The organism is Brevibacterium luteolum (assembly GCF_025147615.1).
Taxonomy (GTDB): Bacteria; Actinomycetota; Actinomycetes; order Actinomycetales; family Brevibacteriaceae; genus Brevibacterium; species Brevibacterium luteolum.
In genome coordinates, this window is sequence record NZ_JALXPM010000002.1 from 1 (window position 1) to 57,671 (window position 57,671).

Here is a 57,671-nt window from a genome sequence, read left to right on the forward strand (position 1 = left end):
TGCGAGGACGTAGCCCATGGCTCAGCTGCGCTTCGGGAAGGCCGGGGTGTCGATGCCGGCCATGTCGGCGATGCAGCGGACCACCTGGCAGGAGTAGCCGAATTCGTTGTCGTACCAGACGTAGACGACAGTGCGATCACCGTCGACGATGGTCGCCAGGCCGTCGACGATGCCGGCGCGCTTGGAGCCGACGAAGTCAGTCGAGACGACCTCTGGGGAGGCGATGTAGTCGATCTGGTTGCGCAGCTCGGAGTTCAGCGAGGTCTCCCGCAGGAACGTGTTGAGCTCATCGACGGTCGTCTCGCGCCCGAGGTTGAGGTTGAGGATCGCCATCGACACGTTCGGGGTGGGAACGCGGATTGCGTTGCCCGACAGCTTGCCCTTGAGCTCCGGCAGCGCCTTGGCCACGGCCTTAGCAGCACCGGTCTCGGTGAGCACCATGTTGAGCCCGGCAGCACGGCCGCGGCGCGAGCCCTTGTGGAAGTTGTCGATGAGGTTCTGGTCGTTGGTGAAGGAGTGGACGGTCTCGACGTGGCCGTTGCGCACACCGAATTCGTCGTTGAGGACCTTGAGCACCGGGGTGATCGCGTTCGTCGTGCACGAGGCAGCCGAGAGGATCGTGTCCTCGGCGGTGATGTCGTGGGAATTGACGCCGTAGACGACGTTCTTGATCTCGCCCTTGCCCGGTGCGGTCAGCAGCACCTTCGCCACACCCGGGCACTTGAGGTGCTTGCCCAGGCCCTCCTCATCGCGCCAGCGGCCGGTGTTGTCGACGACGATGGCGTTGTCGATGCCGTACTTCGTGTAGTCGACCGAGGACGGGTCATCGGAGTAGATGACCTGGATGAGCACGCCGTTGGCACAGATCGTGCTGTTCTCCTCATCGACGACGATGTTGCCGTCGAACTTGCCGTGCACCGAGTCGCGGCGCAGCAGGGAGGCGCGCTTGACGATGTCGTTGTCACCGCCGCGGCGCACGACGATCGCGCGCAGGCGCATGTTCGTGCCGCCGGCGCGGTCGACGAGGATGCGGGCGAGCAGCCGGCCGATGCGGCCGAAGCCGTAGAGGACGACGTCCTGCGGCTTGCTCTGCTCGCGGTCTACAGCGTCGACGACCTCGGAGAGCTGCTCGCGCAGGTAGGCCTCGACGTCGTCTCCGCCGGAGTTGCGGAAACCGGCGGCCATGCGGCCGAGATCGATGCGGCACGGGCCCAGGTTGAGACCGTCGAGCGCGGTGACCAGACGCAGCGTCTCATCCATGTCGAGCTCGGTGCCGTCGAAGTGACGGGCGTAGCGGTGGGCCTTGATGATGCCGTTGACGGACTTGTTCAGCAGGCTGCGGCCGTAGACGGTCAGCAGCACCTCGTTGTTGCGGTAGAGGCGGCCCACCAGAGGGATCATGTCCTCAGCGGCGCTCTGCTTCGAGGCCCACTCTGCCATTTTCGCGATCGTTGGATCAGTCACCAGAAATTCCCTTTCGAATCCTGTCTCAGCTACTTCGCACAATCCTACTGGCCAGCGCCGCCGCTGCCGAACCCCGTGGCCTCGAGCGTCGTCTCGAACTCCAGCAGCTCAGCGCCGGTGGCCACCGGCTTCTTCTTCTCCGCACCCTCGGCATGACTGCTGGCGAAGGACCGTGAGTTCTTCCAGCCCTCGTAGGCCTCTTCGCTGGCCCACTGCGTGTAGACGAACCACACCGAACGGTCATCAGTCGGCTTGAGCAGCGCGAACCGCTCAAAGCCCTCGAAGCTGTCGAGCCGTTCGATGGCCGGGGCGAACCGGTTGACGATCTCATCACCGGTCTCGACCGGGACGGTCAGGGCATTGATCTTGACGACGGACATAGCGGGTCCCTCTTCCTTATCCGTGCGGGTGCAGGCGTGCTGCCCTCAGCCTAGACGACACTGACCTCACAGATACTGCCGGGCGGCTGTGATGCTCGCCTGCCGGTAGCCGCCGCCGAAGAGCACCGCGTGGGCGTAGAGGCCGAAGAACTGATACAGCTCGATGCGCTCACGCCAGTCGCGGCCGAGCATGTCGACCGGATAGGCCTCGGCCCAGGCGCCGATGATCGTCTCCAGGTGCGGGGCGCTGAAGAGGCTGAGCATCCCGAGGTCGATGAGCGGGTGGCCGGCCCAGGCGGCTGGGTCGATGAGGGCGGCCGTGCCCGAGGTGAAGAGCAGGTTGCCGGCCCACAGGTCGCCGTGGACGCGGGCAGGGGCGGCATCGTCGTCGAAGGTGCCTGCGCCGATCCGCTCGATGAGCTGGGTGACCTCGGCAGGCGGGTTGGGGTCGTATCCGGCCAGGGACTCAAGGCGTGCTGCGTAGGCCTCACCGCAGCTGTCGGCAAAGCGTGTTGTGATCTTCAGCGGCTGGCTCAGCGGGCCGAAGTAGTAGGTTTCGACCTTCGGTGGGTTGTCGCCGAATCGACCGGCCGGTGCCTGGTGGAGGGCGGCAAGACGGTGGCCGAAGTCAGCAGCGGCCTCGCGGGTCGCAGGAGCTTCGTCGATGCGCTCCAGGATCAGCGCGGTCTCCGAGACATCGATGACGCCAGCGACGTCGACGGTTCCGGGTTCGGCCAGCCAGCGCAGTCCGCCAGCTTCGGTGGCGAAGAAGTCTGAGGGGACGTGGGTGCCGGTCTTGCGGAAGGTCATGACCCAGCTTTCGTGACGTTGCGGCCGGGGACGAAGCGCGAAACGGTCGCATCCCCGGGTATCGAATACCTCCAGGGGAAGGCGTCGGGGTCACCACCGGGACCGGAGACGCCGACGCGGGGGCCTGCGACATACTCGACCGGTTCGGCAGGCGGGGTGAAGGACCAGCCGGCCGGCGCCTCGGGCACGGTGAGTGCCGCCCCGTCGGTGGCTGCGCTGGCGGCGAAGACCTGGCCGAGGCAGCCGGGGCCGCGGGCGAGCTCACGGTCGGTCACCTGCCCACCGCGGCGCTGTGCGCGGCGGGCGCGGGCCACCTCGTGGCCGGTGATGACCTCGCCGGCGCGCAGCAGCACGGCGGCCGGGTCGCCGGGATCCTGGCAGACGATGTTGAGCAGCCGGTGCATGCCGTAGGACAGATAGCAGTACAGGTGCCCGGGTGGGCCGAACATCGTCGCATTGCGTTCGGTACGCCCGCGGAAGGCGTGCGAGCCGGGGTCGTCGTCTCCGCCGTAGGCCTCGACTTCGGTCAGTCGCACCGCGATCGTGGTCTCACCGTCGGTGCAGGTGAGGATCCCGCCGAGCAACTGCGACGCGACGGTGTGGACGCTGCGGTCGAAGAAATCGGTCAGCGGAACGTGTCGTGTTTGTCGGCCCACCGGTTGAACCCGAGGATGGTGACGGCGATGAGGCTGCCGGCCACCGCCAGCGCGCCGATCGTCTCGGCGCTGCCCTGTGCCCGGGAGAGCTGTTCGCGGCTGGCCGGCGGGGCTTCGGCGATGGTGCCGAAGATCGGCTCGTCATCGGCGGTGCCCATCCAGGCGGCGACCATGAGGATGATGCGGGCGAAGACGTTCATCGAGAGCATGATCGCGATGACCGGGCCGAACAGTGCAGCGGTCGGTGAACCGGAGAACAGGTCGATGAGCACGGTGGCGATGTTCAGCAGCAGGGTCAGCGCGATGGCGCCGAAGAGCGAGCCGAGGCGCTTGGTGCGCGGCTGGATCGGGTGGATCGGGATCATCGTGAACAGGAACATGAAGATCATCCACGAGGAGAACAGCGTGATGATGATCGGGGTGATCGTCAGCACCGGGGTGACCCAGCCGGGCAGCTGGAGCCATTCGACGATGGTGGTCTGCAGGCCGGTGCCGATGACGGTCAGGCCGATCGTCAGGCCGACGCCGATGAGCAGGCCGATGAGGGTGACGATGTTCGACAGGGTGCGGACGACGAAGTTCTCCTGCGGCTTGGCGTCCATGTCCTTGCGCAGCTGGGCGCGGATGGCGTCCTTGAGGTTGCCGATGAATCCCTGCGCGGTGTAGAGCGCGGAGATGATGCCGACGATGCCGACGGCCTGCCAGTTGTCGATGAAGTTCTGCAGCATCTCGACAAGCTGGTCCTGGCCGGGCGCGAACTCGTGCAGCTTCTGGGTGACGACGTCGACGAGTTCGGGGCGCACGGTGTCAAGGATGAAGCCCAGCGCCGCGAAGGCGAACATGAGCGTCGGTATGAGGGCGAGGACGAGGAAGTAGGTGATCGCGGCACCGAACTGGCTGCCCAGCCGCTGGCCGAAGCGCTGGAGCGTGGCCATCAGGTGTGCCACTGCCGGCTTATTCATGAAGCTCTGGGCGGAGGCCGCCGCTGAGCTCGAACTCACCAAGATCCGGTTGTCGGGTTCCATATCTTCGCTTCCTCGAGGGGGCTGTCTGACGGCAATGCTCCTGGTTCTGCGGCTCTGATGAGGAGCTATGTGAATGAGCTTAGTCCCCGCTGAGGGTGGTGGGAAACGCGTCGGTCGGAGTTTCGCCATCGTCATACATGTCGCGTGGAGAGCCGACGATGAGCGGATCAGCCGCCCGCGCCACCCGCTGGTCTTTGCCCGGGTAGTCGAATTGGTTGAGCACGTAGCGCATCGCTTCCAAACGAGCGCGTTTCTTGTCGTTGGACTTCACAACCGTCCACGGGGCGGCCGGGGTGTCGGTGTAGAAGAACATCGCGTTCTTCGCCTCGGTGTAGGCATCCCATTTGTCGAGGCTGGCAAGGTCGGTGGGGGAGAGCTTCCACTGCTTGATCGGGTCGGTCCGGCGCGCGCCGAAGCGGTGCAGCTGCTCTTCGCGGCCGACGGAGAACCAGAACTTGATGATGTGGGTGCCCGACTGCACGAGCATGTTCTCGAACTCGGGGCAGGAGCGGGTGAATTCCAGGTACTGCGTCGGTGTGCAGTAGCCCATCACCCGTTCGACGCCGGCGCGGTTGTACCAGGAGCGGTCGAACAGCACGATCTCTCCGCCGGCGGGCAGATGCTGGACGTAGCGCTGGAAGAACCACTGGGTCTTCTCCCGCTCGGTGGGCTTCTCCAGGGCGACGACGCGAGCGCCGCGCGGATTCAGGTGCTCGGTGAAGCGTTTGATCGCCCCGCCCTTGCCGGCGGCATCGCGGCCTTCGAAGATGATGACGATCTTCTGCTTGGTCTCGCGCACCCACGTCTGCATCTTCAGCAGCTCGATCTGCAGCTGGCGCTTCTCACGCTCATACCGGCGCCGGGTGAGCTTCTGGTCGTACGGGTAGCCGTGCTTCCACGCCTCGGAGTCGCTGGAGCGGGACTTGAGCTTCTTCGACAGCTCCCGGATCTCGTCGATCTCGTTGGCGAAATCGGGCACGCCCTCAGGTGTGAGCTCGAATTCTCCAGCGCTGCCGTTGCCGGCTGCGGAGTCAGATGTCTTCGTCCCTTTGTTGCGCTCGTCACTCATAGACACAGTCTAAAGGGCGGCTGCATCGCGCAGATGCAGCCGCCCTCGACTCAGATCTCACCCTGCCGAGTGCCGGGAGGACTCAGCTGTCAGCTCTGCTGGCCGTTCGACGATGCGTAGATGTCGTCGATGACGTCAGCGAAGTCCCGGTCGATGAGGTGGCGCTTGACCGACTGCTTGGCCGACAGGTAGCCGTTCTGCTCGGTCAGCTCGGCAGGCACGATGCGGAATGCGCGGATGCTCTCCGCCTTCGAGACCTTCCGGTTGACGCGTTCGACGGCCTTCTCGATGGCCGCGTGGACCTCGGGGTTCGCCGAGGCCTCTTCGAGGTCCATCTTCGGCAGGCCGTGGTTCTCCAGCCAGGTCGGCAGCATCTCCGGATCGAGGAAGATGAGCGCTGAGATGAAGTTGCGGTTGTCGCCGATGAGCACCGGCTGGTGGATGAGCATGTGGCGGCGCAGCGCGTCCTCGATCGGAGCCGGTGCGACGTTCTTGCCCGACGAGGTGACGATGAGCTCCTTCTTCCGGCCGGTGATGCGCAGATAGCCGTCTTCATCGAGGTCGCCGATGTCACCGGTGGCGAACCAGCCGTCCATGAAGTCCTTCTCGGTGGCCTCCGGGTTCTTCCAGTACTCGCGGAAGACGCACACGCCCTTGGCGAGGACCTCGCCGTCGGGAGCGATGGCCACCGCGCAGCCGGGCAGCGGCACGCCGACGGTGCCGATCTTCGACTTCGCCGGGATGTTGACCGTCACCGGGGCGGTGGTCTCGGTCAGACCGTAGCCTTCGAGCACGATGAGGCCGACGCCGCGGAAGAAGTGGCCGAGATGCTCACCCAGCGGCCCGCCGCCGGAGATCGCATGCGTGACCCGGCCTCCCATCACCTCGCGCAGCTTCGAGTACACGAGCTTGTCGAACAGCGCATGCTGGGCGCGCAGCGTCAGCGGCACCCGGCCGGCGTCGAGGGCCTGGGAGTAGAGCACGGCCACCGCCTCGGCGGCGCGGAAGATCTTCTGCTTGCCGCCGGCTTCGGCTTTGGACAGGGCGGCGTTGAAGACCTTCTCGAACACGCGCGGCACGCCGAGGATGAAGGTCGGCCGGAAGCTGCCGAGTGCGTCGGTGAGCTTCTTGAGATCGCCCTCGTGGGCCAGCGTGCCGTCACCCTGGATGGTGACGACCTGGATGAAGCGGGCGAGCACATGGGCCAGCGGCAGGAACAGCAGGCAGCGGGCGCCGGGCCGGATGATCTCTCCAGCCTGATGGATGACGGCCTGGGAGGTGAGCACGAAGTTGCCGTGGGTGAGCACGCAGCCCTTCGAACGGCCGGTGGTTCCCGAGGTGTAGATGAGGGTGGCGATATCGTCCTGGGTCGCGTAGCTGGTACGCTCCTTCAGCTCCTCATCGCTGATGTCCGCACCGTCGCGCAGCAGGCCGGCGATGCCGTCTTCGGTCCAGATCCAGATCGTCGGCTCGCGATCGGCGAGCGCCTCGACATCGGCGAAGGCCTCCCGGATGCGCTGTGCGTGGTCTTCGGACTGCACGAACCCGCAGAACACCTCGGCGTCCTCAAGCATCCAGGCCAGCTGGTCACGAGACGAGGTGTCGTAGAAGGGGACGGTGACCCCGCCGGCGAACCAGATCGCGTAGTCGGCCAGGGTCCACTCGTATGCGGTCGAGCCGAAGATGCCGACCCGCTGGCCCGGCTGCACCCCCGCGGCGATGAGTCCCTTGGCCAGTGCTTCGACCTGGTGGAGGAAGGCCTGCGCGGTGACGTCGATCCACTCGCCGTTCTGCTGCCGCGACAGCGCGATGCCATGCGGGTCCCGCTCTGCCCGGTTGATGAGCGTGGCCGGAAGGTTCGGTTCCGGATCGAACTCGAATCCACTCACCGGGGTGACGGACTGCATCATGGTCTCGGCCATTGGGCACATCTCCTTAGGGCGCTTCGCTGCAGGGGCAGTATCGGCGTGTGCATTCAGCGCCGATCTCAGCCTCAAAACTATCACGCATGTGTCCTGGAGCACTCCTCTGAGATGGCGGGTCCGGAGCGGCCGAAGAGCGGTGCTGGGATCGTGTGGCACCGGGTGCGGCACGCACGTAGAATGCTTGCATCGCGCCGCTGGCGCCGACCTGCACCCGAACTCCGAAAGGCACATCCATGAGCACCTCCGATTCGCGCTCGAACACCGTCGACTACCGCTACGACGCGGAGCTCGCCGGTCAGCTCGAGGCGAAGTGGCAGGACCGCTGGGAGGCCGAGGAGACCTTCGCCGCGCCGAACCCGGTCGGCGAGCTGGCCAGCACGCGCCGCGGCGCCACCGCCGAAGGCTGTGAGACCGCCTACATCATGGACATGTTCCCCTACCCCTCGGGCAAGGGGCTGCACGTCGGACACCCGCTGGGTTATGTCGCCACTGACGTCTACGCCCGCTTCCAGCGGATGAACGGCAAGAACGTCATGCACGCCCTCGGCTATGACGCCTTCGGCCTGCCGGCCGAGCAGTTCGCTGTGCAGACCGGGGCGCATCCGCAGAAGACAACCGAGGAGAACATCGCCAATATGCGCCGGCAGCTGCGCCGGCTCGGCCTCGGGCACGACGCACGGCGAACGTTCGCGACCACGGATGCTGAGTTCGTCAAGTGGACGCAGTGGGTCTTCCTGCAGATCTTCAACTCCTGGTACGACCCCGAGGCTGCCGACGGCCGTGGTGCCGCCCGCCCGATCGGCGAGCTCGTCTCCCAGTTCGAAGCCGGCCGCGACACCGGCACCGGCACCGCGTGGGCGGAGCTGTCAGCTGCTGAACGTGAGGACGTGCTGCAGAACTACCGCTTGGCCTACCTGTCGGATTCCCCGGTCAACTGGTGCCCGGGCCTGGGCACCGTGCTGGCCAATGAGGAGGTCACCGCAGAAGGCCGCTCCGAACGCGGCAACTTCCCGGTCTTCACCCGCCGCCTGCGCCAGTGGAACATGCGCATCACCGCCTACGCTGATCGCCTCATCGACGATCTCGACACCGTCGACTGGCCCGAGGCGGTCAAGGCCATGCAGCGCAATTGGATCGGCCGCTCGACCGGTGCGCAGATCACCTTCCCGGTCCGTGAGGACGTCAGCATCGACGTCTACACCACCCGCCCTGACACGATCTTCGGCGCCACCTACCTCGTGCTCAGCCCCGAGCACCCGCTCGTCGACGCCGTGACAACCGAATCCTGGGACGACTCCGTCCCGGCAGCGTGGCGCGGTGAGGGCAGCACCCCGGCCGAGGCGATCGCCGCCTACCAGCGCCAGGCTGCGGCCATGACCTCGGTGCAGCGCCAGGAGAATAAGGACAAGACCGGTGTGTTCACCGGCACCTGGGTACCGAACCCGGCCACCGGTGAGGACATCCCCGTCTTCGTCGCCGATTACGTCCTCATGGGCTACGGGACCGGGGCGATCATGGGTGTGCCGGCAGAGGACGTCCGCGACTGGGACTTCGCCAAGACCTTCGATCTGCCCTACATCCGCACCGTCCAGCCGGGCGAGGACCACGACGAGGACAAGCCGTTCACCGGTGAGGGCGTCAAGATCAACTCTGCCAACGACGAGATCGACATCAACGGTGCCGGCGTCGGTGAGGCCAAGGACGCTGTCATCTCGTGGCTGGCCGGCCGCGGCCTGGCCGAGGCGACGACGCAGTACCGGCTGCGCGACTGGCTGTTCAGCCGTCAGCGCTACTGGGGTGAGCCGTTCCCGGTCGTCTATGACGAAGACGGCACGCCGATCCCGCTGCCGGCCGAGCAGCTGCCGGTGACACTGCCTGAGGTTCCGGACTTCTCGCCGCGCACCTTCGACAGCGACGACGTCGACTCGAAGCCCGAGCCGCCGCTGGGTCGCAACACCGACTGGGTCAACGTCACCCTTGACCTCGGAGACGGTCCGAAGACCTACCGCCGGGAGACCTCGACGATGCCGAATTGGGCCGGCTCCTCGTGGTACCAGCTGCGATACGCCGATCCGACGAACGATGAGCAGCTTGTCGACCCGGCGAATGAGGAGTACTGGCTGGGCCCGCGTGCGAACGCCGAATCCGGTGGCGCGGATCTGTACGTGGGCGGAGTCGAGCACGCTGTCCTGCATCTGCTGTACTCGCGGTTCTGGCACAAAGTGCTCCACGACCTCGGCCACCTGAGCTCCTATGAGCCCTTCCACAAGCTCATCAACCAGGGTTACATCCAGGCCTACGCCTACACCGATTCCCGCGGCGCCTATGTCCAGGCAGACGAAGTCGAAGAGCGCGTTGATGATTCCGGCGAGGCGACCTTCTGGCACAACGGGCAGCAGGTGAACCGCGAGTACGGCAAGATCGGCAAATCGCTGAAGAATGTCGTGACCCCCGATGAGATCTACGACGCCTACGGTGCCGATACCTTCCGGCTGTACGAGATGTCGATGGGCCCTCTTGAGCTCTCCCGCGCCTGGGAGACCCGCGCGGTCGTGGGCTCACAGCGGTTCCTGCAGCGTGTGTGGCGCCTCATCGTCGACGAGAACACCGGCGAGCTCGCTGTCGTCGATGACGCACCGGACCGCGAGACGCTGCGGGTGCTGCACACGACGATCGCCGGTGTGCGCGACGACATGGAGCACATGCGGTTCAACACCGCTGTCGCCAAGCTCATCGTGCTGACGAACCACCTGACGAAGCAGGGCGTGAGCCCGCGCGCGGTGATCGAACCGCTGACGATCATGCTCTCACCGCTGGCCCCGCACATCGCCGAGGAGATCTGGGAGCGGCTGGGCCACAGCGAGACCATCACCTACGAGCCGTTCCCGGTCGCCGACGAGCAGTACCTCGGCCAGGACACGGTCACCTGCGTCGTGCAGATCAAGGGCAAGGTCCGCGACCGGCTCGAGGTCTCACCCGATATTTCGGCTGAAGAGCTGGAGAAGCTGGCTCTGGAGTCCAACGGCGCCAAGCGCACCCTGGCCGGCGCAGGTGTGCTCAAGGTCATCGTGCGTGCGCCGAAGCTCGTCAACATCGTCCCGGACAACTGAGCGAGACACTGATCGAGCTGGTGCCCGGCACCGGCTGGAAAGGGAATCCATGAGTGCACTGTCCGAACGGATCCGGTCGACTCTCCAGGTCAGCCCGGTCATCGACCCAGCGACCGAGATCGGGACCCGCGTGCAGTTCCTCGTCGACTACTGCCTGTCGACAGCGACGAAGGGATTCGTCCTCGGTATCTCCGGCGGCCAGGACTCGACGCTGGCCGGCAGGCTCGCCCAGCTGGCTGCCGAACAGCTGCGCGGCAGGGGAGTGGACGCGACGTTCTGCGCCGTCCGCCTGCCCTACCGGGTGCAGCATGACGAAGATGACGCACAGGCCGCCATGGAGTTCATCCGTCCGGACGTCGCGCTCACCGTCGACATCGCCGGCGCCGTCGACGCCACGGTCGAGGCGTTCAACGCGGCCACCGGTGAGACGATGACCGACTTCAACAAGGGCAATGTCAAGGCTCGCCAGCGGATGCTCGTGCAGTACGCGATCGCCGCGCAGCGCTCCAGCCTCGTCCTCGGCACCGATCACGCCGCCGAGGCGGTCACCGGCTTCTACACGAAGTTCGGCGACGGGGCCGCTGACGTCACCCCGCTGACCGGGCTGACGAAGGGGCAGGGAGCAGCGCTGCTGCAGCACCTCGACGCCCCTGAGCGGCTGTGGCAGAAGGTGCCGACGGCCGACCTTCTCGATGAGACCCCGGGCAGCACCGACGAAGACGCGCTCGGCGTCAGCTACGCCGACATCGATGCCTACCTCGAAGGCCGGGAGGTCTCAGCGGCGGCAGCCGAGCGGATCGAGGATCTGTACCAGGCCAGCGAGCACAAGCGCCGGATGCCGGTCGCCCCGGCAGACGGCTGGTGGATCCGCCACTGACTCACACGGTGCGGGTCTCCAGCGCCGTGCGCTCGAAATCGCGCAGGCTGTCGAGGAACGCATCCATGTTCTGCTCGCCGGCGTCCCGGGCGGCGCTGAACTCGTGCCAGCCGCCTTCGCGGATATCGCCGGGCTTGATCTCGAGTGCGCTGTCGGGAATGTAGGTCTCCTCAGACACCCACGAGTCGAAGCTCTTGCCGGCCCGGTAGACGTCCATGAACGCTGCGTGCATGCTCTGCTGTTCGAAGCTGGTCTTCTTGAACTCGTCGAGGAACGTGCGGAGCGGCTCCATCAGCTGCGGGTCGAGTGTGCTGAACCCGTTGGCCAGCCGCATGTACTGCACGAGCCCGGCATCCTTGGGAAACAGCTCCAGGACGCGCTTGGCCCGCGTTGTGTCAGCCGCTTCGTCCTCGTCCTCTTCGATGGGGCTCAGCCCGACCGAAGCATAGGTCTTCGAAGCGTCGGCGATCTCGGCGTTGAGCCGGTCGATGCGCTGCTGGTCCTGCCACCATTTCACGCCGATGAACAGCAGGCACACGGCCACCAGGAGAACGGTCACGATTCCGATCACCCAGGCCGCGCGGTGCAGGGGCGGAATGAGGAACAGCACCAGGCTGATGACGAGCACGCCGGCGGCCGCAGCGGCGGCGGGCGTGTTGAGGAGGAAATCACCGAAACGCTTCACCGCTCCAGGGTACCGAATTCCTGCTTTCAGACTGCGAACATCTATGCTGTGAACGGAAGAAGATCGGTCAGTTCAGCATACTCACGGCGGCCACCCTGCCAGCTCACTGACCGCTGATGCGACAAGCAGTGAGGAACACAACACGATGGCGAAGATCTCGGTGATCGGATGTGGATATCTGGGAGCCGTTCACGCCGCGGCCATGGCATCGCTGGGCCACGACGTCGTCGGCATCGACGTCGACGAACGCAAGATCGACTCCCTCCGCCGGGCCGAAGCACCCTTCTTCGAACCAGGTCTGGAAGACCTGCTCGACCGGGCGCAGACCAGTGACAATCTCGCCTTCACCACCGACATCGTCGAGGCGGCCAGCGCTGATGTGCACTTCATCTGCGTCGGCACCCCGCAGCGCAAGAGCGAATTCGCAGCCGACATGACTTATGTCGACGCCGCCGTCGAAGCCCTGCTGCCGCACCTGAGCGACACCGACCTCGTCGTCGGCAAGTCCACCGTCCCGGTCGGCACTGCCGCCCGGCTGGCCGAACAGGTCACGGCCACCGGTGCCGCCCTGGCATGGAATCCGGAGTTCCTGCGCGAAGGCCACGCGGTCGAGGACACCGTGGCACCCGACCGGCTGATCTACGGCGTACCCGACGGAGAGGCCGGTGAACGTGCCACCGAGATCCTCGACGACGTCTACGCCTCGATCGTCGACTCCGGCACCCCGCGTCTGGTGATGGACTACGCGACCGCCGAGCTCGTCAAGACCGCCGCGAACTCCTTCCTGGCCACGAAGATCTCCTTCATCAACGCCATGGCCGAGCTCTGCGAGGCTGCCGGAGCTGATGTCACCCAGCTCGCCGATGCGATCGGCATGGACGACCGGATCGGACGCAAGTTCCTCAACGCCGGCCTCGGCTTCGGCGGTGGCTGCCTGCCCAAGGACATCCGTGCCTTCATGGCCCGCGCCGGTGAACTCGGCGCCGACCAGGCCGTTGCGTTCCTGCGCGAGATCGACTCGATCAATATGCGCCGCCGCGTGCGCATGGTCGACCTTGCCCGCGAGGTCGTCGACGGCTCCTTCATCGGCAAGCGCATCACGATCCTCGGCGCAGCTTTCAAGCCGAACTCCGACGACGTCCGCGACTCCCCGGCACTGGCTGTCGCCGGCCTCATCGCTCTGCAGGGCGCCGTCGTGACGGTCGCCGACCCGCAGGCGGTCGACAATGCCCGGGCGATGTTCCCTGACCTCGAATACGAAACCGACTTGGAGACCGCGCTCACCGGCGCCGATGCGGTGCTGCTGCTGACCGAGTGGCAGGAATACCGCAGCCTCGACCCGGTTGAGAGCGCCAAGCTCGTCAAGCAGCAGGCGATCGTCGACGGCCGCAACGTCCTCGACCCCGTTGCCTGGCGCGCAGCCGGCTGGACGTATCGGGCACTGGGCCGGCCGTGACAGCTCTGGCGGTCATCTGCGACTCCACCGCGAACATCGACGCGGACACCGCTGAGGCGTACTCCGAACGCCTCGGCGGCCTGTTCGCGATCGTCGACCTCAGCGTCACCGTTGGGGATGACTCGCGGGCGGATAACGAGTGGACTGCCACCGAGGTGTGCGCCGGGATGGCATCAGGACTGGCAGTCACGACGTCGCTGGCCAGCCCCGAGCAATTCAGCACCGCGATCTCCGAGATGGCCGAAGCCGGTGCCGAGGCAGTGCTCGTGCTGACGATGTCAGCCCAACTGTCGGGCACGCACGCCTCCGCACAGCAGGCCGCAGGTGAGGCGCCTGTGCCGGTGCACGTCGTCGACACCCAGCTGACGTCGGCCGGTATGGCCGGTGCGGTGGCCCTCGCTGTCGCTGGTGCCCAGCGTGAGGTTCCTGTTGAGAGCCTGGCAGGCGAAGTCACCGACTGGTGCCTCGCTGAGACGCGCACCTTCTTCATGCCCGACTCATTGGAATACCTGCGCCGCGGCGGCCGGATCGGAGCCGCATCATCACTGGTCGGCCGAGCCCTGTCGATCACACCGGTGCTGGGCCTGCGTGACGGAACGGTGACACCGCTGGCCCGCGTACGCACCCGGGCACGGGCCGTTGATCGCGTCATCAACCTCGTGACCGAATCAGCCTACGAATTCAGCGAACTCTACCCCGAGCGCGGACAGGAAGTGGTCCTGCTCCACGCCGAGGCTACCTTCGACGAAGCCTCAAACACTGCCCACCGTCTCGCGGCTGCCGTGCGGGACGCCGACCTGCCGGACGGCACGCAGTTCCGCCAGGCAGTGCTCTCCACGGTCGTGACCGCCCACGTCGGACCGGGCAGCACCGGACTGGTCGTCCAGACCACTCCCTAGAACAGCACTCGCCAGCGCACCCGGTGGTGTGGATGCCACGCGGCGTCCACACCCTGCTACACATCCGGCTTGCAAAAGCAGGCTCCCGCTTACCGTGCGCGTATGGCTCCATCACCGGACGACCGGCTGGCCGACATGCTCACCCGGTCCAAACAGCACGGCTGGGCACCCAGCGCCAGCCACGCTGCCCGGGACCGCCCGCACCACCACCGTTGGCCCCTGAGCCCTCCACCAGACACCGCCACCCAGGCTGAGGAGGAGTTCGACGAGGACGCAGCCAACGATGCTGAGATCCTGGCGCTGCTGCCCGGCAACCGGCCGATTCCACGCCGCTGGATTGTTCTTGCCATTGTTGTCATCACCGTGTTGGGAATCGCAGGGTTCGTCCTGCTGCGCAATCCTGACCCACCTGAAGCCAGCGCAGCCGCTGACCCACAGACAGCGCAACCGCAGAGCCCTGCCGGTGCTGGGCAGGGCAGCTCTGCTGATGCACCGGTGCAGGTGAGTGCCGATGCCGAGGAGGTCACCGCCCATGTCGTCGGCGCCGTCGCCGAACCTGGGGTCGTGAGGCTCCAGGGAGGAGCCCGGGTCGTCGACGCGATCGAGGCTGCGGGCGGTCTGAGCTCAGACGCTCAGCCCGAAGGTGTGAATCTCGCCCGCCTTGTCGAGGACGGCGAGCAGATCATCGTGCCTGACCGCAGCAGCCTGCCAACCGGGCAGGGCCACGAAGCTGGGGACCAAGGAGCAGGCCAGGCAACCAGCACGGGACCGGGGACAGGGCAAGCCGGTTCGCAGGCGAACACAAAAGTGAACATCAACCACGCTGAGGCAGCAGAGCTGGAGACGCTGCCCGGAGTCGGCCCAGCCACCGCCCAGGCCATCATCACCCATCGCGAGGAGAACGGGCCCTTCGGGTCAGTCGAGGACCTCGTGCTCGTTCACGGCATCGGCGATGCCACACTGGCGCGGCTGCGCGAGCACATCACAGTCGGATGAGCACCGGGCATCAGCGCCGCAGCCGAAACCGCCCTCTGCTCTCGAGGACGGGAGCTCACATCCGAGCATGGGTGCTGCATGGTGCCGGCCTGCACCGCCTGCTCAGTGCAGCAGCCGTCGGGTGGCTGGCAGCATCCGGTGTGCTGCCTGCCGACCTCACCGCGACAATCGGCTTAGGTCTCGCCTGCGTCAGCGCCGCAGCTCTCATGGGTCAGCGCATCACCGGCAGAGGACAGTCCCAGCTGACCGGTTGGCTGCTGAGCACCGCACTGCTCGCCGGGGCGGTCTGCGCTCTCATCGGGGCCGCACGCCTCGCGCAGCCGACGGAGACGACCCTGTACAGCGGCCCAGCCCTCATTGCGGCAGAATCCCACGCAACCGACTCCGGCAGCTATCGCACAGAGATCCGCACCCAGTTCGGACCTGCCACGGCACTCAGTCCCACTCCGCTGCCAGCCGCAGGCACCCAGACGACTACGCGGGCAGAGCTTGAGACCAGCGGCTCCCAGACCATCGCCTTCATCCGCGGAAGGCCGGAGATCCGCAAACAGCCAGGACCCGTATGGCAGATGCGTGCCCACATGCGCAGCTTCCTCGCCGACACGTCTGGAACCGCGCACGACGGAGCTCGGTTGCTGCCCGGCCTCGTCGTCGGCGACGTCTCACAAGTCGGCGATGACCTGACCGAGGAGATGCGCACCGTCTCACTCAGCCATGTCACCGCGGTCTCCGGTGCCAACATCACGATCGTCTCGTTGGCAGTTCTCTGGGTGGCCGGTTTTGTGGTGCGGGTACGGGTGGTGCGCATCATCCTCGCCGTGGCCGTCACCGCAGGCTATGTCTTCATCGTCGGACCTGAACCCTCAGTGACACGCGCTGCAGCCATGGGCATGGTCGGAGCACTGGCAATGCTGCGCGGAACCCGGACGGCAAGCCTGGCGCTGCTGGCTGCCGGCATCATCGGCGTGCTGGTCTACCAGCCGGGATTGTCAGGCTCAGTGGGATTCCACCTCTCCGTCAGCGCCACAGCCGCCCTCATCATCCTCGGCCAGCCGCTGAGCGACCGCCTCGAATCCTGGGGACTGCCACGGGTCGTGGCAACAGCGCTCTCAGTGCCGTTGAGCGCCCAAGCAGGTGTCACCCCGGTGCTGCTGGGAATTGATGGCACCATCTCTGCCTGGTCGGTGCTGGCCAATGCGCTCGCCGCACCGGCAGTCGCACCCGCCACGCTGCTCGGCATGATGGTGCTCGTCTGCAGTCTGCTGCCGGGCGGCACCTGGCTCGGCAGCATCATCGTCGCTCCAGCGAACTGGAGCGCCTGGTGGATCGCCCGTCTGGCGCGGGTCTTCGCCAACCTGCCAGCCTCAGAGCTGCCGTGGCCCGCTGGACTGCTCGGGATCGGCCTCAGCTGCGTCGTCCTGGCAGGACTCTGTCTGATCGTGCTCGAATACCGCATCCTCCACCGGATTGGCGCTGGCCTGCTCGCCGCTGCGCTGGCAGCCGGGCTCCTGGTTCCCGGTATCCGGATTCCAGTCGCCTCCGGCTGGGCCGCGATGTTCTGCGACGTCGGTCAGGGCAGTGCCACCCTCATCAGCCTGCCCGGCGACGACGTGCTCGTCATCGATGCCGGTGAGGACGAAGATCGCATCGACATCTGCCTTGACCAGACTGGTGACCAGCGTGTGCACCTGCTGATCTCCCATTTCGATGCCGATCACTTCGCGGGCTATGCAGGCACCGGCTTCGGCCGGGATGTCGCGTCCGTGTATTTCCCGGCCGGAACGGAACACGATCCGGGCCTGAAGGGAATCACCCACGCTTTCCCGGAGGCCCAGCGCACTCCGGTCAGCGCTGGACAGCGATTTCAGTTCGGCTCCGTGCACTGGACGATCCTCTGGCCGCCAGCGATCGCCGGACCCGCGCACGGTGATGAGAACAGCCGCTCTGTTGTCGTGCACGTACAGACCAGCACATTCAGCGTCATCGTCCCGGGCGACATCGGCGCACAAGAGCAGCGCCGGCTGGCCACCGTGACGCAGCCAGCCGACGTGCTTGCCGCACCCCATCACGGTTCCGCCGACCTGGATGAGGCGTACTTCCAGGCTGCCGGAGCCAAGCTCGGCGTGGTCTCCGTCGGAGCCGACAACCGGTATGGCCACCCGACGACGCGCGCACTGGCAGCCTTCGGCACCAGTCCGGTGCTGCGCACCGACGAATGCGGTTCGATCGTCATCGACGCACACAGACAGGTCAGCTCAGGCTGTCCGGGCTTCGTACTAGGGTAGAGGCGTGGCAGCGAAGAAGAAGACCCTCATCCCGTACAACCGGGCCAAACCCGCCCCGGTCGTGGTGATCTCCGGGCCTGAGGCAGTGCTCATCCGCAAGGCCCAGGATCGTATCGTCGCCGCCTGCCAGAAGTCCGCGGATCTGGAGACCTCCTACCTCGATGCAGCCGGATACGAACCCGGTTCCCTCGACCTCGTGGCCGGTGCCAGCCTGTTCTCCGAACGCAAGCTCGTCATCGTCGACGGCGTCGCGCAGATGAACGACGCCTTTCTCGCCGATGCCCTCGACTACGTCAAAAAGGTCAACGAAGACGCCGTTCTCGTGCTCAAGCACTCCGGAGGCAACCGCGGTTCAAAGCTGCTGACAGCCATCGAGAAGGCCGGTTATCCGCGCGTCGATGCGCAGGCGCTCAAGAGCGACAGCGACAAGCAGGCGTTCGCCCAACAGCAGTTCGCCGCTGCCAAACGCGAGATCTCCTCCGGTGCGCTCGCCGCGCTCATGGACGCACTCGGAGCCGACCTCTCCGAACTCAATGCCGGCATCGAACAGCTGCTGGCCGATACTGAAGGGCCGATCACCGAGCAGACGGTTGACGCCTACTACGGGGGCCGAGTCGAAGCGACCGGGTTCAAAGTCGCCGATGCCGCCGTCTCAGGCCGGACATCCGAAGCGCTCACCCTGCTGCGCCACGCCCTGGCCACCGGCACAGACCCGGTTCCGCTGGTCGCAGCGATCGCGATGAAGGTGCGCAACATGGCTCGTGTCGAAGGGATCTCCGGCAGCCCGCAGCAGCTGGCGTCTGAGCTGAAGATGGCCCCCTGGCAGGTCGATCGGGCCAGGCGCGAGATGCGCTCCTGGAACGACGTCGCACTCGGACGCGTCCTCATCGAAGTCGCTGAAGCAGACTATGCCGTCAAGGGCGGTGGCCGTGATCCGGTCTACGCGCTCGAGCGGCTCGTGACCTTCATCTGCCAGCAGTCGAAGGTGCGCTGAACCGGGCAGACTCCGGCAGGGGAGCAGCCGACGCCTGGGCACACGAATGAGGGCCAGGGATCCGAATCGGATCCCCGGCCCTCAGCCAGTGCGGTCAGCGCATCAGAGCGCGTTAACCTTCTTGGCAAGCTTCGACTTGCGGTTGGCCGCGTTGTTACGGTGCAGCACACCCTTCGACACAGCCTTGTCCAGCTTGCGGGAAGCCTTCTGGAAGGCGGCCTGCGCTTCTTCAGCGTTGCCGGCCTCGACCTGCTCGCGCACGGCGCGCACAGCGGTCTTCACCTCGGTGCGCACAATGCGGTTGCGCTGGCGAGCCTTCTCGTTCGTCAGGTTCCGCTTGATCTGAGACTTGATGTTTGCCAAATCCAACACTCTTTCGTGTTCGTCACTGTTCATGGTCGTGAGGGCTACTCACTGCTCGCCACAGCACTGCGGGGAAACACAGAGACTGCCAGAGCCGCGAGTGTACATTCACCCGACCACTGGTGAGACACACACCAACGGTGAACATACAGCGACCGATTCTACACGAGCACTAGGCGTTTCGCACTTCGTCGACGACGCGGGAGAACAGCCCCATCGGCATGATCGCGCCCTCCCGGCGCACCGCACCGTCTTCGATCCGCACGATCCGGTCGAGACGGATCTCCGAGGGCCGGTGCTCCACGTCCCAATCACCGGTGCCGATGTTGATGTAGCGGGCGTGCTCGGTCACATGGACCTCGCCGACCGAACCGGGGATGTTGTCCTTGCTTGTGAGCATGAGCCCGAGCAGCCACCGGCCCTCCCGGCCGATGATGAGCACCGGACGGTCCTTGCCCTTGGAATGGTCCTCCTCATAGGGCACCCACGCCCACACGATCTCACCCGGATCGGCTTCCCCGTCGAGATCCGGGGTGTAGATCGGGCGGATCGGGCCGGTGTAGTCACCGGGGTACCCGCCGGAGGGCCGTCGCGGGAAGCTCTGCTTGGGACGCTGTCGGCCTGCTTTCGTGGCAGGAGCGTACTCGCTGCGCGGGTCAGCACCCTTCGTCTTCCGCTCCCGAGGCGCCTGCTCGCGTTCCCGGCGGGCTCGCTCAGTGCGTTCGGCTCGGCCTGAATCGCGGTACTCCCGCAGCACGGTGGCCGGTTCCTTACCGCCGATGACGTCACCGATCGCCTGGCGCGTGCGCGGATCGGCCAGTTTGCGGCTGACGAAGCCGACGCCGCCGCGCACTCCGCGGTTGACGGCCCGGCGGGCGAGTCCCTTGAAATCCATGCTCACAGCCTAGCGAACTCGTGTCTCATCGACAGGCGGGCTGCAGCACTTCACCCGCAGTGCTCGATCAGCGCCTGAAGCGGAAAATGATCGGAGGGGTACTGCACACCGCGGCCAAAGATGTTGACGCCGGTTGCGCAGGTGCGCAGACCTGCCGTGTGCAGGATCCAGTCCATGTGCTGCCCGTCGCGGCGCGGGCCTCGGTAGCCGTGGAACGTATTGATCTCGCACGTCTCCGACGGGCAGGAGACCACCGCATCGGTCAGCAGCCCGGAATCCATGAGCGTGCGGTAGACGGCCCGGTCCTTATAGGCGTTGAAGTCACCGATGAGCACCGATTCGGTTCCCGCTTCCCGAATCTTCTCCAGGATGAGGGCTGCGGAGTTGACCTGGGCGTGATCGGACCGATGGTCAAGGTGCACGTTGATGAACCGCAGCGGAGCGCGCGTGCGGGTGTCGACGGCATCCACGACGGTCATCGTGCGCGGATAACGAGCACCCCATGACTTCGAACCTGGCACATGCGGACGCTCGGACAGCCATGACACCTCCTGGTGGGTGATCTCCAGGCGGCGCGAATCGTAGATTACTGCGGTGAACTCGCCGGCATCCCCGCCTTCGCGACCCTCACCGAGCCACTGGTAGTGATCCGGCAGCGCATCGATGAGCCCGGTGAGCTGGCGCAGCATCCCCTCCTGGGTGCCGATGAGGTGCGGGCGTTCCTGCCGGATGACCGCTGCCGCCTGCGGCAGTCGCCTGCGCCACGGCTGCCCGTCGAGGGCCGGATAGCGCAGGTTGAAGGACATGACGGAAAGCTGGTCAGCATCGCGTGGACGGAGAAGCATGGCCTCATTCTACGAACCGGCCACCACCGCCTGATGCCAGTTCGGTGCCAGGCACACGGTCATGGAACAATAGAGGTTCGCTCGTATACGAAAGGGACGTCGACGTTCATGGCACCACAGGTCAGTGATGACGCCGCAGCACGCATCCAGGTAGCGGCGACCCCGCAGGAGCTCATTCGCAACTTCTGCATCATCGCCCACATCGATCACGGCAAATCGACACTGGCCGACCGGATGCTCCAGATCACCGGGGTAGTGCAGCCGCGCGATATGCGCGCCCAGTACCTCGACCGGATGGACATCGAACGCGAACGCGGCATCACCATCAAATCCCAGGCCGTGCGCATGCCGTGGGAGGCCGACGGCGCACCCTACGCCCTCAACATGATCGACACGCCGGGCCACGTCGACTTCACCTACGAGGTGTCGCGCTCGCTGGCCGCCTGCGAAGGCGCACTGCTGCTTGTCGACGCCGCCCAGGGCATCGAAGCCCAGACCCTGGCGAACCTGTACCTGGCGATGGAAAACGACCTCACGATCATCCCGGTGCTCAACAAGATCGACCTGCCGGCCGCCCAGCCGGACAAGTACGCCGACGAGCTCGCCGGGCTCATCGGCTGCGAACCCGAGGACTGCCTGCTCGTCTCCGGCAAGACCGGCGAGGGCGTCGAAGAGGTCCTCGACCGCATCATCACCGACATCCCCGCCCCGGAAGGCGACCCGGACGGCCCAGCCCGAGCGATGATCTTCGACTCCGTCTACGACACCTACCGCGGAGTCGTCACCTACGTCCGCGTCGTCGACGGCAGCCTGCGCCCGCGCGACAAGATCGAGATGATCTCCACCCACGCCACCCACGAGCTCCTGGAGATCGGCGTATCGTCACCGGAGCCGCACCCGTCGAAGGGCCTGCGGGCAGGCGAGGTCGGCTACCTCATCACCGGCGTCAAGGATGTCCGGCAGTCCCGCGTCGGCGACACCGTCACCACCGCCCACAATGCCGCAACCGAGCCGCTGGCCGGCTACCAGGACCCCAAGCCGATGGTGTTCTCCGGGCTGTTCCCGATCGACGGATCCCAGTACCCGGATCTGCGTGAGGCACTCGACAAGCTCAAGCTCAACGACGCCGCACTCACCTATGAACCGGAGACCTCCGCGGCACTCGGCTTCGGGTTCCGCTGCGGGTTCCTCGGCCTGCTGCACCTGGAGATCGTGCGCGAGCGCCTCGAACGCGAATTCGACCTCGACCTCATCTCGACCGCCCCGTCGGTCGTCTACGAGGTGCGGATGGAAGACGGTTCCGAACACACCGTGACGAATCCCTCGGAGTACCCCGAGGGCAAGATCGCCGAAGTGCACGAGCCGATGGTGCGCGCCACCGTGCTGACCCCCAGCGACTTCGTCGGCCCGGTCATGGAGCTGTGCCAGGCCAAGCGCGGGCAGATGAACGGCATGGACTACCTGTCCGAGGATCGCGTCGAGCTGCGCTACCGGATCCCCCTCGGCGAGATCGTCTTCGACTTCTTCGACCAGCTCAAGTCCCGCACCAAGGGCTATGCATCTCTCGACTACGAGCCCGACGGCCAGCAGGCCGCCAACCTCGTCAAGGTCGACATCCTGCTGCACGGCGACACCGTCGATGCGTTCTCGGCGATCGTCCACCGCGATGAGGCGTACAGCTACGGCGTGAAGATGGCCTCGAAGCTCAAGGAGCTCATCCCGCGCCAGCAGTTCGAGGTGCCCGTCCAGGCCGCGATCGGTTCGCGGATCATCGCCCGTGAGACGATCCGGGCGATCCGCAAGGACGTGCTCTCCAAGTGCTACGGCGGTGACATCAGCCGTAAGCGCAAGCTGCTGGAGAAGCAGAAGGAAGGCAAGAAGCGCATGAAGATGGTCGGCACCGTCGAGGTGCCCCAGGATGCCTTCATCGCCGCACTGTCCTCCGACGGCGACGGGGCGAAGAAGAACTGATATGCCCGCCCAGCCTGCGGGCGAACCGGTACCGCTGGACGGCAGCCTGCCGGCCAGCGCAGTCGTCGGTGCCGCCGAGCGCGGCCTGAGCCTCTATATCCACGTCCCGTACTGCCGGGTGCGCTGCGGGTACTGCGACTTCAACACCTACACCGCCGACGAGCTCGGACCCGGCGCCTCGCGCAGCGACTACCGCCCGATGCTCGCCGCTGAGCTCGACTTCGTCCGGGCATCTATGGACCGAGCGGGCTTTCCCGACCGGGAGGTCTCCACGGTCTTCTTCGGCGGCGGCACCCCGACCCTGCTGCCAGCAGACGTGCTGGCCGGGGTGCTGACAGACGTGCAGGAGCGCTTCCGGTTCGCCGCTGATGCGGAGATCACGACCGAGGCGAACCCTGACACGCTGAGCCCGGACTACCTTGCGACTCTGGCAGCGGCTGGATTCACGCGGGTGTCTCTTGGCATGCAGTCGGCCGTTCCCGAGGTGCTGGCCACCTTGGACCGCACGCACGACGCCGCGCGGATCCCGCAGGTCGTCGAATGGGCGAAAGAAGCCGGCCTGCAGGTCAGCCTCGACCTCATCTACGGCACACCGGGGGAGAGCCTCGATGACTGGCACGTCTCCCTCGAACAGGCGATCGCCTGCGCACCTGATCACGTCTCGGCCTACTCGCTCATCATCGAAGACGGCACGAAGATGGCTGCCCAGATCCGGCGCGGGCAGCTGCCGATGCCCTCTGACGACGATGCCGCTGACAAGTACGAACTCGCCGACCAGCTGCTCGGTGCCGCCGGCTACCAGTGGTACGAGGTGAGCAACTACTCAACCGGTCCAGACACCCGCTGCCGGCACAACCTCGCCTACTGGCACGGCGACGACTGGTGGGGATTCGGACCCGGAGCCCACTCCCACCTCGGCGGGGTGCGGATGTGGAATGCCAAGCATCCGCGTGCCTGGGCCGACCGGCTGCGCGCCGGGCATAGCCCGGTCATCGGCCGGGAGATCCTCGATGACGAGGTGCAGGAACTGGAGCGGATCATGCTCACCGCCCGGCTGCGCGAGGGCCTGCCGATCGCGAGCCTGCCGGCTGCCGGCCAGGTCGAGGCTGCCGAGTTCGCACGCGCCGGGCTGCTGGAGGCCGGCGCCTTCGAACGCGGGATCTTCAGCCCGACGCTGCAGGGCCGGCTGCTGTGCGACCTCATGGTCCGCCGGATCACCGAAACGCTGTGAGGCCGGCCCCAGCGGGACCGGCCTCACAGAATCACGAGCTCGTGCTGGTCACTTGACCATGTCGATGGTGAGCGGCGCACGGTAGCCCTCACCGTTGTTGCCGCGCACGGCAGAGATGATCGCGAACACATACAGCGCGATCACCGGGACGAAGTACAGAACGTAGATGATCGCTCCGAAACCGAGTGTCACGATCGTGATGATGAAGAAGACAATCCCGAGGCCGATGAGGTAGAGCGTGTAGGAGATATTCGTATTCAGCATCTGCCGTGCGTGTTCGCGGACGAAAGCGCTGCGGTCCTTGTAGATGACGAAGATGATGAGCGGCATGAGCCAGCCGAGCAGCAGGATGCCGACGCCGTTCCACATCGCCATCTGCCGTTCGTCAGGATCGGCGTGCCAGTAGCCTGCCGACCCCTGCTGGTAGGCGCCTTCTGGGTGGGGGCCGCGCAGCGGTACGCCAGCCAGAGTCGAACCGCCGATCGGCTGGCCGTTCGGGGCCGTCGGGCGCTGCTGCTGAGGACCCGGCTGACCATAGGCGCCCGGCTGTCCGCTGTAGCCGCCAGGCTGCTGGTAGCCGCCGGGCTGGGAACCGGGACCAGGATGGCCGCCGGGCTGCGAGCCGTAGCCGGGCTGGCCGGCCGGCTGCGAGCCGTAGCCGCCCTGGGGATTGTATTCGGAGCTCATGGCTGTCCTTTCAGAGAGTGTTCTGCGCTCTACGGTAGTCGAGGTGCGCGCGTGCCGTCACGGCGCGATGATGCAGTCCTGGCACATCGGAACGGCGCGCGGATGCGGCAACAGTCTGACACAGGTGCCGTGGCCGCTCACACCTGCCCGTAGAGGTGGTCGACGGTGACGAAGTCGATGAGCTCCTCGACCCGGCCCGACAGCGTCGGCTCGACATCGGCGATCGTCCTCACCGAGCGCAGGATCCGCTGCCAGCCCAGAGCGATATCGCGCTGATCGCGGGCCGGCCAGCCGAGCCGGCGCAGCGTGCCGACCTTGAAGTCCTCCCCGCGCGGGACCTGCGGCCACACCGGAATCCCGACGACGGCCGGCTTCACCGCCTGCCAGATGTCGATATAGGGGTGGCCGATGATGTGCACGACCCCGGCGAAGCGCTCATCGGCGAGCACCGCCTCGGCGATGCGGGATTCCTTGGTGCCGGCCACGAGGTGATCGGCGAGCACCCCGACGCGATGCTTCCGGTCGGGTCCGAACTCGGCGAGCTTGTCAGCCAGCACGTCGAGGCCGCCGAGCGGTTCGACGACGACGCCCTCGCCGCGCAGGTCATCACCCCAGATCTTCTCCACCAGCTCAGCGTCGTGCTTGCCCTCCACCCAGATGCGCGAGCCGCGGGCCACCCGTGCCCGCTGGTCGGTCCTGGCCACCGATCCCGAGGCGGTGCGCGCCGGGGCAGCCGGGCGGCTGGCCTGCGGGCGGGTGATCGTCACCGGTTTGCCGTCGACCCAGTATCCCGGTCCCAAGGGCGCGAGGCGGGTGCGGCCGTGGCGGTCCTCCAAGCGCATGACCCAGCCGGCAGAGGTCTTCTCCACCCCGGTGATCGCCCCGACATACCCGGTCTCGACGTCCTCGACGACGAGGCCGCGCTGGGCGGGCACCTCAGCTGAGCGGGGACGGCGGTGGGCGCGCGGGGAGGAGCCGGCGAGCACATCGGCTCCGTAGGGATCGTAGAAAGTCACACGACAAGGGTAATTGCGCCCACCCGGTGTGGCCCTGTTTGGGCAGACCATCGGCGAGGCGTACACTTGATTGGCACTCGCATTGACTGAGTGCCAGCCCGCGTGCGTGCGGGCATGCGGGCCGGACACGAGTGAGGAGGAGGTCGAGGCCACGTGAACGATGACCGCCGGACGCGCGTGCTGCGCGCCATCGTCGAAGACTACGTCGCCACGAACGAGCCGGTCGGCTCGAAGGCGCTCGTCGAACGCCACCAGCTCGGCGTGTCCCCAGCGACCATCCGCAACGACATGGCCGCGCTCGAAAGCGAAGGGCTCATCGCCCAGCCCCACACCTCGGCCGGGCGCGTGCCCACCGACAAGGGCTACCGGCGCTTCGTCGACCGCATCGACGAGGTCAAGCCGCTCTCGGTAGCCGAGAAGCGGGCGATCGCCCGGATCCTCGAAGAGCCACTCGACATCGACGAGATGCTCGAGCGCACCGTCCGGCTGCTGGCCGGACTGACCCAGCAGGTCGCCGTCGTGCAGTACCCGATCGCCCGGCAGACGAAGGTGCGCCACATCGAACTCGTCTCGATCGCCGCCCACCGCCTGCTCGTCGTGCTCATCAGCGACGCCGGGCAGGTCGAACAGCGCCTCATCGACGCCGGCAGCGAACTGACCGACGAGGAGGTCGCCAGCCTCCGCGACCGCATCCGCGCCGCCGTGCACAACGTGCCGATGGACGCCGTCAAGCAGGCCTGTGAGCGCATCGAGGTGCCACCAGAGCACCAGCGAGCCGCCCACGCCGTGGCCACCGCCCTGGCCGACCTCAGCCAGGTCGGCCGCCAGGACCGCCTCGTCATGGCCGGCACCGCCAACCTCGCCCGCTCCGCCCGCGAGCTCGGCGCCCACATCGGCCCACTCCTCGAAGCCTTCGAGGAGCAGGTCGTGCTGCTCAAGCTGCTCACCTCGATCGCAGCCGAGACCGACGAGGTCAGCGTGCGCATCGGCAGCGAGAACACCGTCGAGTCCTTCTCCTCGACCTCGGTCGTGGCCACCAGCTACGGGGCGCAGGATTCTGCGGCCAGCCTGGCGGTGCTCGGCCCGACCCGCATGGACTATCCGACGACGATGGCCGCAGTGCGAGCTGTGGCGAAGTACGTCTCGGTCATTCTCAACGACTGACCGGCCCACACGCCCGCAACAGACAACCGATCCGCGAATCGCCTCATCGATCAAAGGACGAACGTGACCAACCACTATGAAACCCTCGGCGTGCCGAAGGACGCCTCGACGGCGGACATCAAGAAGGCCTACCGCAAGCTGGCGCGCGAACTCCACCCCGACGTCAACCCCGGCCGGGAAGACGAGTTCAAGCAGGTCGCGGTCGCCTACGAGGTGCTCTCAGACCCGGAGAAGCGCCGCAACTACGACATGGGCGGCTCCGAATACGGCCAGGGCTTCGGCGGAGCGAACTTCGGCGGGTTCTCCGACCTGTTCGAGACGTTCTTCGGCGGCGGCATGGGCGGATCGCCCCAGCAGCCGGCCTCGCGCAAGCGCCGCGGCAAGGATGCGCTCATCGGCATCGAGATCGACTTGGAGACCGCAGTCTTCGGCGGCACCGAGGAGATCGACATCGCCACCGCCGAGGTGTGCGAGACCTGCCAGGGAGACGGCACCCGGCCCGGCACCTCGGTCGAGACCTGCTCACTGTGCCACGGCACCGGCTCGGTCCAGCAGATGACCCGCACCCTGCTCGGGCAGATGGTCACCAACCAGACCTGCAACAACTGCGGCGGCTACGGCACCCGCATCACCGACCCGTGCACCTCCTGCCACGGCGACGGACGCGTGCGCGTCGAACGCACCCTGAGCTTCCGGATCCCAGCCGGCGTGTCGACCGGCACCCGCATCCAGCTCGCCGGCCGCGGCGAGGTCGGACCCGGCGGGGGGCCTCCCGGAGACCTGTTCATCGAGGTCACCGTCGCAGAGCACGCCTCCTTCGAACGCGACGGCGACAACCTGCGCTGCACCATCGAGGTGCCGATGACCGCCGCCGCCCTCGGCGCGACGGTCAAGCTCGACACCTTCGACGGTGCCCAGGACATCGAGATCCCCGCCGGCACCCAGTCGGGCACCACCCAGAAGCTCGCCGGCCTCGGTGCCAAGCGGCTGCGCCACCAGAGCCGCGGCGACCTCATCGTCACGATCAACGTCGCCACCCCGAAGAAGCTCGACGCCAAGCAGACCGAGCTGCTCGAAGAGCTCGCCCGGCTGCGCGATGAGACCCAGCCGGAGGCCACCGTCGGCAAGGCCGATGAGCGCAGCGCCTTCCGCCGGTTCCGCGAGAGGTTCGCCGGGCGATGACCCTGCCGGTCTTCATCGACCCGGACATCACCCACCCCGGCGAGCACGGTGAGGTCATCGCACCTGCGGCGGTGGCTCATCACGTCGTCACCGTCCGCCGGATGCAGGCGGGCGAGGAGCTGCAGCTCAGCGACGGCGCCGGCCTGCGCATCACCGGCACCATCACGACCGCTGAACGCAATGACCTGCGCATCGCCGTCACGGCCGTCCAGGTCGATCCACCGGCCAACCCGCAGCTCGTGCTCGTGCAGGCCCTGGCGAAGTCCGGCCGCGACCTCGCCGCCGTCGAAGCGGCCGTCGAGGTCGGCGTCGACGCCGTCGTCCCATGGGAGGCGCAGCGCTCGATCGTCAAGTGGCCGGCAGCCAAAGCCGGCAAGTCGATCGCCAAGTGGCGCCACACCTCGGTGGCGGCCGCCGAACAGTCCCGCCGCGCGTTCGTGCCTGCCATCAGCGAACTCGCCCGCGGCACCGGACTGGCTGACACGTTCACGGATGCCGATGCGGTCTTCGTGCTGCACGAGACCGCCAGCCAGCCGCTCACCGCACAGCTGCGCGAGCTGGCCGACAGCCTGACGGCCGCACCGGGCGGCATCGAGCGGCTCGTGCTCGTCGTCGGTCCCGAAGGCGGGATCTCCGATCCTGAGATCGCCGCACTCACCGCAGCCGGTGCGCAGACAGCCCTGCTCGGTGCCAGCGTGCTGCGCGCCTCGACAGCCGGGCCGGTCGCCCTCGGACTGTGCCAGGCCGCCCTCAGCCGCTGGTGAGCCCAGGCGGGCCGGGCACCGACGCGCTAGAGTTGCCCATGAGAATCCGCACGCGAGAACACCGCTGAACACAACCTGAGAAGAGGACCTGAGCTGGAGCCCCAGAACACACCGGCACCCGAAGACACGCGCGAGGCCGAGACGGCGCACACCCGCGTGCACCTGTCGATCCCGGAGAACATCGACCCCGTCGCCCTGTTCGGGCCCGCCGAGGTCAACCTGCGCACCCTTGAGGCACTCGCCCCGGAGGTCGACATCCACTGTCGGCAGCACGAGATGACGCTCTCCGGCCCGGAAGCCGCCGTCGGCTCGCTCGTGACGACGATCGGCGAACTCAAAGCGCTCGTCGCCGCCGGGCACATCATCGAACCCGATGCGGTGCGCCGGGTGCACACGATGGAGCCCGAAGCCGGCAGCCCAGCCCGCGTGCTCAGCGAGAACATCCTGTCCTCCCGCGGGCGCACCGTGCGCCCCAAGACCTACGGCCAGCACCAGTACGTCGCAGCGATCCGCTCGCACACCATCACCTTCGGCCTCGGCCCGGCCGGCACCGGCAAGACCTACCTGGCGATGGCGATGGCGGTCAACGCGCTGCAGAACAAGGCCGTCTCGCGGATCATCCTCACCCGGCCCGCCGTCGAGGCAGGGGAGAACCTCGGGTTCCTGCCCGGCACCCTCGACGAGAAGATCGACCCGTACGTCCGTCCGCTCTATGACGCGCTGCACGACATGATCGAACCCGACCGGATCAAGATGCTGCTCGACTCCGGCACCATCGAGGTCGCCCCGCTGGCCTATATGCGCGGCCGCACGCTCAACGACTCCTTCATCATCCTCGACGAAGCGCAGAACACGACGTTCGAGCAGATGAAGATGTTCCTCACCCGGCTGGGCTTCGGCTCACGGATGGTCGTCACCGGCGACACCAGCCAGGTCGACCTGCCCGGTGCCGCACGCAGCGGACTCGTCCTCGCCCAGGACATCCTTGGCCACGTCGACGACATCCAGTTCTGCCGCCTGACGAGCAAGGACGTCGTCCGCCACGACCTCGTCTCGGCGATCGTCGACGCCTACGACCTGTGGTCCGGGCGCGAAGCCGGTCCCGCGAGCCAGAAGGGACGCTGAGATGGCCATCGACATCGGCAACGAGACCCCAGCCGAGATCGACCTGCCGGAGGTCGTCGCACTGGCTGAGCATGTGCTTGAGCGCATGCACATCAACCCCGCCGCCGAGGTGTTCATCCGGTTCATCGACGAGGCGGCGATGACCGAGCTGCACCTGCGCTGGATGAACCTCGACGGCCCGACCGACGTCATGTCCTTCCCGATGGACGAGCTCAAGCCCGGCCAGGACGAAGCCGGGATGCTCGGCGACATCGTCATCTGCCCCGGCGTGGCCGCCGAACAGGCCGCAGCCGCCGGGCATTCGCTCAGTGATGAGATCCTGCTGCTCACGGCTCACGGCCTGCTGCACCTCATGGGCTATGACCACCACGAGCCCGAGGAGAAGGAAGAGATGTTCGGCCTGCAGCGCCACCTGCTGCTGACCTGGTTCGCCGAGCGCGAGCCCGGCCGCACGACGATCCCCGAGCCGACTGAGGACTGAACACCGTGCCGATCCTCGCGTTCATGCTCCTCGGCCTCATCTGCATCGCCTTCGCCGCCGTGCTCGCAGCAGCCGATGCCGCGATCTCGAACGTCTCCCACCACGAGATCTCCGACGCTGCCGAGGACGGCACCCGCGGCGGCACTACTGCCGCGGCGATCCTGGCCGACCTGCCCACCCACATCAACGTCCTGACCTTCGTCCGCCAGTTCTTCGAAGCACTGGCCACGGTCTTCATCGCCGTCGGCTACTACCATGTCTTCGGCATCAGCTGGCAGCTCATCCTCGCCTCCGTCATCACTGCCTCGATCGCGGTCTTCGTCGTCGCAGGCGTGTCCCCGCGGACCATCGGCCGGCGCCGGTCGCTCAAGGTCAGCCTGCTCACCGGCTGGCTGGTCGCCGGACTGCGCCGCGCACTCGGACCGGTGGCGCGGATCCTCGTGTGGCTGGGCAATGTGCTCACCCCCGATAAGGTCTTTCGCGACGGCCCGTTCGTGACAGAAGAGCAGCTGCGCGATCTCGTCGAGCGCGCCTCGGCTGTCGACGTCATCGAAGACGAAGAGCGCGACATGATCGAATCGGTTTTCAACCTCGCCGACACCCGCGTGTACAAGGTGATGGTCCCGCGCACCGACATCGTCGCCATCGACTCCGACCAGCCGCTGGTCAAGGCGATGGAGCTGTTCCTGCGCTCGGGCTTCAGCCGCGTGCCGGTCATCGACGACGACCTCGACGACGTGCGCGGAGTGGTCTACCTCAAAGACGTCGCCCGCCGCCTGCACCTGCACCCTGAAGACGCCGAGGCGCCGGTGTCCGAGCACTGCCGGCCGGTCGTCTTCGTACCCGAGACCAAACCGGTCGATGAGCTCATGCGCGAGATGCAGCTGGCAAGCAACCACGTCGCGCTGGCCGTCGACGAATACGGCGGCACCGCCGGGCTCATCACGATGGAGGACATCGTCGAGGAGATCGTCGGCGAGATCGAAGACGAGTATGATGCCGCCGAGGACGATATCGTCGAAACCGCGCCAGGGGAGTACCTGGTGAGCACCCGCACGCAGATCGACGACCTCGCCGAGTTCTTCGACACCCGCATCGAAGACGAGGACGTCACAACCGTCGGCGGGTTGCTGTCGAAGGCGATCGACCGCGTGCCGATCGCCGGGGCGCATGCGACGATCTCCGGACTGTACATCGAAGCCATGCCCGGCCAGGGCCGCCGCCACCGCATCACCCACGTGCGCGTGCGGCGGGAACGAGAGACTGAGGACGTATGACCGACCTGTTCCGCACCGATCTGCCCGAGGGCTACCGCGCCGGCTTCGCCTGCCTCGTCGGCCGCCCGAACACCGGCAAGTCCACCCTGACCAATGCGCTGGTCGGCTCGAAGATCGCGATCACCTCGGCGAAGCCGCAGACCACCCGCCACACGATCCGCGGCATCGTCCACCGCGACGACCACCAGCTCGTCCTCGTCGACACCCCCGGCCTGCACCGGCCGCGCACCCTGCTCGGCGCCCGCCTCAACGACCTCGTCGCAGCGACCCTGAGCGAAGTCGACGTCATCGGCTTCTGCCTGCCGGCCAACGAGCGCATCGGACCCGGCGACCGCTACATCGCCGAACAGCTGCAGATGGTCTCCGGACGCACCCCGGTCGTGGCACTCGTGACGAAGACCGACCTCGTCGACCGCGAACGGCTGACCGAGGCGCTCATCGCCGTCGAACAGCTCGGCGACTTCGCTGACATCGTCCCGGTCTCCGCCCGCGACGGCTACCAGGTCGACACCGTCGACGCAGTGCTGGCCAAGCACCTGCCCGAATCCCCGCCGCTGTACCCCGACGGTGAGATCACCGATGAACCGGAGACGGTGCTTGTGGCCGAACTCGTCCGCGAAGCGGCCCTGGAAGGCGTGCGCGACGAACTGCCGCACTCCCTGGCCGTCCAGGTCGAGGAGATGCGCCCGCGCGAAGACCGGCCGGAGGACAAGCCGCTGTGGGATGTGCACGTCAACCTCTTCGTCGAGCGCCCCAGCCAGAAGGCGATCGTCATCGGCCGCAAGGGCGCCCGCCTCAAGGAGATCGGCATGACGGCCCGCAAGAACATCGAGGCCATCCTCGGCACGTCGATCTACCTCGACCTGCACGTCAAGGTCGCCAAGGACTGGCAGCGCGACCCCAAGCAGCTCGGACGGCTCGGCTTCGACTTCTCCTGAGGCACCCGGTCGGGCACCACAGCCGGTCAAACGTTTGTAGACTTATGTGCTGTGAGTGAACCGCAGATCATCAAGCTGACCGAGCGCCGCCCGGAGGTCGCCCCCGAAGACCTCATCGACGGATTCGTGCCGCCGCCCCACTTCTCGGATGTGTCGTTCGACAGCTACCGGCCGGACCCGCAGCAGCCCTCGCAGTCCGAAGCCCGCGACAAGCTGCGCGACTTCACCCAACAGCGCCGGGAGACCGGCTTCCTGTCCAAGCTCTTCGGCTCCAAGCCCAAGGTCGGCAAGGGCATCTATCTCGACGGCGGATACGGTGTCGGCAAAACCCACCTCCTGGCAGCCGCCTGGCACGCCCACGAGAAGCCGGCCACCTTCGGCACCTTCGTCGAATACACCAACCTCATCGGCGCCCTCGGCTTCCAGCGCGCCCGCGACGAGCTGTCGAAGATGAAGCTCGTGTGCATCGACGAGTTCGAACTCGACGACCCGGGCGACACTGTCATGATGTCGCGGCTCATGCGCGAGCTCACCGACGCTGGCGTCAAGATCGTCGCGACCTCCAACACGCTGCCCGGCGCGCTCGGCCAGGGGCGCTTCGCCGCCCAGGACTTCCTGCGCGAGATTCAGGCACTGTCCGACCAGTTCACCGTGCTCACCATCGACGGTGAGGACTACCGCCACCGCGGCAGCCCCACACCTCCGGAACCGGTCGATGCCGCAGGACTCGACGACTACGCCGCCGGCACCAGCGCGACGATCGTCGCCCGCGATGACTTCGACGCGGTGCTCGAGCACCTGTCATCTGTCCACCCCTCCCGATACAGCCGCATGCTCGAGGGCATCGACATGGCGCTGTGGGACGACGTGCACACCATCGACAGCGAAAGCGTCGCGCTGCGCTTCGTCGCTCTCGTCGACCGGATGTACGACCGCGGCATCAGCATCCAGAACAGCGGCCAGCGCCTCGACGCCGTCTTCACCGACGACATGGTCTCCGGCGGGTATCGCAAGAAGTACCTGCGCTGCCTGTCCCGGCTCACCGCGCTGGCCAGCGGAACGGAGAAATGATGAAGCTCGAACCCGCTCAGCAGCCGCCGCTTGCCGACAACGTCGACCAGGCAGCCCCGGCCGAGGTCGCCGAGCTGCTGCGGTTCAAACCCGGTGGCGACTTCTCAGCCATCGACACCTCAGCCACCCCGGGCTTCACAGGGGGCAAAGCCGCCGGCAAGGAAGCCCAGGCGATCGACCACGAGCTGCTCTCCGACCTGCAGGAGCGCCTGTACGCCAACGCCAATGCCGGCGACCTGCGCAAGGCAGTGCTGCTCGTGCTGCAGGGCCGGGACACCGCCGGCAAAGGCGGAGTCGTCAAGCACGTCGTCGGCGCGCTCAGCCCGCACGGAGTGCAGGTGGCCGCCTTCGGAGTCCCGACGGAGGAGGAGGCCTCGCACCACTTCCTGTGGCGGGTCTACCGCGCACTGCCGAAGTTCGGAAACATCGGCGTCTTCGACCGCTCGCACTACGAAGACATCCTCGCGGTGCGGATGCACAAGCTGCGCCCGCCGTCGGTGTGGCTCGAACGCTACGACACGATCAACGGATTCGAGGACAGCCTGACCGATTCCGGCATCCACATCGTCAAGTGCATGCTCACCGTCTCCCAGGAAGAGCAGGCCGAACGGCTGGAGAACCGGCTGCGGCGCGTGGACAAGCACTGGAAGTACAACAGCGGCGACGTTGCGGACCGCGGACGCTGGTCGGAGTACACGCAGGCCTACCAGGACGTCCTCGATCGCACGTCGACCGATGAGGCTCCGTGGTACGTCATCCCAGCCGACCGGAAGTGGTACTCCCGCTGGGCGATCGTGCGCCTGCTCATCAACGAACTGCAGAAGCTCGACCTCGACTGGCCGCTCGGCGACTTCGACCCCGAGGCAGAGCTGCGCGATCTCAAGGAGACCAACAAGCAGTTCTCCGACTGACGACGTCGCGGCTGACGCGCGTCAGCGCGGCAGCAGCCAGCGGAACACCGCCCAATCCGGGACCCAGTCCGGCAGGCCGGTCATGAGCAGTCCCAGCCACACCACGCCTGCCACGAAAGCGCCCGTCAGCGTGGCGATGCCCAGCGACACAGACCAGTGGCTGGCGCGCAGCCATTCCGTCCATCTGTGCAGCACCGCCCGGCCCCACAGCAGCAGATTCTGCGCCCACTGGAACTCTGAGGCGATGATCGCCAGGCCGATGAACACGATGAGCCATCCAGGACCCGGCAGCGGCACGAGGATGAGCCCGATGACGATCACGGTTCCGCCCACGCAGCCGACGAGCCAGCGGTAGACGAAAGCGGTCTGCGGATTGCTCATGATGAACCTGCGCCAGCGCAGGAACGACAGCCGGGCACGCCGAAACCACGGCCGGCCCTTCTTGTGCGTGCGGGACAGCCAGCCATGGGGACGGGGATGGCGCTGTGTCACGCCACCAGTGTAAGGATTCCGGCTCCACAGCGTCCTCGGCACGCTCCCAGGTGAGCGTGCTTCCGCCGCGTGGGAATGGGCCAGAATGGGCCTCACAACCGTGTGACGAGCGTCACTGCCAGACGATTTGGCAACTTTGAGTTCACCCGATAGAGTTGTTTCTCGTTGCAAGGAAATCTCCCTCGCAATCATGCGGATGTGGCTCAGTTGGTAGAGCATCACCTTGCCAAGGTGAGGGTCGCGGGTTCGAGTCCCGTCATCCGCTCGGAGACAGGCCAGACCGTCTCACGGTGGAGTGGCCGAGAGGCGAGGCAGCGGCCTGCAAAGCCGTATACGTGGGTTCGAATCCCATCTCCACCTCGGCTTCGCCTTCGGGCGCAAGCGCGATTGGCGCAGCGGTAGCGCGCTTCCTTCACACGGAAGAGGTCACTGGTTCGATCCCAGTATCGCGCACGGCGTTGTACGCCATGCACAAGTGAATACGCCACCACGCACGTGGAATAGGCGCGATTGGCGCAGCGGTAGCGCGCTTCCCTGACACGGAAGAGGTCACTGGTTCGATCCCAGTATCGCGCACAGAACGAGAATGCCGGGCATAAGTGCCCGGCATTCTGCGTTCCCTCGGTCCTGCTGCAGGCGTGTGCACCCCGCTGTGACAATCCTGTGACGAGATCGCAACGAGGCTATGCGCCGACGGGCGGACCTGCCGGTTAAGCTGGGGTGGAACGCACTTACCGACCTCGACCTGAAAAGAGAGCCACCATGTCTTCTCAGCCCCCATACGGCTCCGATCCGTACGGCGACAGCGGCCAGGGCGGACAGCCCGGATACGGTTCGCAGCCCGGATACGGCGCCCAGCCCCAGTACGGTTCGCAGCCGAGCTACGGCGGACAGCCGCAGTACGGTGAGCAGGCCCCCAACTATTCGGCAGCCGGCGGCTACCCCGGCGGCGAGGCCGGCCCGGCCGACCAGTACTCACCGAACTACAGCGGCCAGGCCGACCCGTACGGCGGTGGGTACGGGAGCGGTTACGGCAGCGACTACGGATCCGGCGGCGACTCGAAGGCCCGCAACATCCTCGGCATCCTCGCTCTCATCGCCGGCATCATCGCGTTTCTGACCTCCGGCGGCGCGTGGATCCCGGTCCTTGGCTTCGTCGTAGCCGGCATCGCTTTGCTCCTGGCGGTCGCCGCCATCATCCTCGGCTTCATGGGCCTTTCTGCGGCTAAGCAGAACAAGGCGACCAACCGCGGAATGAGCATCGCCGGCCTCATCCTCGGCGGCCTGGCCCTGCTGGGCACGATCATCCTCGTCGTCGTCCAGGTCTTCCTCCTCAATTCGATGTCGAACGTCGACCCGTCGCCCACGGAGCAGCCGACCGATTCCGCGACCCAGGACCCCGGACCGACCGACGGAGCGCAGCCGACCGAGGAAGCCGAGCCGACCGAGGATCCCTCCCAGCAGGCAGGCGGGGCAAGCGAAGGCTCAGTGGACCTGACATCGGGTGTGACGCTGGCCGTGTCCGTCGGACCGGACAACGTCGACTTCGGCGCCAACACGACCAACGGCGAGATCGCGCGGGTCGTCTACACCATCGACAACACCTCAGGATCGGACTTCGACCCCGGCTTCCCGACGATCAAGTGCACCTACTCCGGTGGCACCTGCAACGACGTCTTCGACGGTGACTACTCGGGCGGCCTCGCCTTCGAAACCGTCCCAGCCGGAGAGAAGAAGGAATTCGCTCTCGGCTACGAGGTGCCCCACAGCGAGCTGGACTCACTCAAGCTCGAAGTTACCATCCCGAACTCGGACCAGGGCTACAACGCCCCCTACACCTTCGAGAAGAAGTAATCCGACCACCTGAGATGGGCTGAGGTTCCGGCAGCGGAACCTCAGCCCATCCGCTTCTGCCAGGCGGCAGAAGCGGTAGACTTTCACCGACCGCCATCACCGACGACATCAAGGAGCACCGCAGTGGCCGATTCCATTCAGCTCGAGGGCAGACAGATCCCATTCGAGGAAGGAATGACCGGCACGACGGTGTACGCCGACCGGAAAGACGTCATCGCCATCGAGCTCAACGGCGCCTCCGCAGACCTCGACCGCGAACTCTCACCCGGAGACGTCGTCAACCCGATCACCCTTGCCGACGACGAGGGACTCAACATCCTGCGCCACTCCGCCGGCCACGTCGTCGCACAGGCCGTGCAGGAGCTCTTCCCCGGCGCCAAACTGGGCATCGGCCCCTACATCACCGACGGCTTCTACTTCGACTTCGACGTCGCTGAGCCCTTCACCCCCGAAGACCTCAAGCAGATCGAGAAGCGGGCCAAGCAGATCATCAAGCAGGGCCAGGCATTCAAGCGTGTGGTCGTGAGCGAAGACGAGGCCCGCTCCCGCATGGCCGATGAGCCGTACAAGCTCGAGCTCATCGACGACCGGTCCAAGGCCGGTGACGACGAAGAGGCATCGGTGGAGGTCGGCGGCGACGAGCTGACCGTGTACGAGAACACCAACCGGCAGGGCGAAGCCGTCTGGCAAGACCTGTGCCGCGGACCGCACCTGCCGAGCACCAAGCACATCGGGCAGGGCTTCGCCGTCACCCGATCCTCTGCCGCCTACTGGCGCGGTGACCAGGCCAACGCCTCCCTGCAGCGCATCTACGGCACCGCCTGGGCCTCGAAGGACGACCTCAAGGCCTACCAGGACCGCATCGCCGAAGCCGAGCGCCGCGACCACCGCAAACTCGGGGCAGAACTCGACCTGTTCTCCTTCCCCGACGAACTCGGCTCCGGTCTGCCGGTGTTCCACCCCAAGGGCGGCATCGTCAAGCGCGAGATGGAGGACTATGTGCGCCGCCGGCACATCGAGGAGGGCTTCTCCTACGTCGGCACCCCGCACATCTCCAAGGAGTCCCTCTTCTACACCTCGGGACACCTGCCGCACTACGGGGAGAACATGTTCCCGGCGCTGCAGGTCGACGAGGTCCGCGACGAGGAGACCGGTGAGATCGTCAAGGCCGGCACCCCGTACCGGCTCAAGGCGATGAACTGCCCGCTGCACAACCTCATCTACCGTTCCCGCGGCCGGTCCTACCGCGACCTGCCGCTGCGGCTGTTCGAGTTCGGCACCGTCTACCGCGATGAGCCCTCCGGCGTCATCCACGGGCTCACCCGCGTGCGCGCCCTGACCCAGGACGACTCGCACTCCTACGTCGCCGAGGAAGACGCCGCCAAAGAGATCCGGCACCTGCTCGACTTCGTGCTCTCGCTGCTGCGCGACTTCGGCCTCGATGACTTCTACCTTGAGCTCTCCACCCGTGATGAGGACGGGAAGAAGAAGGACAAGTTCATCGGCTCCGACGAAGTGTGGGCGGAGGCAACCGAGGTGCTGGAGTCCGTGGCCCTGGAGACCGGTCTCGAACTCGTCCCGGATCCCGGTGGTGCCGCCTTCTACGGACCGAAGATCTCCGTGCAGGCGCGCGATGCGCTCGGCCGCAGCTGGCAGATGTCGACGGTGCAGCTGGACTTCAACCAGCCGGAGCGCTTCGACCTCGAATACCAGGCCGCTGACGGCACCCGCAAGCGCCCGGTCATGATCCATGCCGCGAAGTTCGGGTCGATTGAGCGGTTCTTCGGCGTGCTCACCGAGCACTACGCCGGCGCGTTCCCTGTGTGGCTGGCCCCGGTGCAGGTGACCTGCGTGCCGGTGGCTGAGGAGTTCTCGCCGTACCTGCACGAGGTCGCCGCGAAGCTGCGCGCCCGCGGCGTGCGCGTCGAAATCGACGACTCCGATGACCGGTTCCCCAAGAAGATCCGCAACGCCTCGAAGTCGAAGGTGCCCTACACCCTCATCGCCGGCGGCGACGACCGGGACGCGGGTGCTGTGTCGTTCCGGTTGCGCGACGGCAGCCAGGACAACGGGGTCGCCGTTGACGAGGCCATCGAGCGGATCGTGGAGGCAATCGAGATGAAGGCGCAGGTATGACCGGCGAGGACGTCAGCCAGGCAGCCGCCCGGATGCCCGAACCCGAGGCGGCCGCCGGGTTCCCCGGTGAACCCGACGGCCTGCAGCGGCTGTGGACCCCGCACCGGATGGTCTACATCGGCGGGCAGAACAAGCCCAAGGACGACAGCACCCCGGAGTGCCCGTTCTGCCTGGCGCCGAGCAAGGACGACGAAGAGGGCCTCATCGTCGCCCGCGGCGAGCACGTCTTCGCCGTGCTCAACCTCTACCCGTACAACCCCGGCCACCTGCTCATCTGCCCGTACCGTCATGTCGCTGACTACACGGACCTGACCGAGGAGGAGACGATCGAGATCGCGCACTTCACCCAGCAGGCGATGCGCGTCATCCGTGCGGTGTCGGCACCGCACGGCTTCAACCTCGGGATGAACCAGGGCGGCATCGCCGGTGCCGGCATCGCCGCCCACCTGCACCAGCACATCGTGCCGCGGTGGGGCGGGGATGCGAACTTCTTGCCGATCATCGCGCAGACGAAGGCACTGCCGCAGGTGCATGCCGACGTCCGCGAACTCTTCTCCAAGGAATGGGCCGCATGAAACCAGCCGACATCACCTCCCTCATCAGCTGCGCCGAGCCGGTCTCGGCCGGTGAGCGCATCCTCTGCCAGCTCACCCGCCCCGACGTCGAGGCCAACAGCTACCGCGCCCAGTACCTCGCCCGCCAGCTTCCGGTCACCGGCACTGACTCCGCCGCCGCGGCCCCGGCAGGGGAGTGGACCCGGGTCAGCCACGGCTGGAACGACAGCGCGCTCACCATCACCGATGACACCTGGGGATTCCTGCGCGCGACCGGCCCGAAGGAGACCCCGCAGCTGTTCGTCGGCACCGCCGGCGCCGAAGCCCGGCGCCTGACCGATGCACCCCTGGGAGTCAGCGGCTTCACCTTCGATCCCTCGGGTAAACGGGTCGTCTACCTCGCCCGCACCCCTGAAGAAGGCCGCTACGGCACCGACGAGGACATCAGCGCCGAGGCCGAGGCCCCGCGCCACATCACCGCAGCGACCTACCTCAGCGACGGCCTCGGCTACGGCGGCGACCGCCTCACCCAGCTGTACTCCGTCGACCTGACAGACCCGGGTCTGACCGCCGAGAGCCTGCTCGGCAGCGACGCGCTGCCGAAGTCCGAGCAGCTGACCGACCACGCCGAGGACGTCCGCGACCCGCAGTTCAGCCCGGCAGGACAGCTCAGCGTCATCGCAGGCCTCGAACAGCCCGCCGGCGACGTCGACCTGCGCTCCCACCTGTGGCTCATCACCGGTGACGGCATGGAGCGCATCGACCTGGGCATGCACAGCGCCCACGTCCACGCATGGCTCGACGACGACCGCATCGCCTTCATCGGCATCGAACACCGCCAGTCTGTCATCGACTTCGTCGCCGCACTGCCCGGCCTCTTCATCCACGACCGCTCCACCGGCCAGACTACCCGTGTCACCTGCGATGAGACGATCGAACTCGAAGGCATCCGGCCGGTCATCGCTGACGGCTGCGCCTACGTCGTCCTCACCGTCGACGGCTCCCAGCGCGCCGCCCGCATCCCGCTCGATGCCGGCACGGTGAGGCTGGCAGACGGTGAGCTCACGCTGGCCGAGGCGACCGGCGCCTCGGGTGCGGAGAGCGCGCCAGCCCTGCTGAGCCCACCCGAACTCGTCGTCACCGGCCTGTGCCGGCACGGCGAGCAGCTCATCGTCACCGCAGCGACCGTCACCTCACCCGGTGAGATCTTCGCCATCGACACCGCAGGCGGGCTCACCCAGCTCAGCGACTTCGCCACCGAGCTCGTCGACCAGCCGCTCGAGGTGACCACCCCGCAGCCGGTGTCGGCCCCGACCCCGCTCGGGGACGTGCACGGCTGGGTGGCGCTCCCGGATGGCGAGGGCCCGTTCCCCGTCGTCCTCAACATCCACGGCGGGCCGTTCTCCCAGTACACCGAGGCGCTGTTCGACGAGACCCAGGTGCTCACCGGTGCCGGCTACGCCGTCGTGTACGCCAATCCGCGCGGTTCCAACGGCCGCGGCCGCGCCTGGGGGCAGGCCGTGCAGGGCGATATGGCCGCCCCGGCACACGCCGATGTGCTCGCGATCCTCGACGCGGGACTGGCCGCCCACCCGCAGCTCGACGGCAGCCGGATCGGAGTCCAGGGCGGATCCTACGGCGGGTACCTCACCGCTATGATCCTCAATGCCGAGGACCGGTTCGCCGCCGGCATCGTCGAACGCGGCTACCTCGATCCGACGACCTTCATCGGCACCTCGGACATCGGCCGGTTCTTCAGCGAGGAGTACTCCGGACGCGACCCGGAGCAGGTCGCCGCCCAGTCGCCGATGACGGATATCGAGCGCAACACCACGCCCACGCTCGTCATCCACTCCGAACGCGATTTCCGCTGCCCGCTGGAGCAGGCGCAGCGCTACTATGCCGCCCTGCAGCGCGCCGGCACCCACACCGAGCTGCTCATCTTCCCCGGCGAGAGCCACGGGCTCTCCCGCACCGGCCAGCCGCGGCACCGCGTGCAGCGCTTCGAACACATGCTCAACTGGTGGAGCACGCACCTGCGCACCTGACAGTGACATCGACCGCGCCCCGCAGCCCCGGCGGGAGGCCGCCGCAACGACCGCACACGAGCTGGCGCACCAGCTCCGCTGAGAGGAAGCAGAATGAAAGCCCGCACCGCAGCACGCGTCGTGCTGCTCAACCCGGCAGGAGAGGTGCTCCTGCTGCATGTCAAGGACATGCACGACGATTCACGCCACTGGTGGATCACCTGCGGTGGCGGTGCCGAACTCGGTGAGACCGCTGTGCAGACCGCCGCACGCGAACTCTCCGAGGAAGCCGGCATCGAGTGCGACCCGGCCGACCTCCTCGGCCCGCTGGCCAGCCGGTCGTTCGTCATGGAGTTCAAGCACCACTCGACGATCCAGCACGAGACCTACTACGGCATGCAGTGCGATGAGGACTTCGACTTCGATGAGGCGATCTGGACCGACATCGAGAAGGCCTCGATCGTCGAGGGCCGGTGGTGGTCGCTGTCCGAGCTGAGCTCCACCACCGACGTCATCTACCCGCCGCAGCTGCCGGCCCTGGTGCAGATGGTGCAGCGCCGGGACGTGCCGGACGAACCGCTGGTGCTCGAATAGCGGCCAGTCGCGGCGGTACACTTCAGACAGCCGTGCGGCAGGCCCCGGCGCTGCTGACGCCGGCCGCAGACGGCACAGACGCACAACCGAGACGAGGAGACATCAGTGGCAGGCCACTCCAAGTGGGCGACAACGAAGCACAAGAAGGCAGCGATCGACGCCAAGCGCGGCAAGCTGTTCGCAAAGCTCGTCAAGAACATCGAAGTCGCAGCCCGCAACGGCGGCGCCGACGTCGAGGGCAACCCCACCCTGTTCGACGCGATCCAGAAGGCCAAGAAGTCCTCGGTGCCCAATGACAACATCGAGCGGGCCGTCAAGCGCGGCGCCGGACTCGACGGCGGCGGCGTCGACTACGAGACCATCATGTACGAAGGCTACGGCCCCGGTGGTGTCGCCATGCTCATCGAATGCCTGACCGACAACCGCAACCGCGCCGCCTCCGAGGTCCGGGTCGCTGTGACCCGCAACGGCGGGTCGATGGCGGATCCCGGTTCGGTCTCCTACAACTTCAACCGCAAGGGCGTCATCGTCGTCCCCGCCGAGGGCACCGATGACGAGGCGATCATGGAGGCCACCCTCGAAGCCGGCGCCGAAGAGGTCAACGACAACGGCGAGACCTTCGAGATCATCTCCGAGGCCACTGACCTCGTCGCCGTGCGCACCGCACTGCAGGAAGCCGGCATCGACTACGATTCGGCCGACGCCTCCTTCGTGCCCAACATCGAGGTGCCCCTCGACGCGGCGACCGCGGAGAAGGTCTTCAACCTCATCGACGTGCTCGAGGACTGCGATGACGTGCAGAACGTCTACTCCAACGCCGACGTCTCCGATGAGGTGCTCGCCGAGCTGAACGGCGCCTGAGCCGATGCGCGTGATGGGAGTCGACCCGGGCCTGACCCGCTGCGGCATCGGCGTCATCGACGCCGCGCGCATCCACCGGCCGGCTCTCGTCGCCGTCGATGTCATCGAGACCCCCAGCGTCAGCGCCGTCGACACCCGCCTCGGCGCGCTGGCCGATGCCTTCGACCGGTGGCTCGATGCGCACCGGCCCGATGTCGTGAGCATCGAACGGGTCTTCGCCCGCCACAACGTCTCCACCATCATCGGCACCGCGCAGGCCTCCGGGCTGACGATGGGCCTGGCCGCCCGCCGCGGCATCCCCGTGGCCATGCACACCCCGTCCGAGGTCAAAGCCGCGGTCACCGGCAGCGGCCGGGCCGGCAAGGCGCAGGTGACGAACATGGTCACCCGGATCCTGCGGCTTAACGCCCCCGTCAAGCCCGCCGACGCCGCCGACGCCCTGGCCCTGGCGATCTGCCACCTGTGGCGCGGTGCCGGATCTGCCGGCTCGACCCCAGGCGCGACGAAGGACGTCGACACCCGGCAGGGTGCTGGCCGGCAGGGCAGCTCGCTGACCCCGGCCCAGCAACAGTGGGCGGCAGCCCTCAAGAGCGCCGGAACGCCGCGTCGCCGGTGACACCGGGCCCGAGGCGTGCTGGCCTCGGCACACGCCGGAGCCGAGGTGCCCGGTTCCGTCCGTGCGACCGGCTAGAGTGGTATTCGTACATACGTTCACACCTGGAGCTTGAGTGATCACCTACCTTTCGGGCACGGTCGCCAGCGTGCGCCCCGACAGCCTCACCGTCGTCACCGCCGGCATCGGCCGCCGCGTCTTCGCCACCCCGGCCCTGACCTCTGGCGTGCGCCACGGCCAGGACATCGAACTGCACACCGTGCTTGTCGTCCGCGAGGACTCACTGACCCTCTTCGGATTCGGCGACGCCGCCGAACGCGACCTGTTCGAAACCCTGCAGACGATCTCCGGCATCGGCCCGCGCCTCGCCCTGGCAGTCCTCTCGGTGCTCAGCCCCGAGGAGCTGAGCCAGGCGATCGCCGATGAGAACCAGGCCGCACTGACCAAGGTGCCCGGCATCGGCAAGAAGGTCGCCGCCCGGCTCATGCTCGAACTGGCCGGCAAGCTCACCTCCTTCCCGCAGCCGTCAGGCACAGCTGCCGCATCCGCGGCCCCGGCCGGCGGTGCCGATGCGGTCTCCGCGCAGGTCGTCGAGGGACTCGTCAACCTCGGGTGGCGGCAGGCGCAGGCGGAGAAGGCCGTGGCCGACACCCGCGCAGAGTTCGACACCGAACCGACGACACCTGAACTGCTCAAGGCCACCCTCAAGTCCATCGGCGGGCGCGTATGAGCGAACCGAGCTACGAAGTCGAGTTCACCGGAGACGACCTCACCGGTGCCGAAAGCGCACGCCTGACCGGCGCCGGGGCCGATGACGCCGAACGAGCAGCCGAGGTCGCGCTGCGCCCGCGGGGCCTGAAGGACTTCACTGGACAGCCGCAGGTGCGCGAACAGCTCTCCCTCGTCCTCGACGCCGCAGCTGCCCGCAACCGCTCCCCCGACCATGTGCTGCTCTCCGGCCCGCCGGGACTGGGCAAGACCACCCTGGCGATGATCATCGCCCATGAGCTCGGCACCCAGATCCGCGTCACCTCGGGCCCGGCCGTCCAGCACGCCGGCGACCTCGCAGCGATCCTGTCCTCGCTCGAAGAGGGCGAAGTGCTCTTCATCGACGAGATCCACCGGGTCGCCCGCGCCGCCGAGGAGATGCTCTACGTCGCCATGGAGGACTTCCGCGTCGACGTCATCGTCGGCAAAGGACCCGGCGCTACCGCCATCCCGCTCGACCTGCCGCCCTTCACCCTGGTCGGGGCGACCACCCGCTCCGGCTTGCTGCCGGCACCGCTGCGCGACCGCTTCGGGTTCACCGGCCACCTCGACTTCTACTCCGAAGGGGACCTGCACACTGTGCTGCGACGCTCAGCCCAGATGCTCGACATCGAAGCTGATGCCGCCGGTCTGCAGGAGATCGCCACCCGCTCCCGCGGCACCCCGCGCATCGCCAACCGGCTGCTGCGCCGAGTGCGCGACTGGGCACAGGTCCGCGGCCGCGGCGTCGTCGACTACGACGCCGCACGCGCCGCACTCAAGGTCTACGAAGTCGACGAGCGCGGACTCGACCGGCTCGACCGCGCTGTGCTGCGCGCCCTCTGCGAGCGTTTCGACGGCGGACCTGTCGGCCTGCGCACCCTGGCCGTGTCCGTAGGGGAGGAGCCGGAGACCGTCGAAGAGGTCGCCGAACCGTTCCTCGTGCGCGAAGGACTCATCTCCCGCACCCCGCGCGGACGCATCGCCACAGGTCAGGGCTGGCGACACCTCGGGCTACCCCCGAAGGACGCCGAACGGGCTCTCTTCGAGTTCACAGACGACGATTAGTGATTGCCGCCGCGTCGCCACTAGACTGACTTCTTGGCTATAGCCCCGTCATATCGAAAGGCTGATCTCACTCGTGGATCCCACAACACTCATCTTCCTTGGCCTCGGCGCCCTCATGCTGTTCTTCCTGTTCAGCAGCCGCAAGAAGCAGAGGGCCCGCCAGGAGAGCATCAAGTCCAATCTGGTGCCCGGTGCCGAGGTGATGACGACGTTCGGTGTGTACGGAACCGTGCTCACCGTCTCGCCGGAGGACCACATCGTCACGATCGAGAGCGGTCCCGGCACTGTGCTGCGCATCCACCAGCAGGCCATCGGCCACATCGAGCCGGCCGCCGGTGTCGCCACCGACGGGCTGTCCGATGACACCGCTGCCGCTGATGCCGACCGCGACCTGCCTGCCGATGACACGCTGGCCTCCGATGACCGCCTGGCGGACGACCGCTTCGACGACTCGGATCGCCTCGACAACTACCGCGGCGGCAACTACGGCGGCGGCGACTACACGTCCGACAACGACCTCGATGACCCGCGCCGCGATGACCGCGGTGACGACTTCAAGGCCTGATCACATCCCAACGAAAGATCCCCTGTGTCAACTTCCGCAGACAAGCCCCGTCCGGGACTGCGCTTTGCGTGGCTGACGATCTTCACGCTGGCCCTCGTCGCCCTCATCGGCGGCGGGGCCATCTGGTCGAACGCCTCCTGGACCCCGAAGCTCGCCCTCGACCTCGAAGGCGGCACCTCCATCATCCTCGAGCCGCAGCTGGAGGATCAGCGCATCACCCAGGAGCAGCTCGAGCAGGCGGTGGCGATCATCCGCCAGCGCGTCGACTCCACTGGTGTGTCCGAAGCTGAGATCACCACGCAGGGCGACCGCAACATCATCGTCAACCTGCCGGGCAACCCGGACGAGCAGACCCGTGAGCTCGTCCGCTCCTCGGCACAGATGGTGTTCCGCCGTGTTGCCGTCGTCGCACCTCCCGAGCCGGACACCGGCGAGCAGCCTGCCGAAGAGCAGGGCGAGGAGGGCAACGACGCCACCGATGAGGAGAAGAAGCAGCTCGAGGAGCTGCTCAAGGACCAGGGCAATGAAGAGGCCCCCGCGGAAGAAGAGCCAGCACAGGGCGGCGCCGGTTCAGTGACCGGCACTGAAGGTGCCGACGTCACGGCCCAGCAGCCCAGCGATGCCGGCACCGTGCCCGGCCCGGCCGGCAACCCCGGCGACGCTGAGGATGCCGAGTCCGGTCAGGGCACCGTCAAGGAAGGCGAGTTCCCGCGCTTCGATCCGCAGACCGACCAATCGTGGCTGACCCCGGAGATCCTGCAGACCTTCCAGGAACTCGACTGCACCAAGGAAGAGAATCGCATCGGCGGCGAAGCAGCCCCTGACGACCAGCCGGTTGTCGCCTGCGACCAGAGCGGTGCGGCGAAGTACGTGCTCGGACCCGTCGAGTTCGACGGCTCCCACATCACCGACGCCGAGTTCACCTTCGAGACGACCGCACAGGGCGCCCAGACGAACCGCCCGGCAGTATCCATGACGCTCGACAACTACGGCGCTGAGGCCTTCAGCCAGATCTCCGGCAAGCTCACCGGCCTGCAGGAGCCCTACAGCCAGTTCGCGATGGTGCTCGACGGCCAGGTGCTCTCAGCACCGCGTTCCCAGGCACACATCACCGACGGCCGGATGATCATCACCGGTCAGTTCACCGTCGAGGAAGCCGAGACCCTGGCCAGCCAGCTGAAGAACGGCTCCCTGCCGATCAGCTTCCAGGTCCAGAGCGAACAGCAGATCTCACCCACCCTGGGTGCCGACTACCTCGCCAAGGGCCTGCTGGCCGGCGGTATCGGTCTGCTGCTCGTCGTCGGATACTCGCTCATCCAGTACCGCGTGCTCGGACTGGTGACGGTCTCCAGTCTCGCTGTCGCCGGTGTGCTGACGTATCTGCTCTTGCTGTTCGTCACCTGGCGCTACGGCTACCGGCTGTCACTGGCCGGTGTCGCCGGTCTCATCGTCGGCATCGGCATGACAGCGGACTCGTTCATCGTCTACTTCGAGCGCATCCGAGACGAGCTGCGCTCCGGGCGCAAGCTCACAAGCGCCGTCGAGATCGGCTGGGATCGCGCCAAGCGCACGATCTTCGCCTCGAAGGCCGTCAACATGCTCGCCGCCGTCATCCTCTACATCCTCGCCGTCGGCAGCGTGCGCGGCTTCGCATTCACGCTCGGCCTCACGGTCATCGTCGACGTCATCCTCGTCATCCTCTTCACCCACCCGATGCTGCAGGTGCTGGCCCGCACCCACTTCTTCGGACACGGCCACCCGTGGTCGGGCATGGACCCGCGCCAGCTCGGCGTCAAGATGGCCGCCTACCGCGGTGCGATGGGCCTGGATCTGGAGAAGGCGAAGGAGAAGTCGAAGAAGCGCGGCTCCTACAAGGAGGCCAAGCGCCGTCAGGCCAGCATCGACAAGCGCTCCGGCTCATCGACGCGCGCCAGCCGGAAGTCCACCGGCACACTCACCGCCGACCGTTCAGAGCTCTCGATCGCCGAGCGCAAGGCGCTGCGCGAGAAGGAAGCCCGCGAACGCGAAGCCGGTGCTGACGCCGATGAGGCACGCACCGACAGCGACGACGTCACTGCCGGAGCAGGACGAAAGGACGGTGATGCCCGATGATGCGCTCGTTCTTCGCCTGGGGCAATGACCTGCACTCGGGCCGCACCTCGATCCCGTTCATCAAGCGCTCGAAGCTGTGGCTGGGCATCGCGATCGCCCTCATGATCGCCTCGCTCATCGTACCGCTGCTGGGCGGATTCAACCTCGGCATCGCCTTCAAGGGCGGTTCCCAGTTCCAGATCGCCAACACCTCGGACACCTCCGAGCAGCACGCTCACGACGCAGTTGCGGAGGTCGTCGGCAACAACGTCTCGACCACGGTCGTGCCGACCTCGGACACGTCCATCAAGATCGACACCGACCAGCTGACCGACGATCAGATGCAGCAGGTCCGTGACGCGCTCGTGACGTCGTACAACGTCGAGAACGCCGACGTCACTTCGAACTTCGTCGGCCCGAAGTGGGGTCAGGACGTGACTGAGAAGATGACGCGCGCACTCGTCATCTTCGTCGCGATCGCGATGCTCGTGATGGCGATCTACTTCCGCACCTGGAAGATGTCACTGGCAGCGATCCTCGGTCTCGTCTTCGTCATGGTCGTCACGATGGGCATCTACTCCGCCCTCGGCTTCGAAGTCACCCCGGAGGCGATCATCGGCTTCCTCACCGTGCTCAGCTTCTCGCTGTACGACACAGTGGTGGTCTTCGACAAGATCCGCGAGAACACCGAGGACTTCAAGGAGAACAACCGCATGAAGTTCTCCGAGCTCGTCAATCTCGGCGTCAACCAGACGACCGTGCGCTCGATCAACACCTCGATGATCTCGGTGCTGCCGATCGCAGCGATCCTCTTCATCGGCGTGTTCCTGCTCGGCGCCGGCACCCTGACCGACATCGCGCTCTCGCTGTTCATCGGCACGATCGTCGCTGCCGCCTCGACCCTGTTCGTCGCCTCGCCGCTGTACAACCTGCTGCGGCAGAACGAACCGGCCGTCAAGGAGCAGGAGGCGATGGTCGACGAGCACCGCCGCAAGCGCGGACTGCCCGACCGCCCACCCGTGCTGTTCGAGGACGTGCGCGCCTGATCCGCATCAGCGAACACGCTCGCCTCGCCCGCGCACAGCACAGAAGCGCGTAAGATAGACAGACCATGGCAGGAATGCTCTCCTGTCATGGTCTGTTGATTATGTGACGAAGGGAGCGACACGTGGCCGACACCACCGGTGAGTCCACGCGCAGGCCGCGCGGCATCTCCCGCCTGGCCTTCTGGACGGCCCGCTCCCAGCATGCCCCGCAGCACCCGAAGGCCCTCGGCCCGCTGCTGCAGGCAGTCGCCCACAACCATCCCAAGGACGATGTCGAGCTCATCGTCCGGGCCTACCGCACCGCCGAGAAATGGCATCGCGGCCAGATGCGCAAGAGCGGCGACCCCTACATCACCCACCCGGTCGCGGTCGCCACCATCCTCGCCGAGATCGGCATGAACTCCTCGACGCTGGCCGCAGCGCTGCTGCACGACACCGTCGAGGACACCGAGTACAGCCTCGACCAGCTGCGCGAGGACTTCGGCGACGAGATCGCCCTCATGGTCGACGGCGTCACCAAGCTCGACAAGATCGAATACGGCGCAGCCACGCAGTCCGAGACCGTGCGCAAGATGATCCTGGCGATGTCCAAGGACATCCGGGTGCTCGTCATCAAGCTCGCCGACCGGCTGCACAACGCCCGCACGTGGAAGTACGTGCCGGCCGCCTCGAGCCAGAAGAAGGCCAAGGAGACCCTGGAGATCTTCGCTCCGCTGGCACACCGGCTGGGCATGAACACCATCAAATGGGAGCTCGAGGACCTGTCATTCCAGGTGCTCTACCCGAAGGTGTATTCCGAGATCGTCCGGCTCGTGGCCGAACGCGCCCCGGAGCGCGAGAAGTATCTGGCGATCGTGTCGAAGGAGATCAAGGAGGAAGCCGGCGAGGCCAACATCATCGCCGAGATTTCCGGCCGCCCGAAGCACTACTACTCGATATACCAGAAGATGGTCGTCCGCGGCCACGAATTCGCCGACATCTACGACCTCGTCGGCGTGCGTGTGCTGGTGGAGACGGTGCGCGAATGCTACGGCGTGCTCGGCCTCGTCCACGCGAAGTGGTCGCCGATCGCTGGCCGGTTCAAGGACTACATCGCCATGCCGAAGTACAACATGTACCAGAGCCTGCACACCACCGTCATCGGGCCCTACGGCAAACCGGTCGAGATCCAGATCCGGACGCATGAGATGCACCGGCGAGCCGAGTTCGGCATCGCCGCGCACTGGAAGTACAAGGACCGCCGCAAGGTCAACCCCCAGGCGATCAACGCCGCCGGCGGACGGATGGCCAAGGTCGGCGACTCCGGCGAGGTCGACCAGGTCGCATGGCTGCGTCAGCTGCTCGACTGGCAACGGGAGACCTCCGACCCGGACGAGTTCCTCGACAACCTGCGCTTCGAGGTCAACTCCAAAGAGGTCTACATCTTCACGCCCAAGGGCGACATCATCTCCCTGCCGGCAGACGCGACCCCGGTCGACTTCGCCTATGCCGTCCACACCGAGGTCGGACACAAGACGATGGGCGCACGCGTCAACGGACGGCTCGTCTCCCTGGACTCGAAGCTGCACAACGGCGACGTCGTCGAGGTCTTCACCTCCAAGGACGAGAACGCCGGGCCGTCCCGCGACTGGCTGGCCTTCGTCACCAGTCCTAGGGCGCGCAACAAGATCCGCCAGTGGTTCTCCAAGGAGCGCCGCGAAGAGGCCATCGAGACCGGCCGCGACCAGCTGGCCCGGGCGATGCGCCGCCACCATCTGTCAGCTGATGCGCTCATGAGCCAGGAAGCTCTGCTCGTCGTTGCGAGTGAACAGCGGCTGCCGGATGTCACCGCGCTCTATGCTGCGATCGGCAACGGCAACATGTCAGCCGCCCACGTCGTCGATCTGCTGGCCAAGGAGGTCTCGGCAGACGAGCAGGAAGATGACCAGCCGACGACCGAGATTCTGCGGCCGTCGAATCGGCGCGGCAAGTCCCGCGGCCACCATTCCTCAACCGAGGGTGTGCGCGTCAAGGGCTCTGATGACATCCTCGTCAAGCTCGCCCGCTGCTGCACACCCGTGCCCGGCGACACCATCATGGGATTCGTCACCCGCGGCGCCGGGGTGTCCGTGCACCGGACCGACTGCAAGAACGTCTCGAGTCTCAAACGCGAACCCGAGCGCATCGTCGAAGTCGAATGGGCACACCACTCGCAGGGCATCTACCTCGTCCAGATCCAGGTCGAGGCACTCGACCGCGCCGGACTGCTCTCCGACATCACCAAGGTCCTCACCGACAACCACGTCAACATCCTGTCTGCCTCGGTGGCGACCTCACGGGCCCGGGTGGCGCAGTCGCGGTTCGTCTTCGAGATCGGCGACTCCACCCACCTCGACACTGTGCTCTCGGCCGTCAAACAGGTTGAAGGCGTCTTCGACGTCTACCGCATCACCGGCGGCTGAACCACCGGTCTCAGCGGATCGGCAGCAGCGTGCGCGCATGGGGGATGATGTCACCGAGCAGGCCGCGCATCCGCACGAGATGCGGGCGCCGGTACTGCTCAGCGACGAACCGGGTGAGCGCGATCTGCTCATCGAAGCCGACTGACTCGAGTACGGCCTGCGCGCCGGCGCGCACCGTCTCCTCGTCCGTGTCAGCATCGAGGAGCTCATAGAGCAGGTCGTACAGCGTCCGCTCCGGTGTCGTCAGGGCCAGCCCGGCCAGCTCAGCTTCTTCGGCGGGGCACACATCGCGTTCGTGGACGACGACCGGCAGGCGGGCAGCCCGGATGCGGCGCCGCACCCGTGTGGTGTATTCCGCAACCACCGGCGCCAGACCCGAACCCCACCACACCCAGTGCGCCGACCGGTGGCTGAGCACCAGTCCCGGCAGGGGAGCGGCCTCGACGCTGCTGGCCCGCAGCCGCGCATCGACCGGCATGCCCACCGGCGCCCAGCAGGTTGCTGAGAGCCGGAAGGCCAGCCCATCGAAGGTCAGCTCCATGAGCTCGGTGTAGCTCAGCGGCTCACCCAAACGCAGCAGATCATCCATGCCCCCACTCTGGCCCAGCTCATGCCGGCAGACCAGGCGCTGGCCGGAATCTGTGGACAGAGCACTGCGGCCCGCCTGAGGACAGGCGAGCCGCAGTCGGCAGTCTCAATCAGACGCAGGCGTCACTGCATCTCTTCAGCCGTGCGGGCGACCTGGTCGCGCCAGGCACGGCGGGCCTCCAGGGCCTCACGCGCCTTGGCGATGTCGCTGTCCTTGCCAGCGGCCTCGGCCTTCTCCAGCTCGGCCTCCAGCTCAGCGATCGAGGCATCGAGCTGGGCGAGCATGCCCGAGGTGCGGGCCTGGTGCTCCGGATTCGTGCGCCGCCACTCAGCGTCCTCCGCCTCAGCCAGCGCCCGCTCAACAGCGCGCAGCCCGCCTTCCATCCGGGAGATATCAGCTCGGGGCACCTTGCCGGCGTCCTCCCACCGATCCTGGATGACACGCAGCTTCTCCTTCGCCGTCACCGGATCGGTGATCGGCAGCAGCGCCTCAGCCTCAGCCAGCAGCTTCTCCTTGACCTTGAGGTTTTCGCCGTACTCAGCCTCGACCTCCTCATTGGCCCGGTTGCGGGCCGCGAAGAACCGATCCTGGGCGGCCCGGAACTTCGCCCACAGAGCGTCGTCGTCCTTGCGCCCGGCACGCGGTGCGGCCTTCCACCGGTCCATGAGGCGCCGGTACTGCTGGGCGGTCTCACGCCAGTCGGTCGAATCCGACATCGCCTCAGCCTCGGTCACGAGCTTCTGCTTGATCCGCTTTCCCTCAGCGTTGCGCTCATCGAGAGCGGAGAAGAACTCGCGGCGGGCCTTGTCGAAGCGGTTGCGGGCCTTGGAGAACCGGCCCCACAGCTGCTGGTCCTGCGAGCGCGGCAGCCTCGGCGTCGTCGCCTGCACCTGCTTCCACTGCTCGAACAGCTCCTTCATCCGGGCACTCGACTGCTTCCACTGCACACGCGCCGGATCCGCATCGGCGATCGCCTCGGCTTCCTCGACGACCTTGATGCGCGCCTGCAGGCCGGCAGCCTTCGACTCCTCATGCGCCTGTGCCTGCTGGGCAGTGGCCTCGGCTGCCTTCTCCGAGACGGCATCGAGCCGGGCGCGCAGCGCATCGAGATCACCGACGACCTGCGCGTCCGCGAGCGCCTCACGCTGGGTGCCGGCCGCCTCGGCGACAGTGGCACCGGCGGCACCAGCAGCCAGGCGCTGCTCCAGCAGCGTGACGGCATCGGCGAGATCGAGGTACTTCTTCGCGAAGTACTCCAGCGCCTGGGCCTCATCGGCATCCGGGTACTGGCCGACCTCCCGCTCACCATCAGAGGTCTTGACGTAGACCGTCGAGTCCTCACCGACCCGGCCGAACGTCTTCGCCTCAGCGATCTCCGCGGTCCGGTCGTGGGCCGGTGCCGCCGGGGCGGCAGGGGCCTGACCGGGCCGGGGACGCAGGGCCGCCGGCGAGGGGACCGCCGAGGGCTTGGGCACCGGCGCCGGCTTCGGCTTCGGGGCGTCGGAGGACTGGGAAGCGCCGGCAGGCGTGGGCGCGGAAGTGGACTGCTGCGTCTCGTCGGTCATATGGCACCTTGTCGTATCGTCGGTCGAATCCTGTGACGGATCACTCAACGCGGGAATGTACCTTCCCAGCATAACGACAAAACCGCGCGCGCCCGCCGCGCTCCGCACGGGTCGATACACTGGTGGCATGGAGATTGCTGGAGTCCGCGCCGAGTTCCTCGACGTCAACTGCTATGCCGTCGCCGCTGAGCATCCCGAGGGGCAGGCACGCGAATGCCTGCTCGTCGACGCCGGCTTCGACTGCGCCCCGCGCATGAAGACGCTGCTCGACGAACTCGGCTGGACCCCGGTCGCGGTGCTGCTCACCCACGGCCACCCCGACCATGTCCTCGGCCTGCCCCGCCTGCGCGAGGTGTTCCCGAGCCTTCAGGCCCACCTCGCCGCCCCTGATGTTTACCGGCTGGCCGACCCTGCCGGCACCCTGTCACCGGAGCTGGGGCAGATGCTCGGCGGGATGATCGGCGACTGGACCGCGCCCGAGGTGGTCGAGACCGCCGATGGTGCGTGCTGGCAGGCTGCCGGGCTGGTGATCGAGGCGACCTACGCGCCCGGGCACACCGAGGGGTCGACACTCTGGCGGGTGCGCGACACCTCGGGCGCGGCCGAGGATCTGGAGGTGCCCGAAGTGCTCTTCACCGGCGATGTGCTCTTCGCCGGATCGATCGGGCGCACCGACCTGCCCGGTGGTGACGATCAGGCGATGCGCACCTCGCTGCGCATGTTCGCCTCGATGCCGGACACCCCGATCCTGCCCGGGCACGGGCCCGGCAGCACGATCGCCCACGAGCTGCGCACCAACCCCTTCCTCTGAACCGGCGCCTGCCGCAGGGGAGAAGCGCATATGACGACCAGCCGACCGGCTGGCACCGGCTGCCGCCTATGATGGATGCGGTCGGCGCACAGCACCGTCGGCACTCACTGGCAAGGAGAACGACTCACATGGCACAAGCCGCACGCCTGTCCGGATTCCCCGAATGGCTGCCCGCCGACCGCATCGTCGAAGAGCGGGTCATCGACCTGCTCAAGCACACCTTCGAGCTCAACGGCTATGCGGCGCTGCATACGCGTGCCGTCGAACCGCTCAGCGCACTGGCCAAGGATGGTGAGATCGACAAGGAGATCTTCGCTGTCTCCCGGCTGCACGGCGACCCGTCTGACTCCCGCAACCCGATGGGCCTGCACTTCGACCTGACGGTGCCCTTCGCCCGCTACGTCGTCGAGAACGCAGGCCACCTGTCGTTCCCGTTCAAGCGCTACCAGATCCAGCCGGTGTGGCGCGGTGAGCGCCCCCAGGACGGCCGGTTCCGCGAATTCATCCAGGCCGACATCGACGTCGTCGCCGAGGACAGCCTCGCCGATCACTTCGAAGTCGAGGTCCCGCTGGTGATGGCGCAGGCCTTCGACGCGCTGCGCGAACTCGGCGTGCCGCCGGTCAGGATCCTGGCCAACAACCGCAAGCTGCTTGAAGGCTTCGCTCGCGGTCTGGGCCTGGAGAACATCCCGGCTGTGCTGCGCAGCCTTGATAAGTACGACAAGATCGGCCCCGACCGGGTCGGCGAGCTGCTCGCCGCCGACGCCGGCGCTTCGGCGGCCCAGCAGCAGGCGCTTTTGAAGCTGGCAGCCATCGAATCCGACACCTCGGCGTTCGCCGATGAGGTCCTCGCCCTCGGCGTCAGCGATGCGCTGCTCGATGAGGGACTCGAATCCCTTGTCCGCCTCGTCGATGCCGCCCACCGCATCCAGCCCGGCGTCGTCGTCGCCCAGCTCAAGATCGCCCGCGGCCTGGACTACTACACCGGTTCGGTGTACGAGACCCAGCTGCTCGGCCACGAATCGCTCGGCTCGGTGTGCTCCGGCGGCCGCTACGACTCCCTGGCCTCTAACGGCAAGAAGACCTACGCCGGTGTCGGCATCTCACTCGGCGTCTCCCGGCTGATGTCGCGGCTGGTCGGTAAGAACCGGATGGTGGCCGCGACCCGCTCGGTGCCCACAGCCGTGCTCATCGCCGTCACCGATGAAAGCGGCCGCAGCGAGGCCGATGCGGTGGCCATGCAGCTGCGCCGCCGCGGCATCCCCGTCGACGTCGCACCGGCTGCCAGCAAGTTCGGCAAGCAGATCCGCTTCGCCGACCGCCGCGGCATCCCGTATGTGTGGTTCGTCGACGGTGAGACCGGTCACGAGGTCAAGGACATCCGCTCCGGCGAGCAGGTCTCAGCCGACCCCGAACTGTGGACGCCGCCGGCTGAGGACGTCTGGCCGCGCGTCGAACGCGTCACCGGTGACGAGGGCTGACGCGGCTGAAGACTGAGCCTCAGCTCTCGCCCTGGACCCGCAGCGGGGCCGCCGTGCGCGGCTCCGGGTCCGGGGCCAGCGAGCCGTCTGGGGCGATGTGGTCGAAGATCTCCGAGACCATCGTCACCACGTGCGGGTCGTCGACGACGTAGAAGATGTGCTTGCCGTCCCGTCTGGAGGACACGAGGCCTGCCAGGCGCATCTTCGCCAGATGCTGGGATACCACCTGCACGCTGACCCCGCATTCCTCGGCCAGGCTGCTGACATCGCGCTCCCCATGGAGCAGATGCCACACGATGAACAGCCGGGTCGATGAGGACAGCATCCGGAACGTCTCGGCAGCGACATCGACCTGGGCGGGCGTCGGCACCTCGGGAACGGCAGATCCGGGGGGAGTGTCATGAGTCATTCGCAGCGTCCAGCCTTTCCATCAGTACCGCGCACTATGACTATCATGGTGCAAGCGCAGAGTCTGCACACCATCCGTGCCCGCAGACCGTCACCTGAATCCTCACACCATGAAGGAGTTCCACCCCATGCTACGCACCCGTGAGGCGGCCACCCTCGGCACGCCCGACATCGACAGCACCGTCACCCTCACCGGATGGGTCGACCGGCGCCGTGACCACGGGGGAGTGGCCTTTATCGACCTGCGCGACTCATCGGGCATCGTGCAGGTCGTCGTGCGCGAGGACGTCGCCGACAAGCTGCGCAACGAGACCGTCATCCAGGTCACCGGTACCGTCGCCGCCCGCCCGGAGGGAAACACCAACGACCAGCTGGCCACCGGTGAGATCGAGGTCGTCGACACCGAGGTGACCGTGCTGTCGCAGGCGGCGCCGCTGCCGTTCCAGGTCTCCGACCACGCCGAGGATTCCGGCACCGTCGGCGAGGAGGTCCGCCTCAAGCACCGCTACCTCGACTTGCGCCGCAGCGAACCGGCCCGCATCATCCGCCTGCGCTCCGAAGCCAACAAGGCCGCCCGCCGGGTGCTCGATGAGCACCGCTACATCGAAGTCGAAACCCCGACGATGACCCGCTCGACCCCTGAAGGCGCCCGCGACTTCGTCATCCCGGCCCGCCTGCGCCCCGGCTCCTGGTACGCGCTGCCGCAGTCGCCGCAGCTGTTCAAGCAGCTGCTGCAGGTCGGCGGCATCGAACGCTACTACCAGCTCGCCCGCTGCTACCGCGATGAGGACTTCCGCGCTGACCGGCAGCCGGAGTTCACCCAGCTCGACATCGAGGCCTCCTTCGTCGAACAGGACGACATCATCGCCCTGGCCGAAGACGTCCTCGCCGCGCTGTGGGAGCTTATCGGTCACACCATCGACCGGCCGATTCCGCGCATGCCCTACTGGGAGGCGATGGAGCGTTACGGCACCGACAAGCCCGACCTGCGCTTCGACATCGAACTGACCGACCTGACCGAGTACTTCGCCAACACCCCGTTCCGCGTGTTCCAGGCTCCCTACGTCGGCGCCGTCGTCTACCCCGGCGGCGGCTCGCTGCCGCGCCGCCAGCTCGACGGCTGGCAGGACTGGGCCCGCCAGCGCGGCGCGAAGGGCCTGGCCTACGTGCTCATCG

The 57,671-nt window shown here is 67.0% G+C and carries 51 protein-coding genes and 4 tRNA genes (1 of these 55 running past the window's edge); 38 read left to right on the forward strand and 17 right to left on the reverse strand.

The window, feature by feature from the left end:
* Positions 1 to 21: 21 nt before the first annotated feature.
* From M3C25_RS00645 to M3C25_RS00675, 7 genes are all read right to left on the reverse strand, one after another.
* The gene (locus M3C25_RS00645) at positions 22 to 1,440 is read right to left on the reverse strand and encodes a glyceraldehyde-3-phosphate dehydrogenase (protein WP_259854551.1); all 1,419 of its coding nucleotides are present in this window, start codon (positions 1,438 to 1,440) and stop codon (positions 22 to 24) included.
* A 68-nt stretch (positions 1,441 to 1,508) separates the two neighbouring features.
* Positions 1,509 to 1,844: an antibiotic biosynthesis monooxygenase family protein gene (locus M3C25_RS00650; RefSeq protein ID WP_259854552.1), complete on the reverse strand. Its 336-nt coding sequence runs from the start codon at positions 1,842 to 1,844 to the stop codon at positions 1,509 to 1,511.
* Positions 1,845 to 1,910: 66 nt separating this feature from the next.
* Complete coding sequence (locus M3C25_RS00655; protein WP_102160400.1) at positions 1,911 to 2,654, reverse strand: fructosamine kinase family protein; 744 nt, start codon at positions 2,652 to 2,654, stop codon at positions 1,911 to 1,913.
* A complete protein-coding gene (locus M3C25_RS00660) occupies positions 2,651 to 3,310 on the reverse strand; it encodes a DNA-3-methyladenine glycosylase (RefSeq protein ID WP_259854553.1) in 660 nt (219 codons plus the stop codon). The genes M3C25_RS00655 and M3C25_RS00660 overlap by 4 nt, the downstream gene beginning before the upstream one ends.
* Positions 3,280 to 4,335, reverse strand: a complete 1,056-nt coding sequence (locus M3C25_RS00665) for a YhjD/YihY/BrkB family envelope integrity protein (RefSeq protein WP_259854555.1) — start codon at positions 4,333 to 4,335, stop codon at positions 3,280 to 3,282. The genes M3C25_RS00660 and M3C25_RS00665 overlap by 31 nt, the downstream gene beginning before the upstream one ends.
* A 79-nt stretch (positions 4,336 to 4,414) precedes the next feature.
* Positions 4,415 to 5,404 carry a polyphosphate kinase 2 gene (gene ppk2 / locus M3C25_RS00670; RefSeq protein WP_170274237.1) on the reverse strand — a complete coding sequence of 330 codons (990 nt, stop codon included), beginning with the start codon at positions 5,402 to 5,404 and terminating at the stop codon, positions 4,415 to 4,417.
* 89 nt (positions 5,405 to 5,493) lie between these two features.
* Entirely contained in the window at positions 5,494 to 7,326 is a 1,833-nt protein-coding gene (locus M3C25_RS00675; RefSeq protein ID WP_259854557.1) for an AMP-dependent synthetase/ligase, read from the reverse strand.
* A gap of 236 nt (positions 7,327 to 7,562) precedes the next feature.
* Here M3C25_RS00675 and leuS point away from each other — a divergent pair, with 236 nt between their 5' ends.
* Positions 7,563 to 10,439, forward strand: a complete 2,877-nt coding sequence (leuS, locus tag M3C25_RS00680) for a leucine--tRNA ligase (RefSeq protein WP_259834967.1) — start codon at positions 7,563 to 7,565, stop codon at positions 10,437 to 10,439.
* Between the two features lie 49 nt (positions 10,440 to 10,488).
* Entirely contained in the window at positions 10,489 to 11,316 is an 828-nt protein-coding gene (gene nadE / locus M3C25_RS00685) for an NAD(+) synthase (RefSeq protein WP_259834965.1), read from the forward strand.
* Position 11,317: 1 nt separating this feature from the next.
* On the opposite strand, the gene M3C25_RS00690 is transcribed toward nadE, so the two are convergent.
* A complete protein-coding gene (locus M3C25_RS00690; protein WP_102160388.1) occupies positions 11,318 to 12,001 on the reverse strand; it encodes a beta-ketoacyl-[acyl-carrier-protein] synthase family protein in 684 nt (227 codons plus the stop codon).
* A gap of 145 nt (positions 12,002 to 12,146) precedes the next feature.
* Here M3C25_RS00690 and M3C25_RS00695 point away from each other — a divergent pair, with 145 nt between their 5' ends.
* The 5 genes from M3C25_RS00695 (at position 12,147) to holA (ending at position 18,631) form a co-directional block, all read left to right on the forward strand.
* On the forward strand, positions 12,147 to 13,457 hold the full coding sequence (locus M3C25_RS00695) for a UDP-glucose dehydrogenase family protein (RefSeq protein ID WP_259798043.1): 1,311 nt from the start codon (positions 12,147 to 12,149) through the stop codon (positions 13,455 to 13,457).
* On the forward strand, positions 13,454 to 14,356 hold the full coding sequence (locus tag M3C25_RS00700; protein ID WP_259854558.1) for a DegV family protein: 903 nt from the start codon (positions 13,454 to 13,456) through the stop codon (positions 14,354 to 14,356). Before M3C25_RS00695 ends, M3C25_RS00700 begins: the two co-directional genes overlap by 4 nt.
* A 102-nt stretch (positions 14,357 to 14,458) precedes the next feature.
* The gene (locus M3C25_RS00705; RefSeq protein WP_102160383.1) at positions 14,459 to 15,352 is read left to right on the forward strand and encodes a ComEA family DNA-binding protein; all 894 of its coding nucleotides are present in this window, start codon (positions 14,459 to 14,461) and stop codon (positions 15,350 to 15,352) included.
* A 71-nt stretch (positions 15,353 to 15,423) separates the two neighbouring features.
* The gene (locus M3C25_RS00710) at positions 15,424 to 17,637 is read left to right on the forward strand and encodes a ComEC/Rec2 family competence protein (protein WP_180964677.1); all 2,214 of its coding nucleotides are present in this window, start codon (positions 15,424 to 15,426) and stop codon (positions 17,635 to 17,637) included.
* Positions 17,638 to 17,641: 4 nt separating this feature from the next.
* Complete coding sequence (gene holA / locus M3C25_RS00715; protein ID WP_102160378.1) at positions 17,642 to 18,631, forward strand: DNA polymerase III subunit delta; 990 nt, start codon at positions 17,642 to 17,644, stop codon at positions 18,629 to 18,631.
* Positions 18,632 to 18,733: 102 nt separating this feature from the next.
* Here the strand turns inward: holA and rpsT are convergent, their stop codons facing one another.
* From rpsT to M3C25_RS00730, 3 genes are all read right to left on the reverse strand, one after another.
* On the reverse strand, positions 18,734 to 18,994 hold the full coding sequence (gene rpsT, locus M3C25_RS00720) for a 30S ribosomal protein S20 (protein ID WP_102160376.1): 261 nt from the start codon (positions 18,992 to 18,994) through the stop codon (positions 18,734 to 18,736).
* A gap of 172 nt (positions 18,995 to 19,166) precedes the next feature.
* Positions 19,167 to 19,889: a type II toxin-antitoxin system PemK/MazF family toxin gene (locus tag M3C25_RS00725; RefSeq protein ID WP_102160374.1), complete on the reverse strand. Its 723-nt coding sequence runs from the start codon at positions 19,887 to 19,889 to the stop codon at positions 19,167 to 19,169.
* 50 nt (positions 19,890 to 19,939) lie between these two features.
* The gene (locus M3C25_RS00730; RefSeq protein ID WP_102160373.1) at positions 19,940 to 20,734 is read right to left on the reverse strand and encodes an endonuclease/exonuclease/phosphatase family protein; all 795 of its coding nucleotides are present in this window, start codon (positions 20,732 to 20,734) and stop codon (positions 19,940 to 19,942) included.
* Between the two features lie 108 nt (positions 20,735 to 20,842).
* Here M3C25_RS00730 and lepA point away from each other — a divergent pair, with 108 nt between their 5' ends.
* The gene (lepA, locus tag M3C25_RS00735; protein ID WP_259854561.1) at positions 20,843 to 22,705 is read left to right on the forward strand and encodes a translation elongation factor 4; all 1,863 of its coding nucleotides are present in this window, start codon (positions 20,843 to 20,845) and stop codon (positions 22,703 to 22,705) included.
* A gap of 1 nt (position 22,706) precedes the next feature.
* Positions 22,707 to 23,936, forward strand: a complete 1,230-nt coding sequence (gene hemW, locus M3C25_RS00740) for a radical SAM family heme chaperone HemW (RefSeq protein ID WP_259854565.1) — start codon at positions 22,707 to 22,709, stop codon at positions 23,934 to 23,936.
* A 48-nt stretch (positions 23,937 to 23,984) separates the two neighbouring features.
* On the opposite strand, the gene M3C25_RS00745 is transcribed toward hemW, so the two are convergent.
* Positions 23,985 to 24,623, reverse strand: coding sequence for a DUF4870 domain-containing protein (locus M3C25_RS00745; RefSeq protein WP_102160369.1), 639 nt, complete (start codon positions 24,621 to 24,623; stop codon positions 23,985 to 23,987).
* 137 nt (positions 24,624 to 24,760) lie between these two features.
* Entirely contained in the window at positions 24,761 to 25,639 is an 879-nt protein-coding gene (locus M3C25_RS00750) for a DUF3097 domain-containing protein (RefSeq protein WP_259798027.1), read from the reverse strand.
* Positions 25,640 to 25,792: 153 nt separating this feature from the next.
* Between M3C25_RS00750 and hrcA the strand changes: the two genes are divergently transcribed.
* The 9 genes from hrcA (at position 25,793) to M3C25_RS00795 (ending at position 34,552) form a co-directional block, all read left to right on the forward strand.
* Entirely contained in the window at positions 25,793 to 26,803 is a 1,011-nt protein-coding gene (hrcA, locus tag M3C25_RS00755) for a heat-inducible transcriptional repressor HrcA (protein ID WP_259854568.1), read from the forward strand.
* 63 nt (positions 26,804 to 26,866) lie between these two features.
* Positions 26,867 to 27,985, forward strand: coding sequence for a molecular chaperone DnaJ (gene dnaJ / locus M3C25_RS00760; protein WP_259798023.1), 1,119 nt, complete (start codon positions 26,867 to 26,869; stop codon positions 27,983 to 27,985).
* Positions 27,982 to 28,749: a 16S rRNA (uracil(1498)-N(3))-methyltransferase gene (locus M3C25_RS00765; protein ID WP_259854569.1), complete on the forward strand. Its 768-nt coding sequence runs from the start codon at positions 27,982 to 27,984 to the stop codon at positions 28,747 to 28,749. The genes dnaJ and M3C25_RS00765 overlap by 4 nt, the downstream gene beginning before the upstream one ends.
* A gap of 156 nt (positions 28,750 to 28,905) precedes the next feature.
* The gene (locus M3C25_RS00770; RefSeq protein ID WP_102160361.1) at positions 28,906 to 29,874 is read left to right on the forward strand and encodes a PhoH family protein; all 969 of its coding nucleotides are present in this window, start codon (positions 28,906 to 28,908) and stop codon (positions 29,872 to 29,874) included.
* A 1-nt stretch (position 29,875) separates the two neighbouring features.
* Complete coding sequence (gene ybeY, locus M3C25_RS00775; RefSeq protein WP_102160360.1) at positions 29,876 to 30,355, forward strand: rRNA maturation RNase YbeY; 480 nt, start codon at positions 29,876 to 29,878, stop codon at positions 30,353 to 30,355.
* A 5-nt stretch (positions 30,356 to 30,360) separates the two neighbouring features.
* Positions 30,361 to 31,632, forward strand: coding sequence for a hemolysin family protein (locus M3C25_RS00780; protein ID WP_259798009.1), 1,272 nt, complete (start codon positions 30,361 to 30,363; stop codon positions 31,630 to 31,632).
* On the forward strand, positions 31,629 to 32,570 hold the full coding sequence (gene era / locus M3C25_RS00785) for a GTPase Era (protein WP_102160358.1): 942 nt from the start codon (positions 31,629 to 31,631) through the stop codon (positions 32,568 to 32,570). Before M3C25_RS00780 ends, era begins: the two co-directional genes overlap by 4 nt.
* Before the next feature lie 51 nt (positions 32,571 to 32,621).
* Positions 32,622 to 33,641 (forward strand): cell division protein ZapE, encoded by a 1,020-nt coding sequence (gene zapE, locus M3C25_RS00790; RefSeq protein WP_259854570.1) that lies wholly within the window; start codon positions 32,622 to 32,624, stop codon positions 33,639 to 33,641.
* The gene (locus M3C25_RS00795) at positions 33,641 to 34,552 is read left to right on the forward strand and encodes a PPK2 family polyphosphate kinase (protein WP_259854571.1); all 912 of its coding nucleotides are present in this window, start codon (positions 33,641 to 33,643) and stop codon (positions 34,550 to 34,552) included. The genes zapE and M3C25_RS00795 overlap by 1 nt, the downstream gene beginning before the upstream one ends.
* A gap of 21 nt (positions 34,553 to 34,573) precedes the next feature.
* Here the strand turns inward: M3C25_RS00795 and M3C25_RS00800 are convergent, their stop codons facing one another.
* A complete protein-coding gene (locus M3C25_RS00800; RefSeq protein ID WP_259854573.1) occupies positions 34,574 to 35,044 on the reverse strand; it encodes a TIGR02611 family protein in 471 nt (156 codons plus the stop codon).
* A 192-nt stretch (positions 35,045 to 35,236) separates the two neighbouring features.
* Between M3C25_RS00800 and M3C25_RS00805 the strand changes: the two genes are divergently transcribed.
* From M3C25_RS00805 to M3C25_RS00885, 17 genes are all read left to right on the forward strand, one after another.
* Positions 35,237 to 35,309: transfer RNA gene (locus M3C25_RS00805), tRNA-Gly, on the forward strand.
* A 24-nt stretch (positions 35,310 to 35,333) separates the two neighbouring features.
* A tRNA-Cys gene (locus tag M3C25_RS00810) sits at positions 35,334 to 35,404 on the forward strand.
* 21 nt (positions 35,405 to 35,425) lie between these two features.
* Positions 35,426 to 35,497, forward strand: a tRNA-Val gene (locus tag M3C25_RS00815).
* A gap of 51 nt (positions 35,498 to 35,548) precedes the next feature.
* Positions 35,549 to 35,620, forward strand: a tRNA-Val gene (locus M3C25_RS00820).
* A 186-nt stretch (positions 35,621 to 35,806) separates the two neighbouring features.
* Positions 35,807 to 36,898: a hypothetical protein gene (locus M3C25_RS00825; protein WP_259854575.1), complete on the forward strand. Its 1,092-nt coding sequence runs from the start codon at positions 35,807 to 35,809 to the stop codon at positions 36,896 to 36,898.
* A 123-nt stretch (positions 36,899 to 37,021) separates the two neighbouring features.
* Positions 37,022 to 39,034, forward strand: a complete 2,013-nt coding sequence (thrS, locus tag M3C25_RS00830; protein WP_259854576.1) for a threonine--tRNA ligase — start codon at positions 37,022 to 37,024, stop codon at positions 39,032 to 39,034.
* On the forward strand, positions 39,031 to 39,609 hold the full coding sequence (locus M3C25_RS00835; RefSeq protein ID WP_180964676.1) for an HIT family protein: 579 nt from the start codon (positions 39,031 to 39,033) through the stop codon (positions 39,607 to 39,609). Before thrS ends, M3C25_RS00835 begins: the two co-directional genes overlap by 4 nt.
* Positions 39,606 to 41,636, forward strand: a complete 2,031-nt coding sequence (locus tag M3C25_RS00840) for an alpha/beta hydrolase family protein (RefSeq protein WP_102160349.1) — start codon at positions 39,606 to 39,608, stop codon at positions 41,634 to 41,636. The genes M3C25_RS00835 and M3C25_RS00840 overlap by 4 nt, the downstream gene beginning before the upstream one ends.
* Before the next feature lie 93 nt (positions 41,637 to 41,729).
* Positions 41,730 to 42,209, forward strand: coding sequence for an NUDIX hydrolase (locus M3C25_RS00845; RefSeq protein WP_102160347.1), 480 nt, complete (start codon positions 41,730 to 41,732; stop codon positions 42,207 to 42,209).
* Positions 42,210 to 42,314: 105 nt separating this feature from the next.
* A complete protein-coding gene (locus M3C25_RS00850; RefSeq protein ID WP_102160345.1) occupies positions 42,315 to 43,070 on the forward strand; it encodes a YebC/PmpR family DNA-binding transcriptional regulator in 756 nt (251 codons plus the stop codon).
* Between the two features lie 4 nt (positions 43,071 to 43,074).
* A complete protein-coding gene (gene ruvC / locus M3C25_RS00855; protein WP_259854578.1) occupies positions 43,075 to 43,686 on the forward strand; it encodes a crossover junction endodeoxyribonuclease RuvC in 612 nt (203 codons plus the stop codon).
* A gap of 112 nt (positions 43,687 to 43,798) precedes the next feature.
* Positions 43,799 to 44,413, forward strand: a complete 615-nt coding sequence (gene ruvA / locus M3C25_RS00860; RefSeq protein WP_102160341.1) for a Holliday junction branch migration protein RuvA — start codon at positions 43,799 to 43,801, stop codon at positions 44,411 to 44,413.
* The gene (ruvB, locus tag M3C25_RS00865; RefSeq protein ID WP_259854579.1) at positions 44,410 to 45,498 is read left to right on the forward strand and encodes a Holliday junction branch migration DNA helicase RuvB; all 1,089 of its coding nucleotides are present in this window, start codon (positions 44,410 to 44,412) and stop codon (positions 45,496 to 45,498) included. The genes ruvA and ruvB overlap by 4 nt, the downstream gene beginning before the upstream one ends.
* A gap of 73 nt (positions 45,499 to 45,571) precedes the next feature.
* A complete protein-coding gene (locus M3C25_RS00870) occupies positions 45,572 to 46,063 on the forward strand; it encodes a preprotein translocase subunit YajC (RefSeq protein WP_259854580.1) in 492 nt (163 codons plus the stop codon).
* A 24-nt stretch (positions 46,064 to 46,087) separates the two neighbouring features.
* Positions 46,088 to 48,175, forward strand: coding sequence for a protein translocase subunit SecD (gene secD, locus M3C25_RS00875; RefSeq protein ID WP_259854581.1), 2,088 nt, complete (start codon positions 46,088 to 46,090; stop codon positions 48,173 to 48,175).
* Positions 48,175 to 49,200, forward strand: coding sequence for a protein translocase subunit SecF (gene secF, locus M3C25_RS00880; protein ID WP_165884759.1), 1,026 nt, complete (start codon positions 48,175 to 48,177; stop codon positions 49,198 to 49,200). The genes secD and secF overlap by 1 nt, the downstream gene beginning before the upstream one ends.
* 122 nt (positions 49,201 to 49,322) lie before the next feature.
* Positions 49,323 to 51,641 (forward strand): RelA/SpoT family protein, encoded by a 2,319-nt coding sequence (locus M3C25_RS00885; protein WP_375544663.1) that lies wholly within the window; start codon positions 49,323 to 49,325, stop codon positions 51,639 to 51,641.
* A 10-nt stretch (positions 51,642 to 51,651) separates the two neighbouring features.
* Here M3C25_RS00885 and M3C25_RS00890 read toward each other — a convergent pair whose 3' ends face one another.
* Together M3C25_RS00890 and M3C25_RS00895 are read right to left on the reverse strand one after the other, a co-directional pair.
* On the reverse strand, positions 51,652 to 52,230 hold the full coding sequence (locus M3C25_RS00890; RefSeq protein ID WP_102160335.1) for a hypothetical protein: 579 nt from the start codon (positions 52,228 to 52,230) through the stop codon (positions 51,652 to 51,654).
* A gap of 122 nt (positions 52,231 to 52,352) precedes the next feature.
* Positions 52,353 to 53,795, reverse strand: a complete 1,443-nt coding sequence (locus tag M3C25_RS00895; RefSeq protein WP_170274218.1) for a DUF349 domain-containing protein — start codon at positions 53,793 to 53,795, stop codon at positions 52,353 to 52,355.
* Positions 53,796 to 53,922: 127 nt separating this feature from the next.
* Here M3C25_RS00895 and M3C25_RS00900 point away from each other — a divergent pair, with 127 nt between their 5' ends.
* Both M3C25_RS00900 and hisS read left to right on the forward strand, forming a co-directional pair.
* The gene (locus M3C25_RS00900) at positions 53,923 to 54,606 is read left to right on the forward strand and encodes an MBL fold metallo-hydrolase (protein ID WP_102160331.1); all 684 of its coding nucleotides are present in this window, start codon (positions 53,923 to 53,925) and stop codon (positions 54,604 to 54,606) included.
* 128 nt (positions 54,607 to 54,734) lie between these two features.
* Entirely contained in the window at positions 54,735 to 56,087 is a 1,353-nt protein-coding gene (hisS, locus tag M3C25_RS00905) for a histidine--tRNA ligase (RefSeq protein ID WP_259854585.1), read from the forward strand.
* A 19-nt stretch (positions 56,088 to 56,106) separates the two neighbouring features.
* Here hisS and M3C25_RS00910 read toward each other — a convergent pair whose 3' ends face one another.
* Complete coding sequence (locus M3C25_RS00910; RefSeq protein WP_217004681.1) at positions 56,107 to 56,496, reverse strand: ArsR/SmtB family transcription factor; 390 nt, start codon at positions 56,494 to 56,496, stop codon at positions 56,107 to 56,109.
* Between the two features lie 127 nt (positions 56,497 to 56,623).
* Between M3C25_RS00910 and aspS the strand changes: the two genes are divergently transcribed.
* Positions 56,624 to 57,671: the 5' portion of an aspartate--tRNA ligase gene (gene aspS, locus M3C25_RS00915; RefSeq protein ID WP_170274216.1), read on the forward strand. 731 nt of this gene lie beyond the right edge of the window; the window shows 1,048 of its 1,779 coding nt (coding positions 1-1,048); its start codon is at positions 56,624 to 56,626; its stop codon lies off the right edge, out of view.

Bases quoted from the DNA above. Each gene is read 5' to 3' on its own strand.
- M3C25_RS00645 (WP_259854551.1), bottom strand. From the start codon at position 1,440: ATGGCAGAGTGGGCCTCGAAGCAGAGCGCCGCTGAGGACATGATCCCT.
- M3C25_RS00650 (WP_259854552.1), bottom strand. From the start codon at position 1,844: ATGTCCGTCGTCAAGATCAATGCCCTGACCGTCCCGGTCGAGACCGGT.
- M3C25_RS00655 (WP_102160400.1), bottom strand. From the start codon at position 2,654: ATGACCTTCCGCAAGACCGGCACCCACGTCCCCTCAGACTTCTTCGCC.
- M3C25_RS00665 (WP_259854555.1), bottom strand. From the start codon at position 4,335: ATGGAACCCGACAACCGGATCTTGGTGAGTTCGAGCTCAGCGGCGGCC.
- ppk2 (WP_170274237.1), bottom strand. From the start codon at position 5,404: ATGAGTGACGAGCGCAACAAAGGGACGAAGACATCTGACTCCGCAGCC.
- M3C25_RS00675 (WP_259854557.1), bottom strand. From the start codon at position 7,326: ATGGCCGAGACCATGATGCAGTCCGTCACCCCGGTGAGTGGATTCGAG.
- leuS (WP_259834967.1), top strand. From the start codon at position 7,563: ATGAGCACCTCCGATTCGCGCTCGAACACCGTCGACTACCGCTACGAC.
- nadE (WP_259834965.1), top strand. From the start codon at position 10,489: ATGAGTGCACTGTCCGAACGGATCCGGTCGACTCTCCAGGTCAGCCCG.
- M3C25_RS00695 (WP_259798043.1), top strand. From the start codon at position 12,147: ATGGCGAAGATCTCGGTGATCGGATGTGGATATCTGGGAGCCGTTCAC.
- M3C25_RS00705 (WP_102160383.1), top strand. From the start codon at position 14,459: ATGGCTCCATCACCGGACGACCGGCTGGCCGACATGCTCACCCGGTCC.
- M3C25_RS00725 (WP_102160374.1), bottom strand. From the start codon at position 19,889: ATGGATTTCAAGGGACTCGCCCGCCGGGCCGTCAACCGCGGAGTGCGC.
- M3C25_RS00730 (WP_102160373.1), bottom strand. From the start codon at position 20,734: ATGCTTCTCCGTCCACGCGATGCTGACCAGCTTTCCGTCATGTCCTTC.
- lepA (WP_259854561.1), top strand. From the start codon at position 20,843: ATGGCACCACAGGTCAGTGATGACGCCGCAGCACGCATCCAGGTAGCG.
- hemW (WP_259854565.1), top strand. From the start codon at position 22,707: ATGCCCGCCCAGCCTGCGGGCGAACCGGTACCGCTGGACGGCAGCCTG.
- M3C25_RS00745 (WP_102160369.1), bottom strand. From the start codon at position 24,623: ATGAGCTCCGAATACAATCCCCAGGGCGGCTACGGCTCGCAGCCGGCC.
- M3C25_RS00765 (WP_259854569.1), top strand. From the start codon at position 27,982: ATGACCCTGCCGGTCTTCATCGACCCGGACATCACCCACCCCGGCGAG.
- ybeY (WP_102160360.1), top strand. From the start codon at position 29,876: ATGGCCATCGACATCGGCAACGAGACCCCAGCCGAGATCGACCTGCCG.
- era (WP_102160358.1), top strand. From the start codon at position 31,629: ATGACCGACCTGTTCCGCACCGATCTGCCCGAGGGCTACCGCGCCGGC.
- M3C25_RS00795 (WP_259854571.1), top strand. From the start codon at position 33,641: ATGAAGCTCGAACCCGCTCAGCAGCCGCCGCTTGCCGACAACGTCGAC.
- M3C25_RS00825 (WP_259854575.1), top strand. From the start codon at position 35,807: ATGTCTTCTCAGCCCCCATACGGCTCCGATCCGTACGGCGACAGCGGC.
- M3C25_RS00835 (WP_180964676.1), top strand. From the start codon at position 39,031: ATGACCGGCGAGGACGTCAGCCAGGCAGCCGCCCGGATGCCCGAACCC.
- M3C25_RS00840 (WP_102160349.1), top strand. From the start codon at position 39,606: ATGAAACCAGCCGACATCACCTCCCTCATCAGCTGCGCCGAGCCGGTC.
- M3C25_RS00845 (WP_102160347.1), top strand. From the start codon at position 41,730: ATGAAAGCCCGCACCGCAGCACGCGTCGTGCTGCTCAACCCGGCAGGA.
- ruvC (WP_259854578.1), top strand. From the start codon at position 43,075: ATGCGCGTGATGGGAGTCGACCCGGGCCTGACCCGCTGCGGCATCGGC.
- ruvB (WP_259854579.1), top strand. From the start codon at position 44,410: ATGAGCGAACCGAGCTACGAAGTCGAGTTCACCGGAGACGACCTCACC.
- secF (WP_165884759.1), top strand. From the start codon at position 48,175: ATGCGCTCGTTCTTCGCCTGGGGCAATGACCTGCACTCGGGCCGCACC.
- M3C25_RS00890 (WP_102160335.1), bottom strand. From the start codon at position 52,230: ATGGATGATCTGCTGCGTTTGGGTGAGCCGCTGAGCTACACCGAGCTC.
- M3C25_RS00895 (WP_170274218.1), bottom strand. From the start codon at position 53,795: ATGACCGACGAGACGCAGCAGTCCACTTCCGCGCCCACGCCTGCCGGC.
- M3C25_RS00900 (WP_102160331.1), top strand. From the start codon at position 53,923: ATGGAGATTGCTGGAGTCCGCGCCGAGTTCCTCGACGTCAACTGCTAT.
- hisS (WP_259854585.1), top strand. From the start codon at position 54,735: ATGGCACAAGCCGCACGCCTGTCCGGATTCCCCGAATGGCTGCCCGCC.
- M3C25_RS00910 (WP_217004681.1), bottom strand. From the start codon at position 56,496: ATGACTCATGACACTCCCCCCGGATCTGCCGTTCCCGAGGTGCCGACG.